Below are 53159 nucleotides of genomic sequence, written 5' to 3'. Positions count from 1 at the left end.
TGTTGCTGATGGATGTCGATCATTTCAAGAGTTTCAATGATCAGTACGGGCATCAGGCGGGCGATGCATGTCTCCGCTCGGTCGCCGGGGTCCTGGCAGAACAGGCCCGGCGGCCAGCAGACTTGGCCGCTCGGTATGGTGGTGAGGAATTCGCCTTGCTGCTACCAAATACGGACACGGGAGGGTGCGAGCAGGTCGGCGAGCGAATCCGGCAAGCGATTCAAGACCTCGGCATCCTGCACGCGCTCAACCCGCCATCCAAGCAGGTCACCCTCAGTATTGGTGGCGCCACACATATGTCGTTCGGCGATAATGCTGATTTCACGTCGTTGATAGCGGCCGCGGATAAGGCGCTCTACGCCGCCAAGGAGAGCGGGCGCAACCGCCTTGTGATGTCAGGGCAAATCATCGCGTGGCCCAGCGCGATACGAGCTTGAAGAGTAGCTCTCGTGCGCCGCGGCGTGCGCCTCACGAATTCACGTGCACGAAATCCCGCAGCAGCGGATAGATCTCGTTGTTCCAGCGCTTGCCGGAGAACACGCCGTAATGGCCGACGCCGGCCTGCATGTGGTGGACGCGGCGATAGGCGCGTACGCCGGTGCAGAGGTCCTGGGCGGCGAGCGTCTGGCCGATCGAGCAGATGTCGTCCTTCTCGCCCTCGACCGTCATCAGCCCCATGCGGCTGACCGCCCTGGTGTTCACCGGACGGCCGCGATGCATCAGCTTGCCTTGCGGCAGGAGATGCTCCTGGAACACGTCGCGCACGGTCTCGATGTAGAATTCGGCCGGCAGATCCATCACGGCGAAATATTCGTCGTAGAAGGTCTTGATGGTCGCGGCCTTCTCCTTCTCGCCCTTGGCAATGTGGTTGGCGAGGTCGAGATGCTGCTTGATGTGGCGCTCGAGATTCATCGAGACGAAGGCGGTGAGCTGCACGAAGCCGGGATAGACCTTGCGCAGAGCGCCGCGGCACTGCACCGGCACGTAGTTGATCAGATTGCGCTCGAACCATTCGATCGGCTTGCTCTTGGCGAATTCGTTGACCCTGGTCGGCTGGATCCGTGTGTCGATCGGGCCGGCCATCAGCGTCAGCGTCGCCGGGCGGGAGGGATGGTTGTCCTCGCACATGATCGCGGCGGCCGCGAGCGCGGAGACGGACGGCTGGCAGATCGCCACCATGTGCGGGCGCGGCCCGAGCTGCCCGAGGAAGTCGATCAGGTGCTCGGTGTAGTCGTCGAGCCCGAAGCGGCCCTCGCTGCGCGGGATGTCGCGCGGATTGTGCCAGTCGGTGATGTAGACGTCGTGGTCCTGCAGCAGCGTCTTCACGGTGCCGCGCAGGAGCGTGGCGAAGTGTCCGGACATCGGCGCAACCAGCAGCATGCGCGGCTGCTCGGCCACGCCGTGTTTCCTGAAGTGCAGCAGCGAGCCGAACGGCGTCGCGTAGGCGATCTCCTCGCTGACCGCGACCTCGCGGTTGCCCACCATGACGCTGTCGATGCCGTAGGCGGGACGGTCATAGGTGAGGGTGGAGCGCGAGATCAGCTCCAGCGCGGCCGAAAGCCGGCCGACCACTTGGTCCGATGAGCCCTGAGGCACCAGATTGAGGAATTTGAGTGCGGACGAAGCCCCCGCGCGCCATGGCGCCGTCAGGTCCATGTGGTTCTGAAAAGCCTGATAATACATCGACATCATACTGAAGCGCCCACTTGCCTCCTGTCGTGATGCAATATCGAAGCCAGACGGGAGCCGGACCGCCCGGAAAATTGGCACGTCGCTTGCTGCGCCCCGGTCGGGTAGGCACAGATCACGGGCACGCACGCGCGGCGGTGCGTTGCCCAGGCGTGAGGGAAGGGCTCTATGGCGAAGGCGACACTGACCATCAGCAGCAAGAACTACTCGTCCTGGTCGCTGCGTGGCTGGCTGCTGACGAAATTCTCCGGGCTCGATTTCGAGGAGATCGTCACCGCGCCGGACGATCCGTCGGCGCGTGCGGAGATCCTGCTGCTGTCGTCCTCGATCCTGGTGCCGTGCCTGCGGCACGAGAGCGCCGTGGTCTGGGACACGCTGGCGATTGCCGAATATCTCAACGAGGTCATGCCGGACGCCGGCCTGTTGCCGGCCGACCGCATCCAGCGCGCCCATTGCCGCTCGATCTCGGGCGAAATCCATTCCGGCTTCACCACGCTGCGCGCCTCGCTGCCGGTCAACCTGAAGGGGCACTTTCCCGGCTTCAAGATCTGGTCGCGGGCGCAGGCCGATATCGACCGGGTCTGGTTCATCTGGCGCGACTGCCTGGAGAAATCGGGCGGTCCCTTCCTGTTTGGCGAGAAGCGCACCATGGCGGATGCGATGTACGCTCCCGTCGTAACGCGCTTCGTGACCTATGACGTCAAGCTCGCACCGCCGCTCAAGGCCTATGCCGACACCATCATGGCCATGCCCGAGATGCAGGAATGGGTCGCGGCGGCGAAGGAGGAGCCGGCCGAGATCGAGGAGCTCGAGGTCGAATATTAGGCAGGCGTTGCACGGCTGTGCCTGTTTCGAGGGCGGCGGCCCTCCGCTGCGGACCGCGGCGCTATGCCCTTGCAACAATTAACCTTTGGACCCGGCGACAGGCGCCTGCGATCCGGCCGGCTGCGCAGATATTGTGCGCGCCTGCCGAACCGCAGCGAGATCTAGCCGTGAACAGGTGCGTACAAGGCGCTTCGGCTGATTCGGACGTGATTCGTTCGGGCCGCGTTCCGAAGGTTAAAGCGCAGCGCGGCCCCGTCGCATTTTGAAACAGACACCGCCTTCAGGCGGCCCCGCGCTGCTTCAGGCGCGGCAGGCGCCAGCCGATCACGGTTGCTTCCACCGCAATCCCGGCCTCGTGGTTTTGCCAGCGTCCTTCGACATAGCGGCAGGCGAACGGCAGTTGATACGTCCCGCTGTGATCCTCGCACAGCACTTCAAGTGGCAGGCCCGGCGGTGGTTCTCCGGCGCCGTCGAATTCCGCCAAACGTCTATCGCGCGTTGCCATTCCAAAAATCTCCCCTAAACAAAGCCGCGGAGAGCGCCCACTTCTCCCGCATGCGGTTCACTGCTCCCCGTCCCAGGGGAACGGGCCCAAGCTCAACGCGAGAATGCGGTGCGAGTGTGGTAGCCTCACGCTGCAGCGCGCAAACAGCGCACATTGATGTGATCGACTGGCCGAGGAACTTTCATGCTGCTTCGAAACGCCGAAGTTTGTTTCGCAATGTTGCTGCTCGCCACGCTGGCGCCTCTGCCGGTGCTCGCGCAGGACGTGCCCGGCATCGAGATCTGCACGGTCGAGAAAACCATGGAGCGCCGCACCAGCTGCCTCCAGAGCAATGTCGACTTCCTGCAGAAGACGATCACCAAGCTCAGCCTCGACCATCAGCAAAAGCTGGATGTTGCCAATCGCCAGATCGATGCGCTGAAGACAGCCATCGCCGGCCTGCAGAAGACGCTTCTCGATCTCCAGGCCGCGCAGGCGAAGACCACTGAGGATCTGAAGAAGAAGCAGGACGCGCCGCCGGCGAAGGATGCTGCGAAATAGGCGCGTCGATCACGCGACGCGATATCGCTCCATCACGCCACGATCGGGCTCGTAGCCGAGCCCGGGACCCGCCGGCACCGCGACATGGCCGCTTTCATCGACATCGGCGCGGCCGCCCCAGAGGCAGGCTTCGCGCTTTAAATAGAACATCTCGACCAGCCCGTCGTCGCGCGTCGCGAGCAGATGCAGCGTCGCCAGCAGGCCCGGGCCAAAGTAAGGCGAGTGCGGCACGATCCTGATGCCGAGCCGATCGGCCAAGCCTGCGACCTTCAGGAATTCCGTGATGCCGCCGACCTTGATGACTGACGGCTGGGCGTGGCTGACCGCGCCCGCTTCCATCATCTGGCGGAATTGATATTCGGTGCAGGCATTCTCGCCGGCGGCAATTCCGAGCCCGCTCTTGCTGCGCACCTCGGCAAGCGTGGCGAAGTCTTCCGGCGGCCAGACCGGCTCTTCCAGGAACATCGGCTGCGCGTCGCGGCATGTCGCCGCGAAAGCGATCGCCTGCTCCCCGGTCAGCGGGCAGTTCATGTCGACCATCAGTGGAATGTTGGGACCGATCGCTTCGCGCGCGGCAAGCACCGCAGGCGTCGTGGTCTCGTGCAGCTTGATCGCGCCATAGCCGAGCGTGAGCGCCTTCCTGCATTCGGCGGCGATGTTGTCGGGCGAGCCGATCCGGAGCAGGCTCGCGTAAGCCGGGATCGCCGGGCGCCTGATCTTGCCCAGCAGGCGGTGCAGCGGCACGCCCTTGATCTTTGCGGCGAGGTCCCACAGCGCGATATCGAGCCCGGAGATCGCGAACATGGTGATGCCGTAGCGGCCGAACAGATGCAAATTGCGCTGGATCTGCTCCATCACGGCGGGGATGCCGGCGGCATCGGGCACCTCCAGCCCGCGGGCCTGCGGTGCGATCATCTCCTCGACCGCGCTGCGCGTCGTGCGCGGGCAGACATAGGCGAAAGCATCGCCCCAGCCGGTCAGCCCGGCATCGGTCGTGACCTCGACGAGGACCATGTCGAGTGCGGTGATGGCGGAAGCGCCCTGGCGGAAGCTCGCGACACCGGCATCATAGGGGATACGGATATGGTGCGCCCGCACATCGGTGATTTCCATGACCCGGTTCCTCTTTCTCGTGAGCGGTTTCGGCGAGTGTAGCCACGAACACCGGGGCGTTGCCAGCTTCCATTGACCGGCTATCCTCATGCAAACGACAGCAATGCCGATCAAGCAAAGTGATGCCGATCGGCGCATCATCACCGCGCTTCGAACGAGAGCCTGAACCGCCATGAATCCAGCCCAGCGCGCGCTCTGGTATATCGAGAGCCATCTGGCCGAGCCGATGACGCTCGACGAGATCGCTGCGATCTCGGGCGTGTCGCGGTTCCACATTGTGCGTGCGTTTGCCGCAGCCGTCGGTCTGCCGGTGATGCGCTACGTGCGCGCGCGGCGGCTGACGGAGGCGGCGCGCAGTCTGGCAAAGGGCGCACCTGACATCCTGTCGCTGGCACTGGAGGCGGATTACGGCTCGCACGAAGCTTTCACCCGCGCGTTCCGCGACCAATTCGGCACCACGCCCGAAGCGGTGAGGGCGGCAGCGTGCGTCAACCAGCTCAGGCTACAGGAGCCGATCCTCATGGATTCCACCATGCTCGATACTCTCGCCCCACCGCGCTTCGAGACGGCAAAGGCCTTCCTCGTCGCCGGCCCCGCCGAGCGCATCTCCTGCGACAACGGTGCCATGATCCCCGGTCTATGGCAGCGCTTCAATCGGGAGGTCGCCGACATTCCCGCGCGCGTCGGCAACATCGCCTACGGCGTCTGCTGCAACGGCGATGATGCCGGCAATTTCGATTACATTGCCGGCGTCGAGGTCGCCGATTTCTCCGACCTGCCGCGCCGCTTCGGTCGCATCCGCATTCCGGAGCAGCGCTATGCGGTGTTCACGCACAAGGATCACGTCGCCTCGATCCGGCGCACCGTCAACACGATCTGGAATCAATGGCTGCCGGCGTCTGGCCTGAAAGCCGCGGACGCGCCCAACTTCGAGCGCTATGACGAGAAATTCGATCCCGCGACCGGCCATGGCGGCTTTGAAATCTGGATACCGGTGCGAGAGTAACACGCAACGCTGGCATACCGTCCCGCTTGCTTGGCAAGCCCCGGCGACTTTGCCATAACCGCAGGCAAATCTTGCCTGCGGGGGCCCGAGCCGGACATCCCGTGCAAGCCATAACAAGCCGCCGGGAGGGTCTCCAATGTCCAGCGTCCGCGTTCTCGCCACCGACCTCGAATTTCCCGAAGGGCCGGTCGTGATGCCGGACGGTTCGGTGGTGCTGGTGGAGATCCGGGGACAGCGCCTGACGCGCGTCTATCCCGACGGCCGCAAGGAGATCGTGGCGAAGATTCCCGGCGGCCCGAATGGCGCCGCGCTCGGACCCGACGGCAAGATCTACGTCTGCAACAATGGCGGCTTCTCCTGGATTCCGGCCGGCAAGATGATCATGCCCGGCCCGCAGCCGGACGATTATCTCGGCGGCGCGATCCAGCGCGTCGACCTGCAGTCCGGCAAGGTCGAGACCGTCGTGACCAAATGTGGCGCGCACGATCTGCGCGGGCCGAACGACCTCGTCTTCGACAAGCACGGCGGACTCTGGTTCTCCGACCTCGGCAAGCGGCGCGCGCGCGAGATGGACGTCGGCGGCATGTATTACCTCAAGCCCGGCATGAGCGAGATCGTCGAAATCGTGCATGGCGTATTGCCGGCGAACGGCATCGGCCTGTCGCCGGACGAGAATACGGTCTACATCGCGGAGACGCCGACCGGGCGGCTTTGGGCCTATGAGCTCTCGGCGCCGGGCACGCTCAAGCCGCGCGATCCGATCTATCGCGGCGAGCGCGGCCAGCCGATCTGCGGCCTTGGCGGCTACCAGATGTTCGACTCGCTCGCGGTGGAAGCGAACGGCAATGTCTGTGTCGCCACGCTCGTCTCCGGCTGCATCTCGGTGATCGCGCCCGACGGCACCCTGGTGGAACAGGTTCCGACCGGCGACCGCGTCACCACCAACATCGCCTTCGGCGGCCCCGAGCTGAAGACCGCCTACATCACGCTGTCGGGCAAGGGCGAGCTGATCGCCATGGACTGGCCGCGCGGCGGATTGCCGCTCAATTTCCTAAACAAGTAAACGGTGCTAGTGACCGTCATTGCGAGCGAAGCGAAGCAATCCAGGAATGCGTCCGCGGTGACAGTCTGGATTGCTTCCTCGCTTCGCTCCTCGCAATGACAACGGAGAGAGACTTCAATGCCCTGGCCCGATCCCGTCACCCTGCGCGGACAGCATGCCCGTCTCGAGCCGCTGTCGCATGACCATCGCGAAGGGCTGGTCGAGGCGGTCAAGGACGGCGAGCTGTCGAAGCTGTGGTACACCGCAATCCCGCTGCCGGAGAACATGGGCAAGGAGATCGACCGCCGCTTAGGCCTGCAGGCCGCGGGCTCGATGCTGCCCTTCACCGTGTTCGATGCCGGCGGCAAGATCGTCGGCATGACCACCTACATGAACATCGATGCCACCAACCGCCGCGTCGAGATCGGCTCGACCTGGTATGGCAAGAGCGCGCAGCGCGGCCCGCTCAACACGCAGTGCAAGCTGCTGCTGCTGCGCCATGCCTTCGAGACTCTGAACTGCATCGCGGTCGAGTTCCGCACGCATTTCTTCAACCACCAGAGCCGCCGCGCCATCGAGCGCCTGGGCGCCAAGCAGGACGGTATCCTGCGCAGCCATCAGATCGCGCCGAACGGCACGCTGCGCGATACTGTCGTCTACAGCATCACCGCCGCCGAATGGCCGACGGTGCAGGCGCATCTCGAATTTCAACTCAACGACAAGCCGCGCTAGGGGCGGCCGAGGGACCATGGATAGATATGATTATGTGATCGTGGGCGCGGGCTCCGCCGGTTGCGTGCTCACCAGCCGGCTCAGCGAGGATCCCAACACCTCCGTTTGCGTGCTCGAGGCGGGCCCGTCCGACTGGCATCCCTACATCCATCTGCCGGCGGGCTTCATCAAGACCTTCCACATGAAGAGCATCAACTGGGCCTACCAGCAGGAGCCCGGTCCGTGGACCGGCGGGCGCAGCATCTACGCGCCGCGCGGCAAGACGCTCGGCGGCTCGTCCTCGATCAACGGCCACATCTACAATCGCGGCCAGCGCATGGATTTCGACACCTGGGCGCAGATGGGCAATCGCGGCTGGGGCTATGCCGACGTGCTGCCCTACTTCCGGCGGCTGGAGAAGCGGATCGGCGAGGGCGAGGACACCTATCGCGGCCGCGACGGCAGCCTCATCGTCACCACCATGAACTGGCGCGATCCGCTCTGCGAGGCCTTCATGGAAGGCGCGGTCTCGCTCGGCATTCCCCGCAACCCCGATTACAACGGCAAGACCCAGGAAGGCGTCTCCTACTGCCAGCGCACCATCAACAACGGCCTGCGCGTCTCCGGCGCGACCGCGTTCCTCAAGCCGGCGATGAAGCGGCCCAACGTGCATGTGCATACGCATGCGCACGCGACCGAGATCATCTTCGAGGGCAAGCGCGCGGTCGGCGTGCGCTACATGAAGGGCGGTCGCGGCGGCCAGCCGGTCGAGGTGCGCGCCAACAAGGAGGTGATCCTGTCCGGCGGCAGCTATAATTCGCCGCAGCTGCTGCAGCTCTCCGGTATCGGTTCGCCGGACCTATTGCAGCAGCACGGCATTGCCGTGCGTCACGCGCTACCGGTCGGCGAAGGCCTGCAGGACCATTACGCCCCGCGCACGGTGGCGCGCGTCAAGGACATCAAGACCATCAACGAGCTCCGCCGCGGCTTCTCGCTGTGGATCGAGGCGTTGAAATGGGCGACCCAGCGCAAGGGCCTGCTGTCGCTGTCGCCGACCATGGTCTATTGCTTCTGGCATTCCGGCGAGAGCGCCGAGAGCTCCGACCTGCAGCTCACCTTCACGCCGGCTTCTTACAAAGAAGGCGTGCAGGGCCAGCTCGAGGACGAGCCCGGCATGACCGTGGCGTCCTGGCAGCAGCGTCCCGAGAGCCGCGGCTATGTCCGGATCCGCTCCAGCGATCCGTTCGCGCCGCCGATCATCCAGACCAATTATCTCGACGCCGAGCTCGACCGCCGCGTCATCGTCGGCGGCATGAAGCTGGCGCGGCGCCTCTTGAAGAGTGCGCCGCTCTCGCCCTATTACGCCTACGAGGATTTCCCCGGCCCCAACGTCAACACCGACGACGAATTCCTAGCCGCCGCCACCCAACGCGGCACCACCACCTTCCACCCCGGCTGCACCTGCCGCATGGGCCCGGCGGATTCCACCTGGGCCGTCGTCGACGACCACCTCCGCGTCCACGGCCTCGAAGGCCTCCGCGTCATCGACGCCTCCGTCATGCCGCGCATGATCTCGGCGAATTTGAATGCGTCGACGATGATGATCGCCGACCGCGCCTCCGACCTCATCCGCGGTAAGCAGCCGCTGGAAGCCGCAAGGATTCCGGACGCAGCGGTGGCGTGATATCTTCGTAGGGTGGGTTAGCCAGCGGCGGCGCGAAGCGCGGCCGTAGGCGTAACCCACCGTTTCTTTCGATGTGAAAACGAGCCGTGGCGGTTACGCCTTCGGCCAATCCGCCCTACGCGCTTCACCGATAGGCAAAACGCCAAATGCCCCAATCCGGCGCTGAGCGGCAATCCGTTGGCCAGATTGCCATCTGCGGCATCGTCTTTCTCTGCACCGCTATTCCGCTCGGTCTGCTGCTCCGCGTGGGCTGGCGCGATTGGACCCTCCTTGCCGGCCTCTGGGCGATAATGTACTTCATGGGCGGAATAGGATGGTTTCCTCGGCCCACACCAGTTCAAAAGGCCTTCTCATATGGTCTGCTCGTAGGCACGGTGCTGCCGGCGCTGGAGTGGGCGGCGACGCTTCACGGCCCGTAGCCCGTCGGGCAAAACACCCCGTCACCCCGTCAACCCCTCTCCATAAAATATTCCGCTTTACCGAAATTCGGAATTGCGGCATAGATCGAACCAGCCCGGCTCACGAAAGAGGGGCGGTTCGCGAGTCGTTCGAAACGCGGGCCGGGTTGCGGTGGACGCGGCAGCGTCGGCACGATGGGTGCGGGCAGGGCGGGTAGTCCCTGTGAGCCCGAGGCCGCGTGCAGACGAACGGCGCTGAAGTCCGGCGAAGCCTCTTGGCGAAGCCGGATGAGCTGCGTACGGCAAAACCGTGTGGTCCTGGCCGTCGTTGCTACGGTCAAGCTGGCTGCGGAGATGCGCGCGAGCCCAACCGGGCGGACGGCATCGTCAATTCGCGGGGCGAGGGAGGCCAGAAGGAATTCGGCTCCCGGGAGAGCACGGCATAAGCCGTCCGACCATCGCGCAGGGAAGGCCGAGTGATCGGCGACACCTGTATGCTGCTGTGCGGTTTCTCTGCGTGTGCTTTTCGCGCAGCGGACCGCGGGTGCCCGTCGGCACCCGGTCTTCCCTGCGCCCTCTTTCTTTTGGGGCGACGGAATGAAGCAAAGCTCGGGCGAGATGAGCCGCGAGGCTGCGAAGGTGTGTCTGCAAATTGAATTGCCAGCGGAGAACGACGCCGTTGCTCCTTGCTCCGTCATTGCGAGCGCCGCGAAGCAATCCAGACTACTGCGGTGGAGGGATACTGGATTGCTTCGCTGCGCTCGCAATGACGGGAGCGGGAGGCTGCTCGCGACACACTCGATATCGTAGGGTGGGCAAAGCGAAGCGTGCCCACGATCTGCATCCATCACGGAGGAATGGTGGGCACGGCGCTATGCGCCTTTGCCCACCCTACGGCACCGTGCGACGCGTTACGGCGCGCCTACACTTCCCTTCGGCTCAAGAACGCCAGCCGCTCGAACAGATGCACGTCCTGCTCGTTCTTGAGCAGCGCGCCGTGCAGCGGTGGAATCAGCTTGCGCGGGTCGCGTTCGCGCAATTGCTCGGCGCTCATGTCTTCGTTGAGCAGCAGCTTGAGCCAGTCGAGCAGCTCCGAGGTCGACGGCTTCTTCTTCAGGCCCGGGACCTCGCGCACCTCAAAGAAGATGCGCAGCGCTTCCTCGACCAGGCGCTTCTTGATGCCGGGGAAGTGCACGTCGATGATGCGGCCCATCGTGTCGGCGTCGGGGAACTTGATGTAGTGGAAGAAGCAGCGGCGCAGGAACGCGTCGGGCAGCTCCTTCTCGTTGTTGGAGGTGATCATCATGATCGGGCGCTGCTTCGCCTTGATCGTCTCGCCGGTCTCGTAGACATGGAATTCCATGCGATCGAGCTCGAGCAGGAGGTCGTTCGGAAATTCGATGTCGGCCTTGTCGATCTCGTCGATCAGGAGCACCGGGCGCTGCTCGCTGGTGAAGGCGTCCCACAGCTTGCCGCGCTTGATGTAGTTCCGGATGTCGGACACGCGCGCATCGCCGAGCTGGCTGTCGCGCAGGCGCGACACCGCGTCATATTCGTAGAGGCCCTGCTGCGCCTTGGTGGTGGACTTGATGTGCCAGGTCAGCAGCGGCGCGTTCAGCGCCTTCGCCACTTCCTCCGCCAGCACCGTCTTGCCGGTGCCGGGCTCGCCCTTCACCAGGAGCGGACGCTCGAGCACGATCGAAGCATTGACGGCGACCTTGAGATCGTCGGTCGCAACATAGTCCTTGGTGCCGGTAAATTTCATCGCGCGTCCTTGTTGGTCGTCGCCGCAACGCATTGCCAGTATCAATGGCCTCGGTCACGACAAGCGAACGGCCGCTCGCGGCGCGTTCCTGGTTCGGTCAGGCTTTCAGACCCGTTTTATCAGCGAAAGGATGACGAGCACAATCACCGCGCCGATCGTGGCATCGACGATGGCGCCGATTGTGCCCGTTGCCAGCTGGATGTGCAGCTGTGGCAGAACCCAGCTCGCCACCAGCGCGCCGATGATGCCGACGACGATGTTGCCGACCAGCCCAAATCCCGCCCCGTGGACAATCTTGCCCGCAAGCCAGCCGGCGATGGCACCGATGATCAGTGCTGCGAGAATTCCCATTGCAAACGTCCCCCAAACAACCCCTTGACGTCGCCAATTCTAGAGCAAAAAGCCTGCCGGTCCAGCGTCCCGCAGCGGCCTCCGCCCCTTGACGTTCGCCACCCGACGGGCAATCTGTCACCCATGTTCCTGCAATTCTTCACCTCTCTGCGCGATGCGCAGGTCCCCGTGACGCTGCGCGAATACCTCACGCTGATGGAGGCGCTCGACGCCGACCTTGCGGACTACACGGTCGAGAACTTCTATTACCTGTCGCGCGCCTCGCTGGTGAAGGACGAGCGCAATCTCGACAAGTTCGACCGCGTCTTCGGCACGGTGTTCAAGGGGCTGGAAAGCCTGCTCGACGCCATGGAGAAGGCGGAGATCCCCGAGGAGTGGCTGAAGAAGCTCGCCGAGAAATACCTGACCGAAGAAGAAAAGAAGCAGATCGAGGCCATGGGCTGGGACAAGCTCATGGAGACGCTGAAGAAGCGCCTCGAGGAGCAGAAGGGTCGCCACCAGGGCGGCTCCAAATGGATTGGCACCGCCGGCACCTCGCCGTTCGGCGCGCACGGCTACAACCCCGAAGGCGTGCGCATCGGCCAGGAGAAGAACCGCAACAACCGCGCCGTGAAGGTGTGGGACAAGCGCGAGTTTCGGGATCTCGACGGCAATGTCGAGCTCGGCATCCGCAACATCAAGGTGGCGCTGCGCCGCCTGCGCAAGTTCGCGCGCACCGGCGCGCCCGATGAGCTCGATCTCGACACCACCATTCGCGAGACCGCCAATCACGGCTACCTCGACGTGCACATGCGCCCCGAGCGGCGCAATGCAGTGAAGCTCTTGGTGTTCTTCGACATTGGCGGCTCGATGGATGCGCATATCGAGCAGGTCGAGGAGCTGTTCTCGGCGGCGAAGAGCGAGTTCAAGCACATGGAGTATTTCTACTTCCACAATTGCCTCTATGAGGGCGTGTGGAAGCAGAACAAGCGCCGCTTCACCGACCGCACGCCGACCTGGGACGTGCTGCACAAATACCCGCACGACTACAAGGTCGTGTTCGTCGGCGATGCCTCGATGTCGCCTTACGAGATCATGGTGCCCGGCGGCTCGGTCGAACACGTCAACGAGGAGCCCGGCTCGGTCTGGCTCGACCGCATCATCCGCACCTATCCGCATACGGTGTGGCTGAACCCGGTGCAGCAGAAGCACTGGGACTATTCGGAATCCACCACCATCATCAAGCGCATCTTCGCCAATCGGATGTATCCGATCACGATCGAGGGGCTGGAAGCTGCGATGAAGGAATTGACGCATTGATGCCTCCCGTCGTCATTCCGGGGCGCCCGAAGGGCGAACCCAGAATCCATCGGGCCGCAGTGCATGTAGAGGAATAGATTCCGGGCTCGCGCTACGCGCGCCCCGGAATGACAACAAGAGGGAGAAGCACGTGCCCCAGACCATCACCCGCGGCATCAAGGCGCTGATCGACGAGGCCAATGCCGAGATCGAGACGCTCACCGCCAAGGACGCGATCGAGATCTCCAAGAACGGCGACGTCGTCATCGTCGACATCCGCGATCCCCGCGAGATCGAGCGCGACGGCCGCATCCCCGGCGCCTTCGCCTGCACCCGCGGCATGCTCGAATTTTGGATCGACCCGCAGAGCCCGTACGCAAAACCGATCTTCCAGGAAGACAAGAAGTTCGTGTTCCACTGCGCGGGGGGCTTACGCTCTGCGCTCGCGGCCAAGACCGCGCAGGACATGGGCCTCAAGCCCGTCGCCCATATCGCCGGCGGCTACGCCGCCTGGCGCGATGCCGGCGGGCCCACGGAGAAGTGGGAGCCGAAGAAGAAGGGGTGAGGGCCTTGCCCTCTCCACCCGTCATTCCGGGGCACGCGAAGCGTGAGCCCGGAATCCATTGATCCACAGAGTCTGAGGCACGATGGATTCCGGGCTCGTGCTTCGCACGCCCCGGAATGACCAACGGAGAATGCTTCAATGACCACCGCCACCGACCCCCTCGTCTCCACCGAATGGCTCGCCGCTCACATCGGCGATGCCAACGTCAAGATCCTCGACGCCAGCTTCAAGCTGCCGGGCGTGCTGCCGCTGCCGAAGGACGACTATCTCGCCGCGCATCTGCCGGGCGCCGTGTTCTTCGACGTCGATGCGGTGTCGGATCATTCCAACCCGCTGCCGCACATGTTTCCGAGCGCGGAGCAGTTCGGCCGCGACGTCGGCAATCTCGGCATCTCCAACGCGGACACCGTCGTGCTCTATGATGCCGGCGGCTGGGTCGCAGCGCCGCGTGCGTGGTGGATGTTCCTGTCCTATGGCCACAGCAACGTACGCATTCTCAATGGCGGCCTGAAGAAGTGGCGCACTGAGGGACGCGCGACCGAGAGCGGCGAGGTCAAGCCGAAGCCGGAGACCTTCACGGCGAGCTATGACGCAAACCGCGTGCGCAGCATGCAGCAACTGATCGCCAATGTCGAAAGCCGCAACGAGCAGGTGATCGACGCGCGCGCCGCCGATCGCTTCGAAGGCCGCGCGCCCGAGCCGCGCCCGGGCATCCGCTCCGGTCACATCCCCGGCGCCCGCAACGTGCCCTACAATCTGCTGTTCGACGCCGCGACCGGCGAGATGAAGCCGCTCGACGAGCTCCGCGCCGCCTTCACCAATGCCGGCGTCAAGCTGGATGCGCCGATCGTGACGAGCTGCGGCTCCGGCGTCTCGGCCGGCGTGCTGACGCTCGCGCTCTACCGCCTCGGCATCACCGACACCGCGCTTTATGACGGCTCGTGGTCGGAATGGGGCCAGGCCGGCGGCCCGGCCATCGCGACCGGCCCGGCTTGAGGTTGCAGCCACGATGACGGTGCGCTCCCTCGCCCCGTTCTTACGGGGAGAGGGTTGGGGTGAGGGGCCTCTCTCCACACGATGAGACTATCGACGGACCTGTACCCCCTCACCCGGAATCCGCGCGACGCGCGATATTCCGACCTCTCCCCGCAAGCGGGGAGAGGTGAAGAAGTAAGATCACCGCGTGCGTGCGGTCGTCGTTGTCGCGAAGGCCGGCTGCTGCTGACCGAACGGATCGTGCTGCTGCTGCAACTGCTGAGGCGGCGGGCGCCGCACCACGCGGGCTCGCTTCTTGGCTTTCGCCTTGCGCTTGGTCGCCTTGCTGTCCGACTTGGTGCTCTCGGCCTTGCTGCTCTCGGCCTTGACCTTCGCCGGCGCGTCCATCGTGGCCGTGGCGGCGTTCAGCGCAGCGAGCCTTGCGGAGGCGACATCGAGCGCCGCGGCGGCGAGGGCCGGGTCAGCTGGTTCCGGCTCGCTGGCGATTGCGGCAGGCTGGGCCTCGGGAATCCCGGCCGTGGTGTCGGCGGGGGTCAGCGTATCGATGGAAGCCGGCGCTGCGGCCGTCACGGTCGGTTCGGGCTTGGCTGCTTCGATGGCCGGCACTTCAGCCAGGGGCGCGGCGGCCTCGGGCCGGACGTCGGTCTCGGTCGTCAGTGCAGCAACCTGTTCGGGCTCGCTCAGGGGCAGAGCGATGGTCGGCACCTGGTCGCGCAGCGATGGCGTGGTCTCGGCAGGTGGCTCCGGCTCGGTCCGCAGCACCGCGAGCACCGGCTGGGCCGGCTCGGGCGCCTGCGCAAACATTTGCTCCTGCGGCCCGTTCCGCCAGCCGGGGTTGTTGACATATTGCTGATGGGTCGCCCGGAGCAGAGCGGCGGCCCCGAGGCCGAACACCAGGATGGAGGTTGACAGCAGGATCGCGGCAAACAGGAAGCGAAAGCCGGGAAGCATTGAGCGATTGCGAATTTCCGCCCCGGCGGCGGAAGTAGCCGGGGCTCAAGAGCCATCTGAACGCGGTGACGGTACTGCTTGCCGCGTTCGCCACGCGGGATCGGAGCTCAAAAAGGTGGCGAATCAGGCTGATTCGACCATATCGCAACGTCTCCGCATCGTTCCGTTAAAATCGCGGCCGACCATCGCGCCAATCGAAGGCGCGATACGATTTCAGCCCCGTGATGCAACGGGGCAACGGTAGTCTTGCGGATCACAAATCGGCAAGTCCGGCGCAAATACGCCTGATATGTCTTGAATGTGCCGCTATCTTCCGTCATCTGGCCGTTAACGGTCCGGTCGGGCTTGGGGACTATACAAGAGCGATGATGATCAAACACTTTCTGACGATATGCGCTGCCGCAACAGTCGCTGCGGCGGGAACCTCGCTCGCTCAGGCTCAGAGCTATCCGATCCAGCAGGTGCCAAGCTATGGCGCGCCTGCCGAATATCGGCCCGGTGACCGCATGCCGAATTTCGACGCGCTGGATGAAGACGACGACGCGATGCCGCATGCCTCGCTGCCCCCGCCCGGTCCGGCCGACGATCCGCGCTACGGTCGTCCGATGGGCGCGCCTCCGGTCTATTCGGCCGCCCCACCCCAAGGTCCGGTGATGTCGCCGGATGATCCGCGCTATGGGCGCCCGGCTGGCGCCCCGCCGGTCTATTCGGCCGCGCCGCAGGGCCCCGTGATGTCGCCCGACGATCCCCGCTACGGCCGCCCCGCCGGTCCGCCGGCGGTGATCTACGCCGACCGTCCGCCTCAGCAATCGCCCGCCAACGATGGCCTGCGTCCGCCCGAGTCTGTGGGCGGTCCCTCCGCGACTGGGACGGTCCAGGCCGGACAGCCGCCCGTGGGCACGGATGGCCGCCCGGTGACCCTGGCCGCGCTGCCGCCCGAGGAGCAGCCCGATGCCGCGCCGGTGCAGCTGCCGCCGAACCTGCGCCGTCAGGAGGTCGCGTTCCAGACCAAGGAGCCGGCCGGCACGCTCGTGGTCGATACGCCCAACACCTACCTCTATTACGTGCTCGGAGGCGGCCGTGCGATCCGCTACGGCGTCCGAGTCGGCCGCGACGGCTTCACCTGGACGGGCGTGCAGAAGATCACCCGCAAGGCCGAGTGGCCGGATTGGCATCCGCCGACCGAGATGATCGAGCGTCAGCCCTATCTGCCGCGCTTCATGGCCGGCGGCCCGGGTAATCCGCTCGGCGCCCGCGCGATGTATCTAGGTTCGACCGTCTACCGCATCCACGGCACCAACCAGCCCTCGACGATCGGCAAGTTCGTCTCCTCCGGCTGCATCGGCATGCTGAACGAGGACGTCTCCGACCTGTTCGAGCGCGTCAAGGTCGGCACCCGCGTTGTCGTGATGCCGGGTGGTCCGCCGCCGGGAACGGCGACGGCCTCCGCTGCGCCGACGCAGAGCGCTGCCGGGCCGGCTCCGATGTCCGCCCAGGCGGGCCCGGTCCCGGGGACGCAGCCCACCGTTGTGCCGCCGCTGCCCGCGCCGGTCACCGTGCGCTGAGGGCCTCAACTCGATGAGATTGCGAAGGGCGTGCCGTCGGCACGCCCTTTTTCGTTTCAGGCCAGCTTCCGCGGCAGCTCGCCGCCTTTGGTGAAGGCGTCGATCGCCTCGACCATCTGGCCGTAATGGATGCGCAGACCATCCGTGGTGGCGTAGCCCAGATGCGGCGTCAGCACGAGATTGTCGAGCTTGCGGAAGGGATGGTCGACCGGCAGCGGCTCGACCGAGAACACGTCCAATCCTGCACCTGCGATCTTGCGCTGCTGCAAGACTTCCAGCAGCGCCTGCTCATCCACGATCGGCCCGCGCGCGGTGTTGACCAGGAAGGCCGTCGGTTTCATCCGCGCAAGATCCGCGCGGCTGACGAGGCCACGCGAGCGCTCGCTCAGCACCACGTGGATGGTGACGATGTCGGCCTTGGCGAACAGCTCCTCCTTGGAGGCGTAGCCGACGCCGGCCGCCGCACATTTCTCCGCGGTGAGGTTCGGGCTCCAGGCGATCACGTTCATGCCGAACGCCTTCGCAATGCCCGCCATCTTGCTGCCGAGCTTGCCGAGCCCGACGACGCCGAGCGTCAGCCCTTCGATCTCGACTCCGGCAAATGTTTGCCAGGACTCGCCCGCATGCATGCGCGCGTTCTCTCGGCCGATGCCGCGGGTCAATTCCAGGATCAGGCCCATCGTGAGCGGCGCCGTCGGATCGCGGGAATATTGCGTGCCGCCGATGGCGATGCCGCGCGCTTTCGCGGCCTCGATGTCGATCGCAGCGTTGCGCATGCCCGAGGTCAGCAGCAGCTTAAGCTTCGGCAGGCGATCGAACAGGCTCTTGGGAAACGCCGTGCGCTCGCGCATCGCGCAAATGATTTCGAAGTCGGTGAGCGCACTGGCTGCGGCCTGCTCGGAGGCGAAGGGATGGCTGAACACGGTGACGTCGACGCGATCCGACAATTTCGGCCAGTCGGCGACGTCGAGGGCGAGATTGAAATAGTCGTCGAGGATTGCGCAGCGCAGCCGGCTCATCAGCGTTCATCCATGGCGAGAGGTGAAGGCGCCAGGCGGGCGCCGTCATCGGAACCTGGCCATGGTTTGCGCGCAATCGCGCCGGCGCGCAAGCAGCCTGCGTCTTCAAAAGTCCGATACGCTCAGACGTCGCGGGGCTTCAGGCGGAACGGTGCATCCATGCCGTGCTTGGCGCGCCAGGCGGGGCCGGGGCCGCGCATGTAATGCAGTTCGGGCCGGTAGGGATTGAAGGCGGTGACGAAGAAGCGCTTCCAGAAGGCCTTGATCTCCGAGGCGAACCCGGAGTCGCGCCCGGCTCCTGCCGGAACAGGAAGAGAATGGGTCTCGATCAGAGCCATGATGCGGCCTCGCTGTGCTCCCCGTTCGTTCTGAGCGGGTGGCGCTGTTTCCGCGCGAAACCGAGCTTTGGCCTGATTTATTAAAAGATGGTTTCAATTGTCCGGATCGGTGGCCGGATGGTTTCCTGACCGTATTCATCCGTGGTGAACGGACGGAAAACGTTGCCCTTTGGGGGCGGGATCGCTACATCGCTGGCGAAGCAAATTTCCTCAAATCGAAGGTTTCACGGGACCGATGGCGCGCCAGTTCATCTATTTCATGCAGGGCCTGACCAAGAGCTACCCGACCCGGAAGGTGCTCGATAACATCCATCTGAGCTTCTACCCGGACGCCAAGATCGGCGTGCTCGGCGTCAACGGCTCGGGTAAGTCGACCCTGCTCAAGATCATGGCCGGTCTCGACAAGGAATACACCGGCGAGGCCTGGGTCGCCGAGGGCGCCCGCGTCGGCTATCTCGAGCAGGAGCCGCAGCTCGATTCCAAGCTGACCGTGCGCGAAAACGTCATGCAGGGCGTCGCCAAGCAGAAGGCGATCCTGGACCGTTACAACGAGCTCGCGGTCAATTATTCCGACGAGACCGCCGACGAGATGACCAAGCTGCAGGACGAGATCGAGGCCCAGGGCCTGTGGGATCTCGACAGCAAGGTCGACCAGGCCATGGACGCGCTGCGCTGTCCGCCCGACGATGCCGACGTGACGAAACTCTCGGGCGGTGAGCGCCGCCGCGTCGCGCTGTGCCGCCTGCTGCTCGACCAGCCCGAACTCTTGCTGCTGGACGAGCCGACCAACCATCTCGACGCGGAATCCGTGTCGTGGCTGGAAGGGCACCTGCGCAACTATCCCGGTGCGATCCTGATCGTCACCCACGACCGCTACTTCCTCGACAACGTCACGGGCTGGATCCTCGAGCTCGATCGCGGCCGCGGCATCCCGTACGAGGGCAATTACTCGTCCTGGCTGGTGCAGAAGCAGAAGCGTCTGGAGCAGGAGGGCCGCGAGGATGCGGCGCACCAGAAGACGCTCGCGCGCGAGCAGGAATGGGTCGCCTCGTCGCCGAAGGCCCGCCAGGCCAAGTCGAAGGCGCGCTACCAGCGCTATGAGGAGCTGCTGAAGAAGGCGAGCGAGAAGCAGACCCAGACCGCGCAAATCATCATTCCAGTGGCCGAGCGGCTCGGCGCCAACGTGGTCGATTTCGAGGGGCTCAGCAAAGGCTTTGGCGATCGTCTCCTGATCGACAACCTCACCTTCAAGCTGCCGCCCGGCGGCATCGTCGGCGTGATCGGTCCCAACGGCGCCGGCAAGACCACGTTGTTCAGGATGATCACCGCTCAGGAGAAGCCGGACTCCGGCACGATCACGGTCGGCGAGACCGTGCATCTCGGCTACGTCGACCAGTCGCGCGACGCGCTCGACGGCAAGAAGACCGTGTGGGAGGAGATCTCTGGCGGCAACGAACTGATCCTGCTCGGCAAGAAGGAAGTCAACTCGCGCGGCTATTGCTCGTCTTTCAACTTCAAGGGCGCGGACCAGCAGAAGAAGGTCGGCGCGCTCTCGGGCGGTGAACGCAACCGCGTCCATCTCGCAAAAATGCTGAAGTCCGGCGCCAACGTCCTGCTGCTCGACGAGCCGACCAACGACCTCGACGTCGACACGCTGCGCGCGCTCGAAGAGGCGCTGGAGGACTTCGCCGGCTGCGCCGTCATCATCAGCCACGATCGCTGGTTCCTCGACCGCATCGCGACGCACATCCTCGCCTTCGAGGGCGAGAGCCACGTCGAATGGTTCGAAGGCAATTTCCAGGATTACGAGAAGGACAAGATGCGCCGGCTCGGCCAGGACAGCATCATCCCGCACCGCGTGAAGTACAAGAAGCTGACGCGGTGATGGCGGCATGATGCGACGGGCGCTCATCGCTGCGGGGATCGTCATCGCCTGCAGCTGGTCGCCCGTCCGTGCTGCCGACGCCGCCTTCACCCAGTTCATCGCCTCGTTGTGGCCGGCGGCCCAACAGGCCGGCGTTTCGCGTGCAACGTTCGATGCGCAAACGCGCGGGCTGGAGCCCGATTACAAGCTGCCCGATCTGCTCTTGCCCGGGCGGCCGGCAACGGGTGCGCCGTCGCAGGCCGAGTTCGTGCAGGTGCCGGCCGACTACGTCAAGGAAGCCTCGATCGCGCGGCTTGCAGGCGAGGGGCAGCGGCTGCTCCAAAAGCATCGTACCTCGCTGAACGAGATCGAGAAGAAGTCCGGGGTGCCGGCGACCGTCATGCTCGCCATCTGGGGCCGCGAGACAGACTATGGCCGGCACACGTTGCCCTACGATCTGGTGCGCGTACTGGCGACGCAGGCCTATGTCGGACGCCGAAAGGATCAGTATCGCAACGAGTTCATTGCCGCGCTCAAGATCCTCGATGAAGGCGTCGTCACGCGCAAGGACATGCGCTCGTCCTGGGCCGGCGCGACCGGCCTCACCCAGTTCCTGCCGTCCGAATATTACAAGCATGGCATCGATTTCGACGGCGATGGCCGCATCGACATCTGGCACTCGGTGCCGGATGCGCTGGCCTCGGCTGCGCAGCAGCTCGTCAACAAGGGCTGGCAGAGCGGCGTGCGCTGGGCTTACGAGGTGCAGGCGCCGGCGAAGGTCGATTGCACGACGGGCGTGCCGGAGGTGACGAAGCCGATCGGCCAATGGCTGCGCGAGGGTTTTGTCCCGGTACGCGGCCAAAAGCTCAGCGCCGCCGAGCAGGCGCAGCCGGCCTCGCTGCTCCAGCCCGAAGGCATCTACGGCCCGTCATTCCTGACCACGAAGAATTACTTCGTCATCAAGGAATACAATTTCTCCGATCTCTACGTGCTGTTCGTCGGCCACCTTGCCGACCGCATGACAAACCCGCTGCCGTTCGCGACGCCATGGGCGGCCTCGAAACAGCTGCGCACCAAGGACGTCGAGACCATGCAGCGCGAGCTGACGCGGATCGGGCTCTACAAGGACAAGATCGACGGCAAGGCCGGCATGCAGACGCGTGCGGCGCTTGGCGCCTATCAGAAGTCGGCGGGCCTCAAGCTCGATTGCTGGCCGAGCGAAGAGGTGCTGCGTTCGATCCAGGCGGCGCGATAGAGCATGATCCGGAAAAGTGTGAAGCGGTTTTCCGAAAAGATCATGCTCAAACAATAACCTAAAGCGCGATGACGCTTCATCCTAACCGCATCGCGCTTTAGCGTGCGCAAACAAAAAGCCCGGCCGATGCTCTCGGCCGGGCTTTCCGATCGCGGCGCGCAGCGCCAGGCAATCAGATCAGTAGCAGACGCGAACCGGGCGGCTGACCCAGCCGTAGCCGTCCCAATAGCGCTCGCGGCGCCAGTAGCAGGGCGCGGGCGGCGGGGGCTCGGCGATGTAAACGGGGCCGCCATAGGCCGGACGGCTGGAGGCGATTGCGCCGCCGACGATGGCGCCGCCGATCAGGCCGGCTGCGATACCGGCGCCGACGCCGTCATGGGCCTTCGCGGACGGAGCGGCGGTCACCAGCGAACCGGCGACCGTCGCGACCGTGAGGGCGGCAACTAAAGTCTTGTTCATGCTCTTGGCTCTCCTGGGAGATGGGTTCCTCCTGCTAGAGGCGCCCGGGTTTCAAAGGTTCACGCACACTCTGATGGAATTGGCCTTGCAGCTAGGAAGCGCGCAAATGGTCAATCCACGGTAAACGCACACGGAGCTGTGACGAGAAAAAGCGGTCTTTTTCAGGCCCTGAGATGAACGGCGCATCCGTAGTGAACCGGCTTGGCGCGCCTCAGCCGCAGACTCGGACGCGACGGACGCGCCAGGCATAGCCATCCCAGAAGCGCTGCTTCTGCCAGACGCAGCCGCCGTAATAGTCGTCGGCAACATAGCCTGGACCCGGGGCGTAGTAGCGCGGCGGGTAGTAGCCCGGCCCATAGTAGCCATAGCTAGGCCCGTAATAATACGGAGAAGCCAGCGCGCCGCCGACAATGGCGCCGCCGATGATCCCGGCGGCCACGCCTGCCGCGACACCGCGCTGGGCATGGGCCGGCGTTCCGGCCGTCAGGGCCAGAATGGCGACGGCAGCGACCGCCAGGAGCGACTTCTTCATTGCTTGACCTTTCAGACGAACACACGGGAACCTTTGGCCCGCAAGGTTCCATATTCCGCTTGAATGATCAATGAACGGCACCTTTGCCGGAGACGACCAATTGGTATGGGTCCCACCGGGTGACGATGATGGGCAACGCGATGGTTAATGCTTTGATTGCGGCCGGGATCGTTTTCGCGGTCGGCTACGGCTGGATCGCACATCTCCAGAACCGCGCACGGCGCTCCCGCGCCACCGCCGGCAGCCACCGAGGGAGTAGCGGGGACAGCACCTATTCCGGGACGAATGACGGCTTCTCGCTGGGAAGCTGGTTTTCCGGTGGCAGTTCGGGGAGCTCTGGCGAGGGCGCAAGCTGTTCCAGCAGCGATAGCAGCAGTAGCGGCGGCGACTGCGGCGGTGGCGACGGCGGAGGAGGAGGCGGCGGTGGCGGCGACTAGTGGGCTACAATCTTGATCCAGCGCAAGAGCTTGATTTAGAGCCGTTCTAGGCTTTGATCAGGCCAGTTTGGAATAGCTTCAAATACCTGTTTTTCCTTTTGCATCCGGCCGGCCTGTTAAATATCGATGATGGCGCATCACCGAAGGGCCTGCCGCTTCCATGATCGTTTGTTCCTGTAACGTGCTGAGCGATGATGATATCCGCGCCGCCGTCGCCGAGTCCGACGACGCCGTGCGGCATGCCAAACAGGTCTATGGCTGTCTCGGCTGCAGCGCCGAATGCGGCCGCTGCGCCCGGACGATCAAGAGTATCATCGACGAAGCGCTCGGGCCCTGTGCGCAGTCCTGCTGCGCCGGCTGCCCGCATAGCCACACCGTGGCCGCCAACGACGAGACCGCCGAACCCGCCGAGTTCGCCCTCGCGGCCTGCTGAAAACTTCCGCAATTCCGGCTGAGCTTTTCCCCGGCTGGGTTCCCGTAGCCGGTTGCTCTCGCTCGCAAAGTGATTTAGAAGCGTTCTAAACTCGGTTTGGGACCGATTTGGACTGCAAGAGCTGGAGTGAACCATGCAGGGCGACGCAAAAGTCATCGACTATCTCAACAAGGCGCTGCGTCACGAGCTGACTGCGATCAATCAGTACTGGCTGCATTACCGCTTCCTCGACAATTGGGGCCTGCTGGACATGGCCAAGGTCTGGCGCAAGGAATCCATCGAGGAGATGGAGCACGCCGACAAGCTCACCGAGCGGATCCTGTTCTTCGACGGCTTTCCGAACATGCAGGTGCTCGATCCCCTGCGCATCGGCCAGAACGTCAAGGAGATCATCGAGTGCGATCTCGCCGCCGAGATGAGCGCGCGGGCGCTCTATCAGGAAGCGGCGACCTACTGTCACAGCGCCAAGGACTATGTCACACGCGACCTGTTCGAGAAGCTGATGAGCGACGAGGAGCACCACATCGACTTCCTCGAGACCCAGCTCGATCTGATCGGCCGCATCGGCCTCGAGCTCTACACCCAGAAGCATGTCGGCGGGCTCGAGGGCGAGGGGCACTAAGCTCGGGCCCGGCTCCCTCCATCGTCATGGCCGGGCTTGACCCCGGCCATCCACGTGTTGCCGCACGTCGTTTCGTTTTGCGGAACCGCTCTCGGCTACAGCTGCGTCTTGTAGAGCTCTTCCACGGCCTCCTGGCTCGCCGGTTCGCCGAGGCCGGTCTGCTCGTGAATGACCGTGACGATGCTCGGCATCACCGAGCGCTGCACCTTCTCCGACCCCCACAGATTCGAGCGCATCAGCGCCTTGCCGCAATGGAAATAGACCTCGCTGACCGCGACGTTCAGCACCGCGCGCGGCGGCTTGCCGAATTCCACCATCGAGGCGAGCAGATCCGGGTCGGCCGACAGCGTGCCGCGGCCGCCGACGCGCAGCGTCTCCTCGATGCCCGGCACGAAGAACAGCAAATGCACGAAGCCTGAGCCTTCGACCACGTTGCGAAAACTGTCGATGCGGTTGTTGCCAGAGCGGTCGGGCATCAGCAGCTGGTTGGGGCCGGCGACGCGGACGAAGCCGATGCCGCCGCCGCGCGGCGAAGCGTCGACGCTGCCGTCCGCTCCCGATGTCGCGAGCACGCAGAATGGCGACATCTCGATGAATTTCTTCGCATGCGCATCGATCGCGGGCCGTGCCTTCGCGATCACGCGCGGGCTCGGCTTGGCATAGATGGTGGCGAGGTCTTCGGCGCTAAGATCGGTCAACGGCGTGCCTCCGCTTCAGCTGGGCTTCAAGCTACCCGATCGGGCCGTCGCCAGCCATGGAAATCACTAAGGCGCGTTACACCGCATCCGCCGGCACGAAGCAGCTGATGATGATGGAGCCGCGGTGGTGGACGTACCACACCACGGCCTGGCCGATCGGATTGCCCTGGTCGCGGATGATGGCGCGTCCGGGCACCTCGATCCATTGTCCCTCGATCGGCACCCAATAAGCGCCATTGCGTACGTCATACTCGGTGCGATGGCCGTCGGAGATGTCGCAGCAGGGAACCCCGTTCGGCGCGATCACGCTCTTGAACCAGGCGCGGATGTCGGGCGGAACGTGGTCGTATTGGCCATTGTCGCGCGCGAACGCAACGTTTGCCAGCGCTGTCGTCGCAACCAACCAAACGCACAGTGCGAGCCTGTGCATGCGATCCTCCTCGTCGCGTATCGTGCCATGGGCGCGCGATTGTCCTGCGCGTCTTTCCCTATCGTTGGCACGGATTAAGCCTGAGCCGTCACTGCAATGCATGCTCAAATAATATGCGATGCCGGCGCCCCCGCTTATGATGCGCTGCGAGATCAGCTTGTGGCGCATCCACCAAGTTGGTCGCAGAAGCGAGAAGGCGGATGTAGGATTTCGGCTCGGACCTTCGTCTTAAGGAAAACGCCGGGAGAAAGTGCATGTGCCGCAACATCAAGACGCTGTTCAACTTCGAGCCGCCGGCGACGGAGGATGAGATCCACGCCAGCGCGCTGCAATTCGTGCGAAAGCTGTCGGGTTTCAACAAGCCGTCGCAGGCCAACGAGGCGGCGTTCGATCGTGCGGTGGCCGAGGTCTCCGAGGCGGCGCGAAAACTCCTGACCTCGCTGCATACGAACGCGCCGGCGCGCGACCGCGAGGTTGAGGCGGAGAAGGCGAAAGAGCGTTCGCGGCTGCGCTTCGGTACGTGAGGTCAGGCAGCGTGCTCCGTGATCTGGCTCACGGTATCTGCTGCCTCGGCTTGCGATGGTGGCGGCCGGGGTTTTGATCGCCCGGAGCACGACATGAGCCACCCCCTTCTTCCTTTGAAAGCAGGTGCCATCGTCTTCACGCTGCTGTGGACCGCGTGGATGATGTGGTGGAGCGGCTCGTTCTCGAGCGCGAACGTGATCATCCTCGCCCTGTGCGGCGCGGCGGTCGGCTATTTCTGGTATCGCGCCATGCGCTGGCAATTCGAGCGCATGGGCATGCTGCCGCGGCGCGAGGATCGGCCCGACTAGACCCGTCGGCTATCCTTGCCCTGCTTCTTCTTTTTCTTTTTCTTCCTGTGATCGTCGACGTCATCGCCCTCGTCATCGACGATTGCCTCGTCGGTCTCCTGGACGGCGGCTTCGAGCGCTTCGCGCTCGGCGGCTTCGCGCTCGCGCTGGCGGCGGCGTTCGTCCCAGGCGTCGAAGAGCTGGTCGAGCCAGGGCAGCACCTGCTCGATCGACGGCAATTGGCCGGGCGGACCCGGCTCGCCGCGCGGGCCTTGCGGCCCCGCCGGTCCCTGCGGCCCGGCAGGTCCCGGTGCGCCGGCTGGCCCACGCGGACCGGCTTCGCCCTGTTTGCCTTGCGGACCGGGCTTGCCGGGCGGCCCGGCCTTTCCGACCGGGCCCGGCTTGCCCTGCGGCCCGGGCTTGCCGCGTGCGCCGTCGGGGCCGCGCCGGCCCGGATGCCCCTGTGGCCCCGGCCGTCCCGGCTCGCCTTGCCGCCCGCGAGGCCCCTGAGGCCCCGGCCGTCGTCCCTGGTCGTCTGCCACGCCACCGCTCCCTTCACCTGGAGCAAGCTACTTAGCGGCGTTTGACGACAGCAGCAATTCCGCCCGCGCTTCGTGCCGGGCTTGATCAACATCAATCGGCGGCGCGAGCGGCCGCCTCATCGATCGCGCGGCTGCGCAGCGCGTCGTCGCTGGGCGCTAATCCTGACAGGCGGGCACGTCGATGCCGGAGGCGGCATAGAGCCTGATCTTGTTGCGCAGCGTGCGCACCGAAAGGCCGAGCACGCGCGAGGCGCGCGTGCGGTTGCCGTCGCAGCGCGCCAGTGTCTGGAGCACGAGCTCACGCTCGACCTCGTCGACGGTGGCACCGATCAGAAGCGGAACGATCTGGTTCGGGGCAAGGAATTGTGCGTCCGGCCCGGACGCGGCGACATGAACAGTGGTCATCAAAACACCTCCCGATCAACGCCCGCTTCCATCGTCGGAAGCGGATCGAGAACCAACGACCCCCAAGCCGTGAATCTACGGTGGTCCGGTTTGGTTAATGAAAGGTTAATTGGAGGGGCTGCACCGAATTGATCTTGAGAATGCCCAGATGCCGCCGCGATTGGTGCGAGCCTCGCATCCCTCACACCGTGCGATAGCCGCCGTCCACCATCACGATGGTTCCGGTGACATAGGCCGACAGGTCGGAGGCGAGGAACACCGCGGGACCGACGATGTCCTCGGGCTTGCCGGTGCGCGCCAGCGGGGTGTGATCGATGAAGGCCTGCACCAGCGCCGGATTGGTCGCGCGCACATTGGCGTTGAGGTTGGTCTCGATGAAGCCGGGGCCGATCGCGTTGACGCGCACGCCTTCCTTGCCGAGCTCGACCGCGAGCGCCTTGGTGAAGCCGAGCACGCCGTGCTTCGAGGTGGTGTAGGCCGCCGAGCTCGGCGTGCGCAGATGCACGAAGGACTGGATCGAGCCGATGTTAACGATGCGGCCCTTGCTCGCGCGCAACGGCGCGAGGAACGCCTGCGTCACGTTGAAGACGCCGGTGAGGTTGAGCGAGATGATGTCGTTCCAGTCCTTCGCCACCGTCTCGGTCTCCGCGGTGAAGGCGTTACGACGGGTGATGCCGGCATTGTTGACGAGGATCGAGACCTGCCCGATTTTGTCCGCGATCTGCCTGGCGAGCGCGAAGCAATCCTCGCGCCTGACGACGTCGAGCGCAAAGCTCTCGGCCTTGCCGCCCGCTGTCCGGATCTCCTGCGCGGCCTCCGCCGCCGTCTCGGCGTTGACGTCGAGCAGCACGACCTGCGCGCCCTCCCGCGCATAGCCGGTGGCGATCGCCCGGCCGATTCCGGAACCGGCGCCGGTGACGACAGCGATGTGGTTTGCGAGCAGCGCCATGGCAGTTTCCTCCCGTTTTCGTTTCGAAGTTTCACGAAACGCTAACGCGAAATTAAGGGGTCGGAAACGGCGGCCTTGGCATACTGATCCTGATTGCTAAACGTTGCGCGCATGATGGAACGGCTCGAAACCTGGAAACTCGCTCTGGAGCGGCTGCGGTCGGCGCAAGCGCCGGATTGGGCCGAGGCCGGCCGGCTGGTGGCCGAGATCGCGCGGATGAGCAGCGACGTCACGCTGCGCCAGGCTGCCGAGCAGGCGCTGCCGGTGCTGCGCCAGGCCGTCGACAATGACGATCACAGCGTGACGCTGGCGGCCCAGCGCCGTATCAGTGTGGTGCTCGAGGTCGTGCACGATCTGACCGCGCCGCGCTTCGGCCGCCGTAACGCCGCGCCGAAGAAGCTCTCCAGCGAGGACCGCGCCCGCAAGATGCTCGGCCTGCCGCTCGCGGTGCAGCTCACTTGCGAGGACATCAACCAGGCCTATCGCCGCGCCGCCAAGGGCCTGCATCCCGACCAGGGCGGCAGCGCCGAAGCCTTCATCGACCTCGCCGCCGCGCGCGACATCCTGATCCATCCCGGCGCGCACAAGGACGCGTGAGCGTCTCGGGCCTTCGAAAAGCAAACCGGGCAAGGACGCCCGCGTCCTTGCCCGGTTCTTCGTCCGCCGATCGATTACCTTACCACTTGCAGCTACCGCTCTTGAGCGCGGCGTCCTTGACCATGAGTGCATCGACGAAGGTCGGCACGCTAGCGCTGGCGCGGTGATAGCCGGCCGGCCACGGCGTGGTCGGGATGCTCTCGTCCCAGATCTGGCAGAAGCCGGTGTCCTGCCAGCGGATCAGATGATAGCTGGCTTCGGCCGGGCTCGCGGCGACGAACGCGGTGACGGCAAGACCGGCGGCAGCGCACAGCATGGAAATACGACGCATGATCAGCTCCTCAAATGAATGATGTGATGCGCCTCCCGACAATGACGGGGAGGGGTGGTGCGGGACGCGCTTGGCATGCGCCCCGGACAAGATGTGAGTAGTTCCACCCGCCGCCGAGGTTCAAAAAATGTGCGCGGGACAGGTCTGATTGCGGCCGGGAAACGCTTCAGGCCACGCAAAGCAAAAGGGCGGATCGCCCGCGCGACCCGCCCTCAAACGCTACTCTCGCGTCCGGCTCAGAGCGTGCACTTCCGCTCGGTGCGCATCTTGATCTGCAGGTCCGAGGCCTGCTGGAAGGTCGGGAACGGCTTGCTGACGACCTTGTAGGTCGAGACACCGAACTGGAACGGCTTGTACTGCAGGTCCTCGTTCCAGACCTGGCAGATGCCGGTGTTGTCCCAGCGGATCACGTAATAGCCGACCTTCGCGGAGGCGGGCACGGCGAACACGGAACTAGCGATGCCGGCAACGGCACTGAGCGCGAGAAGGCGACGCATGAAGTATCTCCTGGTGGGACATGGGCGGTGGGACATGGGACCGAAAAATTCGTGCGGTAAAAGCAGGTCCTTTGCAAGCCGGGGAGCCGCCATTCACGGACATGTCAGCCGTGCCATGAGCATTTGGTTTGGACGCGTGCCCGATAGGTCACACGCAGCTGACCAGGCTCCTACTTGGCGAGCGAAGCGACCGCCTCGATCTCGATCAGCATCTTCGGATCGGGCAGCGCCTGCACCACGCATGTGGTGCGCGCCGGGTAGGGCGGCGGGCCGAAGGCGCCGGCATAGAGCGCGTTCATCGCGGCGACGTCCGAGGCGCGGGTCAGGAGCACGTTGACCTTGACGAGATCATGCATCCCGGCGCCGGCCTCGCCCAGCACGCGCTTGATGTTGATGACGACATTGGCGAACTGCGCCTCGAAGCCGTCGGGCAGCGCGCCTGATACATCGAAGCCGGGAATGCCGGAGACGAACAGGAGGTCGCCAACCCGCGTCGCAAAGGACAGCGGCGGCGCCTTGACGTGCGGCGGGGGCGCGAAATGCTGGATCGGCATGGGATCACCTCAGGACGGGGGCGGACGCAGGAGCGTAGCGGCTGGCGCGGGGATGCTCAAAACAAAAGTGCGAAAACAACCCCATGCACAGTAGGCGCCGCACGGAAATCATTGATGTTTTCCAGAATTCGCCAAACGCGAAGCATTCGGTTGCTCCGTCGGGCAAAACAGGGGCATTATGGCATGCTGGCGGTTGGTGGTCTTCGCCTCTCCCCGCGTGCGGCCTGCGCGTGGCGAGAGAGCAGGCCATTCACCCGTCATTGCGAGGAGCCCTTGCGACGAAGCAATCCAGACTGCCGCCGCGGAGCGATTCTGGATTGCTTCGCGGAGCCTGTCATCGGGCCGCGCTTCGCGCGGACCCGTTGGCTCGCAATGACGGAGCATGAGGACCTTCCGCGAGTCTCGCCGCCGCCTTGCTTGCGGAAACGCCCGCCGATCATGTTGCCGCCCCGATCGATCAGGTACATTCGCTCCGTCTGATTCGAACCCTCCTTTAAAAAACAGCCCCCGGAGACCCCCATGAAGCTCGCATCCACCCTCCGCGCCGCGTGCGTCGCCATCGTCGCCCTGGCTGGCCTCTCGACGACCGCGCAGGCCGACAGCGGCTTCGTGACGCTGACGATCTACAAGGCGGGCTGGATCATCGGCGGCTCGGGCGGCTCGGGCGTGCTCAACTTCCGCGGCCGCTCGTATGGGCTCTCCACCGGCGGCCTCGACTACGGCCTCGTGTTCGGGGGATCCAAGACCGTGCTGCGCGGCCGCGTCTCCAACATCAACCGTCCCTCCGACGTTGCCGGCGTCTACGGCGCCGCCGGTGCCGGCATCGCCGTCGGCTCCGGCGCCCGCGCCATCGTGCTGACCAACCAGAAGGGCGCAGTGCTGGAGCTGTCGGGCACGCAGGTGGGGTTGATGGCGAATGCGGATCTCAGCGGGCTTGCGATCACGATGCGGTAGAAGGGTGGAGTAGGGTGGGTTAGCCCTGCGGATGCGCGAAGCGAATCCGCAGGGCGTAACCCACCTCTTTGGCGTCTCCGGAGACGAACAGTGTGGGTTACGCTTCGGACAGCGCTTCGCGCCGCCCGAGGCTAACCCACCCTACGATTTCCCGACCATCGCATGCACCCGCTCGCAATGTGCGACGAGGTTAGCGTGCGCATCGACGAAGGCCTTCAGCGGCGTCGGGATCGGAAAGTAATAGATGTTGGCGATGAAGCCGTAGATGCCGGCATCAACGCTCGTCGGCGCCGCGCCGTGTACGAAGCCTTGCGCCGGCGCGATGTCCGCCAGCACCTGCAAGTCAGCGAGCCCCCGCGCGTAGGCATGCTCGGGCGTGTAGCGACCGATGCCCTGGAAGTGATAGCGCTGCGCGTTGTAGGCCTTGGCCTTCTCGAAGCCGGTAGGGTCGATCTGCGGATGCTGCGCGATGAAGGCGTCGCGGAACGCCGGATAGAAGCGCTCGTCCTTCCAGCGCGAATAGGACATCACCCAGTAGAGATCGTCCAGCATGCGCGTGACGAGATGGTCGGTGCGGCGCTGTTCCGATGACAAGCCGGCGTGGATCGTGAGGCGGTATTTCTTAGTCGCGTGCGCGATGATGGTCTCGCTGTCGCCGATGATCTCGCTGTCGTCGACGATGTAAGGCAGCTGCCCGCGCGGCGCGGCCGAGGCATCGAAGACGTGCTCATGCACGAACGGCACGCCCGCGAGCTTGAGAAACGCATAGACCTTGAGGCCGTAGCCGTTGTTGTCGGCGACGCCGAAGAGTTCTGGGTAGGAGTAGAGGGTCAGCATGGGCGGGCGCCTCCGGGGTGGCGGAGGCCAGCATGCTAGGGAGTAGAAACGGATGCAATCCTCGTAGCCCGCATGAGCGCAGCGACATGCGGGAATGGGCTCCCCGGATATCGCTTGCGCTCATCCGGGCTACGTCAGAGCGCCATTTGCGAATTGCCTTTTGCGCAATAGGATGACCGCAATCCTCTGGTCCGGGAGATCACGATGGCCATCAACAAGGACAAGATCGACGATGTGAGACTTCGCCCATGACCCGCGACGAATTGGTCGCTGCCTATGCGGCGCCCGGCCGCCACTATCACAATCTCGCGCATATCGAGGATTGCCTGGCGGCGCTCGCGCGCGCCGAGGGTCTTTCGGCCGCCGAGCGCGAGACGCTGTCGGAAGCGATCTGGTGGCACGACGCCGTCTACGATCCGACGCGGACGGACAACGAGGAGCGCAGCGCGGAGCTTGCCGAGCAGCACGTTCGCGCCGAGCTTCGCCAGGAGGTCGGCCGCCTGATCCGCCTGACTAGAACGCACGACGTTCTCCCCGGCGATCGTCTTGGGGCGATCCTGATCTCGATCGACCTCAGCATTCTCGGCGCCGATCCCGCCCGCTACGACGCCTACGCCGCCGCGATCCGCCGGGAGTTCAGCCATGTCGCCGAGGAGGACTATCGGGCCGGCCGTGCCCGCGTGCTGCGCCGTTTCGCGGCACGCGAGGTCATCTTTCCCGATCCGGTCTTCGCCGCGAGCTTTGACCGCCAGGCCCGTGCCAACCTCGCGCGCGAGCTGGCCCAGCTGAGCTGAAGTGGGCTGACCCGCCTACGAACGCGACGCCGCCTGAAACACCGCCAGCTGCGCCTCGAACGCCCGCCTGAACGCCGGCCGCGCCTCGGCGCGGGCGACATAGGCGGCGATGTCGCGAAATTCGTCGAGCAGTCCTGACGTATTCAATCGCCGCAACACCGTCACCATCATGAGGTCGCCGGCGCTGAATGCGCCGTCGAGCCAGTCGGCTTCACTGATGTGGCGGGACAATTCGCCGAGCCTGATGCGCACGCGCTCCTGCAAGCCGGGCAGGCGCTCGGCGTACCAGCTCCTGTCGCGCTCGAACAGCATCGCCATGCCGAGCTCGACGATCGGCGGCTCGACCGTGCTGAGCGCGGCGAACATCCATGCGATGGCGCGGGCGCGCGCGTTGGCATCCTTCGGCAGCAAGCCATCATGGCGCTCGGCAATGTGGAGCACGATCGCGCCGGATTCGAACAGCGTGAGATCGCCGTCCTCATAGGTCGGGATCTGCCCGAACGGATGCAGCGCGCGATGCGCGGGCTGCTTCATTGTCGCGAACGAGAGGAGGCGGACGTCGTAGGGCTGCCCGACCTCTTCCAGCGCCCAACGTACCCGCATGTCGCGCGCCTGTCCTCGGCCACGATCGGGAGAGCTTTCGAAGGCGGTAATGGTGGGCATCGGAGGCTCCTAGGCAATCACGCCATGTGTTCACAGGACGATCGGCCAGTGGAGGATCCGACAAGCGGTCCCATCTTTCCGACGCGTGACGAAGCCAGACCCTCATGGTGAGGAGGCGCGAAGCGCCGTCTCGAACCATGAAAGGCCCCACCTCGTCCGCGGCCATCCTTCGAGACGACCGCTTCGCGGTCTCCTCAGGATGAGGTCTGTGGGCCTGGAGCATCGAGTGCAGCGATCCACGCCGCAAGTTCGCGCCACGGCTCCAGCGTCCAACTCCCCGACGCAGCACCCGAGGGCGAGGGCAGCACGAATGTCTCGGGCCAGCTTGCATCGCGCGTTTGGCGTCCCAGCGCAATCGCATCTGACGGCCTGCCGTAAAACAAGCTTGCCGCCTTCTTGCTTGTGAACGCGATCGTCCGCGGCCGGTACGTGTTCATCTTCGTCCGAAAGCCCGGCACGTCGATCGTCTCCGCCGCGATCTGGTGATCCATCCCAGCGCCCGTCTTGCAGAGATCGGTGAAGCCGATCCCGAGCTCGATCAGCGATGCGAAGTCGCTTGGCTGATAGCGCCGCGGCGTGATCCCGGCCTCATGGAGCGCGCGCCAGAACCGGTTGCCGGGATGGGCGTAGTAGTGCCCGAGCTCGGCCGAGCGCGTCGAGGCGGCGGTGCCGACGAAGACGAGGCGGAGGTTGGGGCGGAGCTGGTCGGGGAGGCGGTGGGAAGCAGGCAAGGCAATCGTCCGTGGCACCACTCACTCGTCCGTCTTGCGGGCTTCGCGGCCGTGCCAGATTCGCGTGATCAGGATGTCTCGCGCTTCTGCCAAGACGGCATACCGGACGATGTAGCCCGACGCGCCAAAGCGAACCACGATCTGGCGAAGCTCGGCATCTTCGGTCTGCATGCCCAAATTGGGAAACTCCTCCAGCCGCTCGATGGCGCGCCAAATCGACGCGAGAGCGCGTTGCGCGGCGGCCGGGCTGTGTTGATCGAGAAAAAGGCGCAATCGCTCGACGTCCTCGACAGCGTCGGGCGAAAGCAGGATCATCCGATCCTGCGCGGCACCGGTCGCGGCAGCTCTTTTGCCGATCCCCAGCTCGCGACCCAGTCCTTCACCTCGTTGAGCGACACGGCGGCGCCGCTCTTTCGGAAATCATCCAGTCGCCGGCGATCCTCGGCGATGTCGGGACCGGCAATATCGACCACGGAATCGAGCAGCGCCACGGCCTCCGCGAGCACGGCGGCGACATCCTGCCCGCGCTCGTCGGCCATCTCGCGCAAACGAGCGTCGGTCTCGGCGTCGATGTCCAGCGTGCGACGAATGATGTTCATGCTATCAGGATAGGCGTGGAGGAGGTTTTTGTCGAGGCGCCTGTCTTGGAGAGATCAGTGAAGCCGATCCCGAGCTCGATCAACTCAGCAAACTCACGCGGCTGATAGCGGCGCGTGATGCCGGCCTTATGGATCACGCGCCAGAAGCGGTTGCCTGGATAGGCGTAATAGTGCCCGAGCTCCGCCGAGCGCGTCGAGGCGGCGGTGCCGACGAGACGAGGCGGAGGTTGGGGGGAGCTGGTCGGGGAGGCAGTGGATGTCGTCCTCAGTATGCACCTGCACGCTCTATCAGACCAGCGCGCCTGCACGAGATGTGCTAACAGAAGCTTTTAGCAATCTGAGCGCAAGATGCCTAGCGTTACTTGCTAACTTGGCGCGTTGCGTCGTAGGGTTGCGAGAAGGGTATTGCTCTGAATACGCCACGAAGGTCGGAAGAAGATTATGCAAAGGAAAGCGACGTTTCAATCGTTGTCGTGGCTATGGGATCTGTACAAGCGAAAGCTTCTGGATATGGACCCTCCTTATCAGCGGAGGAGTATCTGGAATCAGCCGTACAAAGAGTTTTTTATCGATACGGTTCTCAACGACTACCCATGTCCAGCGATCTTTCTGTACGAAAACATCACTCCGGACGGGATAGCAAAATACAGTGTCGTGGACGGCAAGCAACGCCTGTTGACCCTTTGCCATGAGCCTGCTGTGAACATTCCGCAACAACTCATATCGATTTATGCAAGTCTGAGACCGCGTCTCGAAGTAGTCGAGCAGCGAGTAACCGCTGCGTTGTTGACATATTCGCGTCAAAACATGCTGCCGTTCATTGCGCGAATTAAGACGATCGAATCAGCTGCCGAGAAGATTGAAACTGGGCGTTATCGCTCATTTTCCGAGATCGATGATCTCGTCGCAGTCACGTTGGTGGTGCCTACCCTTCGGCATGAAGCAGAAGCGATCGAATATTGTGAGGGGGTATTTCGGATACAGGACGTTAAACTTAGGACATCGGCGAGGAAGCCGCCCGATCTATTTCGATTCGATTCGACCCGGCTGTATGGGGTGTTGGTGAGACCGGGAGGAATCGACGCGGATGTCGAAAGCATCTACGACATAAAGTTCGAAATCCAGATTCGAACCGCATTTGAGCATGCCTGGATAGTTGCGACCCATCCGCTCACTTACAAGAGCGACACAGTCGATTGGAGGAGGCTGAGACTTGCGGCGCAATTGAAGGCTGCGGCAGAGCAATTGGACTTGTCTATTCTTCAATTTGAAGAGCTGGCTGGTGGTATAGTTGAGGCACCTTGGCCGGAGATCGAGACAAAACGTCAGGTAGTAAGTTTGATCGAGCGGCTCGTAAGGGACGAAATTATACCGTCTGAGGCAAATCCAAAAGATATGTCCCGATTTGCGGACAATCTACTGAGCTTGGTGCGGGCTTCTCACAAGAGGATTGATTTTGGGATAGCTATGGCAGAAATGGAGAGAAGGCTGCGTCTTTTTTCTGCTGACACATTTCCGAGAAGCGCGTCGCTTTTGCAAGTGTGTATGGGTCTTCTGCAGGAAGGTGGGCTACTGTCTGGGCCTCTTCAAAGGTATTCGTGTCACGTTACGGATCATTTGTTGGAGATTTTTCCCGGTGTGAGCGGGCTCACACCGGTTTTTAGGTACAGTCGGGCGGATGCAGGAGTCGAAGATTAGCTGCCGGCTCACAACACCCGATTGCTCTCCTTCACCTTCTCCGCATCCAAATACAAGCTCTCGCCCATCTCCTTGAACTTCGCGCTCATCTTGGCCATGCCGTCCTCGGCGGTGCCGGCCATCGACATCCCCACGCTGTTCGGATCATTCAGCGTCGCCGCGTAATCCCGCACGTCCTGCGTGATCTTCATCGAGCAGAATTTTGGGCCGCACATCGAGCAGAAATGCGCGACCTTGTGGGCTTCCTTCGGCAGCGTTTCGTCGTGGAAGTTCTTTGCCGTGTCAGGGTCGAGGCCGAGGTTGAACTGGTCGGTCCAGCGGAATTCGAACCGGGCGCGCGAGAGGGCGTCGTCGCGCAGTTGCGCGGCGGGGTGGCCCTTGGCGAGGTCGGCGGCGTGGGCGGCGATCTTGTAGGTGATCACGCCGGTCTTGACGTCGTTGCGGTCGGGCAGGCCGAGATGCTCCTTCGGCGTGACGTAGCAGAGCATGGCACAGCCGAACCAGCCGATCATGGCGGCGCCAATGCCCGAGGTGATGTGGTCGTAGCCCGGCGCGATGTCGGTGGTCAGCGGTCCCAACGTGTAGAACGGCGCCTCGCCACATTCCTTGAGCTGCTTGTCCATGTTGATCTTGATCTTGTGCATCGGCACGTGGCCGGGGCCTTCGATCATGACCTGGCAGCCCTTGTCCCATGCGATCTTCGTCAGTTCGCCGAGCGTCTCCAGCTCCGCGAACTGCGCGCGATCGTTGGCATCCGCGATCGAGCCTGGACGCAGGCCGTCGCCGAGCGAGAACGAGACGTCATACTTGCGCATGAGGTCGCAGATCTCGTCGAAATGGGTGTAGAGGAAGCTTTCCTTGTGATGCGCCAGGCACCACTTCGCCATGATGGAGCCGCCGCGGCTGACGATGCCGGTGACGCGGCTGGCGGTGAGGTGGATGTATTGCAGGCGCACGCCGGCGTGGATGGTGAAATAGTCGACGCCCTGCTCGCACTGCTCGATCAAGGTGTCCTTGTAGAGCTCCCAGGTCAGCTTGACCGGATCGCCGTTGCACTTCTCCAGCGCCTGGTAGATCGGCACGGTGCCGATCGGCACCGGCGAGTTGCGCAGGATCCACTCACGCGTGGTGTGGATGTTGCGGCCCGTGGAGAGGTCCATCACGGTGTCGGCGCCCCAGCGGATCGCCCACACCATCTTCTCGACTTCTTCCTCGACCGACGAGGTCACCGCCGAGTTGCCGATATTGGCGTTGATCTTGGTCAGGAAGTTGCGGCCGATGATCATCGGCTCAAGCTCTGAGTGATTGATGTTGGAGGGGATGATGGCGCGGCCGCGCGCGATCTCCGAGCGCACGAACTCCGGGGTGATGAAGGCGGGCACCGAGGCGCCAAAACTTTCGCCGTCGGCGAGCGCGGCTTCGGCGCGCTCGAGTTGCTGCTTGCGCCCGAGGTTTTCGCGCTCCGCGACGTAGATCATCTCCTTGGTGATGATGCCGGCGCGGGCGAATTCGAGCTGAGTCACCTTGTGGCCGTCGAGGCCGCGCAGCGGCTTGTGATAGGCCGAGAAGGCGCGCGCGGCCTTGTCGGTGGAGACGCTACCATTGTCCTCCGGCTTGATCTGCCGGCCCTCATATTCCTCGACGCCGCCGCGCTCCAGCACCCATTGCTTGCGGTTGCGCGCCAAGCCGGCGTTGACGTCGATCGTGACGGAGGGATCGGTGTAAGGGCCCGAGGTATCATAGACCGGCAGGTTCGGCTCGCCCGCGCCTTCGGACAGGATGATCTCGCGCAAGGGCACGCGGATATCAGGCGCGGCGTCGGGGGTCGCGAAGATTTTTCGCGAGGAGGGCAGGGGGCCGGTGGTGACGGCGGGGACGGTTTTATCGGGGTTGGAGCGGATGTTCATGGGATCCTCCGGTTAATTCGTATGCTTGGGCGCCGGGACGACGCTGGTGAATTCTTGCTCCGTCATTGCGAGCGCAGCGAAGCAATCCAGAAATGCATCCGCGGAAGCAGTCTGGATTGCTTCGTCGCAAGGGCTCCTCGCAATGACGAGTGGAGGGAGCGGGGCGATCATCACGCCGCCTCCTTCGAACCGTCGAGCCATTGCCGCACGCGGGCATCGGGGTCGGGGTTTTGGGTGACGTCGGAGACAACAGCAATGGAATCCGCGCCCGCGGCAAAGATCTCGGCGGCGTGCTCGAACTTGATGCCGCCGATGGCAACCAGCGGGATGGTGCCGATGCGCTGCTTCCATTCGGTGATCTTGGGAATGCCCTGCGGCTCGAAGCGCATCGATTTCAGGGTCGTGAAGAAGATCGGGCCGAGCGCGACGTAGTCGGGCTTCGCCGCCAGCGCGGTCTCAAGCTCGGCGTCGTCATGGGTGGAGATGCCGAGCTTGAGGCCGGCCTCGCGGATAGCGCCGAGATCTGCGTCTGCAAGATCCTCCTGGCCGAGATGCAGGTATTGTGCACCCGCAACGATCGCTGCGCGCCAATAATCGTTCACCACCAGCTTGGCCTGCGTGTCCTTGGTGATGGCCAGCGCGTCGGTGACGATCTGCAGCGCGTCGGCGTCGTTCAGCTCTTTGGCGCGCAGCTGGATGGTGCCGACGCCGAGCTTGGTCAGGCGTTCGACCCAGGCCAGGCTATCAACCACGGGATAGAAGCGATCAGGATACGGCATGCCAGAACGGGGTCCCAACGACAGGGGTGGAGGGCGAGGCGAAGTCGCGGGCGTTCATCAGCCCGGCCTCGTAAGCGGTGCGGCCGGCCTCACAGCCGAGGCGGAAGGCGTTCGCCATTGCGACGGGATCGGCGGCTTTGGCGATGGCGGTGTTGAGCAGCACGGCATCATAGCCGAGCTCGAACGCCTGCGCGGCGTGAGAAGGCGCGCCGAGGCCAGCGTCGACCACCAGCGTGATGTCGGGCAGCCGCTCGCGCAACAGTTTTAGCGCATCGCGGTTGGTGATGCCCTTGGCGCTGCCAATCGGCGCGGCCCACGGCATCACCACCTTGCACCCCGTTTCGACCAGGCGGCTCGCGACCGAGAGGTCCTCGGTGCAATAGGGGAAGACTTCAAAACCGTCCTTGATCAGGATGCCGGCGGCTTCGACCAGGCCGACGACGTCGGGCTGCAGCGTGTCGTTGTCGGCGATGACCTCGAGCTTGATCCAGCTCGTGCCGAACAATTCGCGGGCGAGCTTGGCCGTCGTCACCGCCTCGCGCACGGTGCGGCAGCCGGCGGTGTTCGGCAGCACGGTGACGTCGAGCTCGCGGATCAGCTTCCAGAACGCATCGCCGGTCTTGCCGCCGGCAGATTCGCGCCGCAGCGAGACCGTGACGATGTTGGCGCCGGAGGCGCGGATCGCGCCTTGCATGATCGCAGGCGAGGGATAGAGCGCGCTGCCGATCAGCAGGCGGGAGGCGAAGGTTTTGCGGTAGAAGGTCACCATGTCGGTGTTTCCGGGAGTATCTTTGATATTGCGGGCGGGGGTGTCAGCTTCGTCGTCATTGCGAGCGAAGCGAAGCAATCCAGTCCGTCACCGCGGCGGCAGACTGGATTGCTTCGTCGCTTCGCTCCTCGCAATGACGAGGATGAGATATTCGGCATTCCGCTCACCCTCCCTGCCGCGGCGTGATGATCTCGATCTCGTCGCCGGCGTTCAGTCGCGTCTCGGCCCAGCGGCTTTTCGGCACGACGTCGTAATTCAGCGCGATGGCGAAATGGCTGCCTTCGTAGTCGAGCTCGGCGAGCAGCGCATCGACGCTGGCCGCGTTCACCTCGCGCGGCTCGCCGTTGACGATCAGGAGCATTGCATTACCTCGTTGTCGATCTGGCCGCGCTCGACATAGGCGAGCGTCAGCTCGGCGAGCGCAGGCGCGATCAGGAAGCCGTGGCGGTAGAGGCCGTTGACGCTGATCTTGCGATCGCGAATGCCGATGCGCGGCAAATTGTCGGGAAAGGCGGGACGAAGCCCCGAACCGACCTCGACGATGCGGGCTTCGCCGAACGCGGGGTGCACGGTGTAGGCCGCGCCCAAAAGCTCCAGCGCGGAGCGGACGCTGACGCCGGTGTCTTCGGCCTCGATCGAGGTCGCGCCCAGCATGAACAGGCCGTTCTCGCGCGGGATCACGTAGAGCGGCCAACGCGGATGGATCAGCCGCACCGGGCGCGCCAGCTGCACCTCGTCCGTCTCGATCAGGATCATCTCGCCCTTGACGCCGCGAAGCTCGCTCTGCTCGTCGCGGGCACCAAGGCCGCGGCAGTCGATGACGATGCTTTTAGGATTCAGGTTTGCAAGCTCGTTCGCGGTGACGTCGCTGCAGAACTTGATGGTGCCGCCGGCAGCCTTGATGCGCTCGTGCAGCTGCGGCAGCACGCGGCGCGGCTCGACATGGCCCTCGGCGGGGAAGAACAGCGCGTCGCGGAAGCGGCCCTCCAGCGACGGCTCGAGCGCGGCAAGGCCGGCGGCATCGAGCCGGCGGTGATCCGCGGTCATGCGCGCAAACCGCTCGAAATCGTTGCGCTCGCGCGGGTGGGCGACGACCAGAGAGCCGTTGAACGGCGTGTCCGGCAGCTCGCGCCGCCAGAGATCGAGCGAGCGCAGCCCCAGACGGCTGATGATGGGCTCGGCGACTTCGGCCTCGCAATAGGGCGCGAGCATGCCGCCGGCCCAATGGCTGGTGGCATCCGTCATCGCCTCGTCACCGCGCTCGTGCAAGGTGACGGCGTGACCGGCCTGCGCGAACAGCAGCGCCTGCCAGGCGCCCGCGATGCCTGCGCCGATGATGGATACCGGTGAATCCGGTCGCTTGATGGTCTGCAACATCCCTGTCCCTTCGCCGGCATGACCCGGATCAGGTTCAAAGGGTCACCGCGGTCCTGGGCGGTATTGCCCATTTAGCGGTATCTCAGCTCCTCCTCGGAGCACCCCTCGGAACGGTGGTAATGTATGCCAGCAGGATGGGGTGGTCAACGCGGTAACAGTCGTCATGCCCGGGCTTGTCCCGCCTGCGCGGCCAAAGCCGCTTCGGCGAGGCGAAGGCCCGGGCATCCACGTTCTTGGCGCAGATGCAAGACGTGGATGGCCGGGACAAGCCCGGCCATAACGGAGATCAATGAGCGGGAACCTGCGCCCGCGCGTTACGGACGCGCTGGGCGAGCTTCCCGTGGGTCGGAGCGGCGAACATCGGCTGCGGATTGCCGTTCGGCTCGAGCCAGGGCTGGCCCATAGTGCCTTGGCCCATGGTCTCGCCCGCATGGGCGACCTGGACCGCCTCCTGCCGCTGGCGCTTTGCAGCATAGTAATAGCCGCCCGCGAAATAACGCACGGCTCGCGCGTGATCGCCATTGGCGGCGCGGTAGGCACCGGCGAGGTACTTCACGGCGTAGGTGAGGTTGGTGTTGGGATCGCGCAGGCCGGCGGCATCACCGGTGTAGCCGACCCCGCGGGCGGTCGCGAGCTTGATCTGCATCAGCCCGATGGTACCGCCGCGGCCGACCACATGCGGCTGATAGCGGCTCTCACGCATGATGACACGATGCACCAGTGCTTCCGGCACGCCGTTGGCGCGGGCATGGGCGGCCACCATCTCGGCATATTCGGCTTGCCCGGCAAAAGCTGCCTGCGGCAACGTCAATCCGGCCGCGAGCAGCGCGACAATTCGTAAGATTTTCATCGAAATATTCCTCGGCAGAACGGACCCGCGCCCCAGCGCGTTAGGCCGTGGGAACACGGCGATGATGTGGCGAAATGTCACCAACGGCGATTTTCGCCGGCTCGTCGCTTTTGCGACTTAAACCTGGGTTAAGCTCGGAGTTGGTGGAGCGCCTTACGCGACAGCGGGTCTGTCCATTTCGCGCATTCGCCCAACAATCGCTAGTCAAAGCCAGCACTCGGGAGACGTCCATGACCCCTGCAGACATCGACGACATTCCCAAGCAGAACCCTTGTGCACAATGTGGCACACCGATCCCGTTCCCTGACTGGATCGAGCCGGGCGAAGGCCGCGTCTCCTATCTCTGGACCTGCCACGCCTGCAATTACCGCTTCGAGGCGGTGGCGATCTTCCCGCACGAGGCGATCGAGCACCCGCCGCTCGCGGCTTGATCAGGCGGCAAGGCGCGGTGCCTGCGAGACCGGCAATCGCATCCGCACGATCAGGCCGCGCGGGGCGCGGTCATGCAGCGACAGCTCGCCGCCGTGGCCGAGCGCGATTGCGCGCGCGATCGACAGGCCGAGCCCGAAGCCGGTGGAGTAGTCCATGGTGCGCGCGTCGTCGCCGCGCACGAACGGCTCCAGCATCTCCTGCTTGCGCGCATCCGAAATGCCGGGGCCGTCGTCCTCGACGTCGATGACGAGCATGGTGTCCGAGACGTCGAGGCGGATCGTCACCTCGGCGCCGAAGCGCACCGCGTTCTCGACCAGGTTGGTGACGCCGCGATGCAGATCGTCGGGCCGCGCGGCGGCGGTCGCGGACGCCGGCCCGACATAGTGCACGACATGGCCCATGTCGCCGAACTGATCGGCGACGAGCTGGAGCGTGCTGGCGATGTCGACCAGCGTCACCGCCTCGACCTTGCGGTCGTCGCGCAAGAGCGACAGCACCGATTCCAGCATCGCGCGCATCTGGTCGAGATCCATCAGCATGCGCTTGCGGTTGCTCTCGTCCTCGATGAACTCGGCGCGCAGGCGCAGCCGCGTGATCGGCGTGCGCAAATCGTGGCTGATCGCGGCCAGCATCCGCGTGCGGTCCGACATCAGCCGCACGATCCGCTCGTGCATGCGGTTGAGCGCGCGCGCCACCGCGCGGATCTCCTGCGGGCCGCGCTCGGGCAGCGGCTCGGCGGCGCCGTCGAGGCTGAAATTCTCCGCCGCCGCGGCGAAGGACGACAGCGGTCTCGTCAGCGCGCGCGCCGCCCACAGGCCGAGCACGGTGACGCAGATGAAGGCGCTCATCAGTGCCATCAGCCAGGGCGCGCCAGAGAACAACGGCCGCGGGGCGCCATCGACATGGCCCGCGATCACGGTGCCGTCGGGCAATTGCACGCCGATACGGGGCTCGATGCTGCCTGAAGCCAGCCGTCCGGTCTTGGAGGCGCGGCCGAGATGGCGGCGCATCCAGCGCAGATGCAGGCTGTCGCTCTCCGCGAGATTGGCCGTGCCGGGCGCCAGCATCTCGATGCCGAGCCCGGGGAAGGCGCGCGCGAGATCGGTGACGAGGCGCGGACGCTCGCTCGCCTCCGCCGCCTCGAGCAGCAGCGCGGCATCGGCCAGTTGATGCGCCCGGTCCGGCGGGGCATCAGGGCGGTCCTGCCGGATAATCAGGAAGGCGGTGGTGATGACGAGATGGAGCGCCACTGTCGAGGCCAGCACCAGCGCGGCGATCTGCCCGCCGATACCCTTGAGGTGGAAGAACGAGAACGGCTTCATCGTCGTCCCCCTCAGCTGCTCACGGGCACTGCGGTCGCTTCGGCGCTTGCTGCCTCGGTTTTCGCGACCTCGGTTCGTGGCGTGAACAGATAGCCGCCGGAGCGCACCGTCTTGATCAGGGTGGGATCGGCCGGATTGGGCTCGATCTTGCGGCGGATGCGGCTGACCAGCACGTCGATGGAGCGCTCGAACGAGCCGGTGCTGCGCCCCTGCGTGAGGTCGAGCAGGCTGTCGCGCGACAGCACGCGGCCGGGCCGCTCGCAGAACGTGCGCAGCAGGTCGAACTCGGCGCTGGTCACCGCGACGCGCGCGCCTGCGGGATTGCGGAGCTCGCGCAAGCGCAGATCGATGCGCCAGCCTTCGAAGGTGAGCGCGGAGGCACCGTCGACCGAGCTCGCCGCTTGCGCGACCGCCTGGCGACGCAGCACCGCGTTGATGCGGGCGAGCAGCTCGCGCGGATTGAACGGCTTCGGCAGATAATCGTCCGCGCCCATCTCGAGCCCGACGATGCGGTCGACGTCCTCGCCGCGCGCGGTCAGCATGATGATCGGCGTCTGGTTTTCGGCGCGCACCTTGCGGCACAGGCTGAGGCCGTCGTCGCCAGGCAGCATGACGTCGAGGATGATGAGATCGACGCGGTGGTCGGCCATAGCGCGCGACATCTCGCGGCCGTCGGCGACGGCGGTGACGTTGCAGGCGTTGTTGCGCAGATATTTCGCAATCAGCGTCCGGGTTTCGCGGTCGTCCTCGACGACCAGGATGTTGGGATTGGGAATGGCCATGGACCTTGTTTGTCCAAAATTCCGGCCAAAAGGCGAAGATTTTTGTTTCGAATTGTTTCTACCTGGCGGTCAGCAACGGACGGCAATCGCCCCACCGCCGAGCGGCAAGCTCTCGTTAAGGCCGTTAACCATACCGTGGCGTGGTCCGCGGCGAAACCCGCAAAACCAAGGGAGCCATCATGACCTCGATCTCGGCGGCCTCCGCCGGCAGCTATCAATCGCCACTGCAACGGCTTCAGCAGGAATTGCAGTCGCAAGTCTCCGCCGGCACGATCTCGTCGTCGGACCAGTCCGCGCTCTCGACGGCGCTGACGGATATCGACACGGCGCTCCAGCAGAGCCGATCGAGCGGCCGGTCGAGCGGCGCGCCTCCCTCCAAGGACGAGATGCAGTCGAAGATCGAGGACCTCATCTCGAGCGAAGTGTCGAACGGGACGCTGACCTCCGAACAGGCCGAGGAGCTGAAAAGCGTGTTTCAGTCCGCCTTCGCGGGTGGACCAGGCGGTCCGCCGCCGGACGACGGCTCTTCGGATTCGACGACGACGGATTCGACGAGCAGTAGCTCGACGGACCAGACCACCGCCGAGATCCTCCAGCAATTCCTCCAGGCGCTGCAGCAATCGCAATCGTCAGCATCCTCCTACGGTGCCAATGGCAGCTCAACCGGCAATTCGAGCTTCGCCGCGCTCCTGATCGACTACAAGAGCTGACTTCGGCGACGCCGGGTCGGCGCGGTCTTCGCCGCGGTCCTGCCTTGCCCTAATGCGCATGATCCTCGGCGGGGAACCGTGCACCGCAAAATGTTCCTGAGTGACGCAGGAACAGTTCGCGCATGGCGCGACGAAATTGCGGCGCGCACGGAACTGCGCCCGATCAGAGCGGTTTTCTCCGCACGAGTTTTCTGTGAAGGAGAGGACAACAATGTTGATGAAATCGATCGTCACCGGCCTCGCCGGTACCGCGCTACTTGCGACCGTCGCAATCGCGCAAACGCCGCCCGCCGCCACCACCGACAAGGCGGCCCCTGCGGCCACCGCAACGACCACGACGGCTTCCGGCCAGTGGCGTACCTCGAAGATGGATGGCCTGAAGGTCTACAACGAGGCCAACGAGAACATCGGCACGATCAACGACCTGCTGATGGACAAGAACGGTGACATCAAGATCGCCGTGATCGGAGTCGGCGGCTTCCTCGGCATGGGCGAGCATCTGGTCGCCGTGCCCTACGAGAAGCTGAAGTTCGTCAACGAGCCCGTCGCCTATACCGGCACCGGCGCGAACACCGGCGCCCGGCCCGCAGGCACGACGACCGGCGCTGCGACCGGTACCGACAGGCCCGCAGCGACCGCATCGACGTCGTCCGCGTCAAAATGGTACCCGGACCACGCCGTGTTCAATGCCAGCAAGGACGAGCTGAAGAACATGCCGCAGTTCAAGTACGCGGAGTAATGCGGCTCGCGTAACTGCCTGAACGAAGCGCGCCTGGTTTTCACCGGGCGCGCTGTCGTGTCTTTAACTTCCTGCGTCCTCAACCCCCGCTGCCCTTGAGCCGTTCATTGCGTCGGCGCAGGGCTTCCAGGGTGGCGAGCAAGATGACCGAGACGGTCGTCAAGATCACCGCCGCTGCCGTGATGGTCGGGCTGATGTTCTCGCGGATGCCGCTGAACATCTCGCGCGGCAGGGTGCGCTGCTCGGGACCCGCCATGAACAGCACGATCACCACCTCGTCGAAGCTGGTTGCGAACGCGAACAGCGCGCCTGATGCCAGACCCGGCAGGATCAGCGGCAGGATCACGCGACGGAACGCGTAGATTGGCGAGGCGCCGAGCGAGGCGGCGGCGCGTGCCAGGTTGGTGTCAAAGCTCTGCAGCGTCGCCCCGACCGTGATCACCACGAAGGGCGTCGCCAGCGCGGTGTGGGCCAGGATCAGGCCGAGATAGCTGCCGGTCAGCCCGATCGGCGCGAAGAAGAAGTACAGGCCGACCGCGGTGATGACCCCGGGCACCACCACCGGCGACAGCACGAAGGCCAGCACGAGCGGCTTGAACCGGCTCTTCCACTGCGCCAGCCCCAGCGCGGCCAGCGTGCCGAGGACCATGGACAACAGCGTCGAGGCGACGCCGATGATCACGCTGTTCTTGAGCGAGTTCATCCAGCGCGGCGAATTGACGAAGTCGTCGTACCAGCGCAAGGAAAGGCCCGGCAGCGGATAGGTGAGGTACGAGCTGGAACTGAACGACAGCGGCATGATCGCAAGGATCGGCGCGATCAGGAAGATGAACACCAGCGTGGAGACAACGATAGTCGCGGTCCACGCGATGCGCTGGCTGGGGGTGCGCAAGGAGGAATTGTCGCTCAATTCTTCATCCCTCCCGTGACCTGCTGGCCCTGCACCAGCTTGCCGTAGACGAGAGCGAGCAGAACGGTGGCGAGCAGCAGCACCGCGCCCAGCGCCGAAGCAAGGCCCCAATTGGCCGTCTCGGTCGTGTAGAGGGCGATGAAGTAGCTGATCATCTGGTCGGCGGCGCCGCCGACGAGGGCCGGCGTGATGTAGTAGCCGAGCGCCAGGATGAAGACGAGCAGGCTTCCCGCGCCGATGCCAGGCAGGGTCTGCGGCAGGTAGATCCGTAGGAAGGCGGTGAGGGGCGGTGCTCCGAGCGAAGCGGCGGCACGCATGTAGGCGGGCGAGATCGCCTTCATGCTGCTGTACAGCGGCAGGATCATGAACGGCAGCAGAACGTGGGTCATGGCAACGCAGACGCCGAAGCGGTTGTAGATCAGGCGCAAGGGTGCGTCGATGATGCCGAGCCAGAGCAGACTATCGTTCACGACGCCCTTGCTCTGCAACAGGACGATCCAGGCGCAGGTGCGAACCAGGAGCGACGTCCAGAACGGCAGCAGCACGAAGATCATCAAGAGGTTCGACCGGCCGGGCGGCAGCGTCGCCAGGAGGTAGGCGACCGGAAAGCCGAGAATCAGGCAGAGGGCCGTGACAGCGAGGCTGATGAAAAAGGTGCGGAGGAAAATGTCGCGGTAGATGGCCTGATCCGGTGGTGCGGCGACGATCGCGCCGTCGGCGTTTCGCGTCAGGTCGAGCGCGGCGAGCAGGTAGAAGCCGGTGATCGGGCCGCCGGCGTCCTTGATCGTGGTCCAGGTGGCGCGTTCGCGCCAGGCGGGGTTGATCCTGCCCAGCGTCTCCCTGGCCGTACCGGGCTCAGGCACCGCCTTCAGATTGCGTCCTGTGCTGGTCAGGATCGTGCGGAAGCCGTTCAGCGCGTAGTTGAGCCGTTTGGCCGCAATCGCAAGGGTGCCGGCGGCGCGCGCCGCCAGGATGTCGCTTGCAAGCGCCGCATAGGCGTTTTCATCCGGCAAGTCCTTGCCGTCCCAACTGGCAAGAGCAGCGACCGTTTGCGGCAGGACCTGACGCACCTCCCAGTCCTCGACCGAGCGCCACAGCATGCCGGCGATGGGACCTGCGAAGGTGAAGAGCAGAAACAGCAGAAGCGGCAGGACCAGCGCCAATGCCTTGACCTGGCGTGTCCGCTCCGCACGCCTCAATCGGCGTTTGAGCGGCACCTCAGTCTTGTTATCGGCGCCGAGCGCGGGCGCTGCTGTCATGGAGAAAGCCTCTTGGAGCAGCCTGAGCAAGCGCCTCGTCCTTCGAGACGACCGCTTCGCGGTCTCCTCAGGATGAGGCTCATTGACATTGGTGCCAGTAACGTCGCTGCCACAGACTCAGACCTTCATCCTGAGGGCCCGCCGTAGGCGGGCGTCTCGAAGGATGCGCCACGGGCGAGTTGTTCGCGTGCTATTTCGCGGCCCATTTGTTGAAGCGTTCGGTCAGGCGATCGATGTTCTCGAGCCAGAAGGCCACGTTGATCTCGACCGCGTTCTTGATGTTGTCAGGCGCCGTCGGCAGGTCCTTCAGGACGGCGGGTGCGAGCCGGCCGGCGGCGTCCTTGTTCGACGTCCCGTAAGCAATGTTCTCCGACAGCTTGGACTGGTTCTCCGCCTTGCCTACGAAATCCAGGAACTTGTAGGCCGCATCCTTGTTCGGGCTCCCCTTCAGGATGACCCAGCTGTCGAGGGTGAACAGCGCGCCGTCCCACACCATGCCGAAGTTCTTCTTCTCGTTCTTGTTGGCGGTGTCGATGCGGCCATTGTAGACCGAGGTCATCGCCACCTCGCCGGAGGCGAGCAATTGCGGCGGCTGCGCGCCGGCCTTCCACCAGACGAGGTCGCCCTTGATGGTGTCGAGCTTCTTGAAGGCGCGCTCGATGCCTTCGTCGGTCGCCAGCACCTTGTAGACGTCCTTCGGTGCGACGCCGTCGGCCATGAGGGCGATCTCCAGCGTGGTCTTCGGGCCCTGACGCAGGGCGCGCTTGCCCGGAATCTTCTTGGTGTCGAAGAAGTCGGCCCAGCCTTTCGGGGCCTCCTTCAGCTTGTCCTTGTCGTAGCCGAGCACGAAATCGTAGAGGATGGCGCCGACGCCGCAAGGATTGACCGAAGGCGGGATATAGGCGGCCTCGCCGCCGATCTTGGAATAGTCCAGCTTCTCGAACAGGCCTTCCTCGCAGCCGACCGCGAGCTCATCGCTCTCGACCTGGACGACGTCCCAAGTGGCGGCGCCTCCCTGCACCTTGGCGCGCAGCACGCCGACGCCGCCGTCCCAGGATTCGTCGTTCATCGCGATGCCGGATGCTTTCTTGAACGGCTCGAAATAGACCTTCTTCTGGGCCTCCTGATACGCACCGCCCCACGAGACGACGGTGAGGTCACGCGCCTCCGCGAGATTGGCCAACGCAGCACTGGCGCCCAGTGCCGCGGCGAAACCCAGAGCAATCTTGCGCTTCAGCATGGTCTTCGTTCCTTCTTCATGTGAGTTGCGTTGACATCGAGTGTTCAGCTTTGCCGCCGACGGATCAGACAGGATCGAGGGCGAGGCAGTCCTCCGGGCGGAAAGTGATGAACACGCTTTCGCCGTGTATTAGGCCGTGATGCGCTCCCGACTGAAGCTTGACCATGAACTCGGCGTTGCCGGCCACATCCAGCACGGCCAGCGCGTGGTCGCCGAGATAGATGGTGTTCTGCACTTTTGCCGGCAGCCGGTTCGGTCCCTCACTGGAATTGCCATTGGGAATTATTGCGACACGCTCCGGCCGCACCGACAGGGAGGTCGATGCGCCCGCGCCTGACACGTTGACCGCCCGTGCGGCGACTGTGCCGCCACCGGCCAGCGCGACGCGGCAATAATCCCTTTCGACGGTTTCTACGGTGCCGGCGAGCACATTGTTCTCGCCGATGAAATGGGCGACGAAGCTGTTCACGGGATGCTCATACAGCGCGTGGGGGCGGTCGATCTGTTGCACGATGCCGTCGTTGAATACGGCGATGCGGTCCGACATCGTGAGCGCCTCGCTCTGGTCGTGGGTGACATAGACGACCGTGATGCCCATCGTCTCGTGCAGCTGCTTGATCTCCAGCTGCATCTGCTCCCGCAGCCGCTTGTCCAGTGCGCCCAGGGGCTCGTCCATCAGCACGAGCTGCGGATTGAACACCAGCGCGCGGGCCAGCGCCACGCGTTGCTGCTGACCGCCGGACAATTGCCCGGGCCGCCGGTGCGCAAAAGTTTCCATCTTGATCATGCGCAGCGCCGCGCTGACGCGCTCTTGCGTCTCCGCCTTGCTCGACTTGCGAACCGAGAGCGGGAAGGCGATGTTTTCCGCGATCGTCAGGTGCGGAAACAGCGCGTAGTTCTGGAACACCATGCCGATGTCGCGCCTGTGCGGCGGCACGTTCTTGATCGGCCGCTCGCTGAGGTAGATCTCGCCATGGGTCGGCACCTCGAAGCCGGCCAGCATCATCAGCGTGGTCGTCTTGCCCGATCCCGACGGGCCGAGCAGGGTGATGAATTCGCCCTTCCTGATGTCGAGGTCGAGGTTCTTCACCACGAGATGCTCGCCATCATAGGTCTTCTGAATGCCGGAAAAACGCACCAGCGCCGGCGCAGGCGTGACCATGCCGGCTTCCATGTTGTCCTCGCGGTGTCCCCTACAATGCGCGTGCGAGATTAGCATCCTGCAGCGAGAATGCCAGCGGCGCAAGCGACGAGGAATTGTGCGGGTCCGGCGAGTGGCGGGACAACCGCCTCTGACGGGTGGCGGCGCCTGCACGCACGCCTCGTCCTTCGAGACGGCGCTTGCGCGCCTCCTCAGGATGAGGCTCATCGGCGTCCGTGCTCGTTGCAACAGCTGCCGCGCACTCCGCCCTCATCCTGAGGAGCCCGCCCAAGCGGGCGTCTCGAAGGATGGCCGCAGGGAAGAGCTCTCACATGCGACGGCCCTGCGATGCGCAGGGACGCGCTACATCCCCGACAGCTTCGTCACGAATACGTTCAGCGAGCCGCCGGCTTCCGCGACCACGCGCAGGGTCTTGGAATCGAAGGCGATGTCGGCGAGAGTGAGGCTGTCGATCCTGGCCTCGACCTTGAGGCCGTCCTCGCTCTTCTGGTAGTCGGCGATCGCGGCGGCGATCTTCTCGCGGGCGTTGGCGGCGATCGGCTTCAGATCCAGGGTTGCCTTCTGCAGCAGCGCCTGCTGCATCTGCGGGACGACTGCGCGTGCAGCGGCGCCCAACAGGCCGAACGCGGCCTCGGATTCCACCGCGAGCTGGATGTCGGTGAGCCGCAGCGTCTGTTGCGCCTGGTCGAGCACCGGCCGGCCCCAGATGTGCACATTTGCCTCGGCGCCGAGGCCGAACCAGCTCTTCTTCTCCTTGGCGCGCACCAGAAGTGAGATCAGCAGCTGGTCACCCGACGGGATGACGTTGGCGCTCTTGACGGTGACGTCGACCGGGCCGGAGCCGTCCTCCGGATAGGTGCGGCCGACCATCTGCGCTGCGATCAGCTTGTTGATCTCGGTGAAAGGCACGTCGATCGGCACGCCGATATTCACGCCTGTGCCGGTCGGCGGCACGATCGAGATCTTGTCGGGGAACGGACAGTCCGGCTTGGTCGGCGTCGAGGTCACGCGCGTCTCGGCTTCGAGGCCGAGCAGCAAGGTCACGGCCTGCGCATCGACGCGCGGCTGCGCCGCGATCGCGCGCACCGGCTTCATCTCGAGCCAGAGCGGCGGCAGCGCCGCCGAGGCGCTGGATCCTTGCAGCGGGATCGAGCGGCAGGCCTTGATCCATTGCGCCTTGGCATTCTCGCGCAGGCTGGGATCGTTGCGGATGCGCTCGGAGACGGCGTTGATCTGCTCGCCGACGGTCTTGTCGATCAGCGGCTTGACCTGCGCGGGCACGTTGACCTTGGCGCCGGCGACGTTGAGGTTGGTGTCACCGAGATTGACTTGGGCGCCGAGATTGGGCTCCAGATACCAGGCGGCGGCGAGCTTCGGGCGCGAGGTGACGACGACGTTGCCCTTGATCTCCGCGCTCGCGTTCAGGTTCTTGATGTTGACCGCGCCGATCCGCTTCGCGGCGTCGCCGCCGAGCACGCTGCCGAGCGCATCGCCAAGCGCGCCCGTGGCTTTCGACGACAGCGAGCCGGTCACGTTGAGCTTGCCGGTGAGCGGGGTCGAGATCGTCAGCACGTCCTTGTCGCCGGCTGCCGCCATCGGGCCCCGGACGGCGGACCAGCCGATATCGGCATTCTCCAGGATCTGCGAGATCGGGTTGTCGGCCTTGCCGGCGAAATTGCGCGGCGCGGCCTTCTCGGCCTGCTCGCGGATCGCCGACAGCGCGATGGCGACCGGCGCGATCACGATGGAGCTCTTCGAGGCCGGCGGCAGCGGCGGCAGCTGAGCGACCGGCGGCGCCGAATCCGTCGCGCGTGGCGCCAGCAAGTCCATCGCCTTGAGGCTGATGAAGAACGACGCCGCGAGCACTGCGACGCCGATCAGAATAGTCTTCAGATTCCACGTCAGACGCATCAATCCCCCAAGTCGCCCGGACGGGGATTCTACAGGGCGGGCGAGGAGGGCGCTAGAGCGCACCCGTTGGGTGGAATTGGGGCGAACAGGTTACGGATTGTGACGCGCCGTCGGCGTGCCGTCACGCCAGACGCATGATTAGCTTTGCCGCGGGCGCCGGACCGCTCTCACCTTGCCGCGATTGCCTCCGCCGCAGAAGAAACGGTCACCGCCGTCCGATTCCAGGCCTGACACGATCGTGCCGGCGGGCATGTCGATCTGCTCGATCACTTGTCCCGTTTCCGGGTCGATCCGACGCAAATCGCTCTGTTCGTTCTCCCAGGTGCCGTGCCAGAGCTCGCCGTCCACCCAGGTCACCCCAGTCACGAAGCGCTTGCTCTCGATGGTGCGGAGGATCTTCCCCGTTTCGGGGTCAATTTGATGGATCTTGCGCTCGCGATATTGCCCGACCCAGAGCGAGCCCTCGGCCCAGGCGAGGCCGGAATCGCCGCCGCCGCCGGGCGCCGGAATGGTGCCGAGCACCTTGCCCGAGGCCGCATCGATCTTCTGGATGCGGTCCTCGGCGATCTGGAACAGGTGCCGTCCGTCGAACGCCGTTCCCGCATGCGCGGCGACGTCGATGGAGCGCGCGATCCTGCCGTCGGCCGGATCGAGCGCGTTCAACTTGTCGCCGGAAGCGAACCAGACGCGCGTGCCGTCATAGGTGACGCCATGCACGGCCTCGACGCCTGGAAAGGGTCCATACTCCGTGACGATCTCGGCGGCTGAACGTTTCATGTGCTTGCTCCCTGTGCTTAACGCGCATCCTACGTCTTCAGGAGCGGCGTGGGGAGTAACAAGCCTGTCGGGAAACCCGGAACGGGCGGCGTCATCCAGCGGCGCGCCCGTCCGTGTCCGAACGACTGCACCTTGCCCGACCGCGCCAGCTCCTCGAGCGCGCGCTGCACGGTGCGCGGACTGATGCGAAGCGCAAGCG

At 64.7% G+C, this 53159-nt stretch carries 62 protein-coding genes, 1 pseudogene and 1 riboswitch (2 of these 64 cut by a window edge); of the genes and pseudogenes, 24 read left to right on the top strand and 39 right to left on the bottom strand.

Annotation, left to right across the window (positions count from 1 at the left end; genetic code table 11):
• On the top strand, positions 1–437 hold the 3' portion of the coding sequence (locus I6F21_RS01575) for a diguanylate cyclase (protein WP_225182708.1). 1468 nt of this gene lie to the left of the window's left edge; the window shows 437 of its 1905 coding nt (coding positions 1469–1905); the start codon falls outside the window, past its left edge; the stop codon is at positions 435–437.
• Between the two features lie 31 nt (positions 438–468).
• On the opposite strand, the gene phaZ is transcribed toward I6F21_RS01575, so the two are convergent.
• Entirely contained in the window at positions 469–1692 is a 1224-nt protein-coding gene (gene phaZ, locus I6F21_RS01570; RefSeq protein ID WP_085969180.1) for a polyhydroxyalkanoate depolymerase, read from the bottom strand.
• 165 nt (positions 1693–1857) lie between these two features.
• Between phaZ and I6F21_RS01565 the strand changes: the two genes are divergently transcribed.
• Complete coding sequence (locus tag I6F21_RS01565; RefSeq protein WP_036013147.1) at positions 1858–2514, top strand: glutathione S-transferase family protein; 657 nt, start codon at positions 1858–1860, stop codon at positions 2512–2514.
• A 280-nt stretch (positions 2515–2794) separates the two neighbouring features.
• Here I6F21_RS01565 and I6F21_RS01560 read toward each other — a convergent pair whose 3' ends face one another.
• The gene (locus I6F21_RS01560; RefSeq protein WP_036028537.1) at positions 2795–3019 is read right to left on the bottom strand and encodes a hypothetical protein; all 225 of its coding nucleotides are present in this window, start codon (positions 3017–3019) and stop codon (positions 2795–2797) included.
• Between the two features lie 183 nt (positions 3020–3202).
• Here I6F21_RS01560 and I6F21_RS01555 point away from each other — a divergent pair, with 183 nt between their 5' ends.
• A complete protein-coding gene (locus I6F21_RS01555) occupies positions 3203–3559 on the top strand; it encodes a hypothetical protein (protein ID WP_225182707.1) in 357 nt (118 codons plus the stop codon).
• A gap of 9 nt (positions 3560–3568) precedes the next feature.
• Here I6F21_RS01555 and I6F21_RS01550 read toward each other — a convergent pair whose 3' ends face one another.
• Positions 3569–4672: a mandelate racemase/muconate lactonizing enzyme family protein gene (locus I6F21_RS01550; protein ID WP_225182706.1), complete on the bottom strand. Its 1104-nt coding sequence runs from the start codon at positions 4670–4672 to the stop codon at positions 3569–3571.
• Between the two features lie 172 nt (positions 4673–4844).
• Here I6F21_RS01550 and I6F21_RS01545 point away from each other — a divergent pair, with 172 nt between their 5' ends.
• From I6F21_RS01545 to I6F21_RS01530, 4 genes are all read left to right on the top strand, one after another.
• The gene (locus I6F21_RS01545; protein ID WP_225182705.1) at positions 4845–5678 is read left to right on the top strand and encodes an AraC family transcriptional regulator; all 834 of its coding nucleotides are present in this window, start codon (positions 4845–4847) and stop codon (positions 5676–5678) included.
• A gap of 136 nt (positions 5679–5814) precedes the next feature.
• Positions 5815–6741 (top strand): SMP-30/gluconolactonase/LRE family protein, encoded by a 927-nt coding sequence (locus I6F21_RS01540; protein WP_036013170.1) that lies wholly within the window; start codon positions 5815–5817, stop codon positions 6739–6741.
• A 117-nt stretch (positions 6742–6858) separates the two neighbouring features.
• The gene (locus tag I6F21_RS01535; RefSeq protein ID WP_109144724.1) at positions 6859–7452 is read left to right on the top strand and encodes a GNAT family protein; all 594 of its coding nucleotides are present in this window, start codon (positions 6859–6861) and stop codon (positions 7450–7452) included.
• A gap of 16 nt (positions 7453–7468) precedes the next feature.
• Positions 7469–9115, top strand: coding sequence for a GMC family oxidoreductase N-terminal domain-containing protein (locus tag I6F21_RS01530; RefSeq protein WP_225182704.1), 1647 nt, complete (start codon positions 7469–7471; stop codon positions 9113–9115).
• Between the two features lie 1320 nt (positions 9116–10435).
• Here I6F21_RS01530 and I6F21_RS01525 read toward each other — a convergent pair.
• Together I6F21_RS01525 and I6F21_RS01520 are read right to left on the bottom strand one after the other, a co-directional pair.
• Positions 10436–11278, bottom strand: a complete 843-nt coding sequence (locus I6F21_RS01525; protein WP_036013181.1) for a MoxR family ATPase — start codon at positions 11276–11278, stop codon at positions 10436–10438.
• Positions 11279–11383: 105 nt separating this feature from the next.
• Entirely contained in the window at positions 11384–11629 is a 246-nt protein-coding gene (locus I6F21_RS01520; RefSeq protein ID WP_008559660.1) for a GlsB/YeaQ/YmgE family stress response membrane protein, read from the bottom strand.
• Positions 11630–11752: 123 nt separating this feature from the next.
• Here I6F21_RS01520 and I6F21_RS01515 point away from each other — a divergent pair, with 123 nt between their 5' ends.
• The 3 genes from I6F21_RS01515 to sseA all read left to right on the top strand — a co-directional run bounded on the left by I6F21_RS01515 (position 11753) and on the right by sseA (position 14468).
• Entirely contained in the window at positions 11753–12928 is a 1176-nt protein-coding gene (locus I6F21_RS01515) for a VWA domain-containing protein (RefSeq protein WP_036028524.1), read from the top strand.
• A gap of 130 nt (positions 12929–13058) precedes the next feature.
• A complete protein-coding gene (locus I6F21_RS01510) occupies positions 13059–13472 on the top strand; it encodes a rhodanese-like domain-containing protein (protein WP_028179894.1) in 414 nt (137 codons plus the stop codon).
• Positions 13473–13610: 138 nt separating this feature from the next.
• Positions 13611–14468 carry a 3-mercaptopyruvate sulfurtransferase gene (gene sseA / locus I6F21_RS01505; RefSeq protein WP_225173632.1) on the top strand — a complete coding sequence of 286 codons (858 nt, stop codon included), beginning with the start codon at positions 13611–13613 and terminating at the stop codon, positions 14466–14468.
• A gap of 180 nt (positions 14469–14648) precedes the next feature.
• Here the strand turns inward: sseA and I6F21_RS01500 are convergent, their stop codons facing one another.
• Positions 14649–15419 carry a hypothetical protein gene (locus I6F21_RS01500; protein WP_225182703.1) on the bottom strand — a complete coding sequence of 257 codons (771 nt, stop codon included), beginning with the start codon at positions 15417–15419 and terminating at the stop codon, positions 14649–14651.
• Positions 15420–15787: 368 nt separating this feature from the next.
• Here I6F21_RS01500 and I6F21_RS01495 point away from each other — a divergent pair, with 368 nt between their 5' ends.
• The gene (locus I6F21_RS01495) at positions 15788–16984 is read left to right on the top strand and encodes a L,D-transpeptidase (RefSeq protein WP_225126648.1); all 1197 of its coding nucleotides are present in this window, start codon (positions 15788–15790) and stop codon (positions 16982–16984) included.
• Positions 16985–17040: 56 nt separating this feature from the next.
• Here the strand turns inward: I6F21_RS01495 and I6F21_RS01490 are convergent, their stop codons facing one another.
• Together I6F21_RS01490 and I6F21_RS01485 are read right to left on the bottom strand one after the other, a co-directional pair.
• Positions 17041–18003 (bottom strand): D-2-hydroxyacid dehydrogenase family protein, encoded by a 963-nt coding sequence (locus tag I6F21_RS01490; protein ID WP_225134538.1) that lies wholly within the window; start codon positions 18001–18003, stop codon positions 17041–17043.
• 122 nt (positions 18004–18125) lie between these two features.
• Positions 18126–18341, bottom strand: coding sequence for a hypothetical protein (locus I6F21_RS01485; RefSeq protein WP_036013194.1), 216 nt, complete (start codon positions 18339–18341; stop codon positions 18126–18128).
• Positions 18342–18576: 235 nt separating this feature from the next.
• Between I6F21_RS01485 and ettA the strand changes: the two genes are divergently transcribed.
• Complete coding sequence (gene ettA, locus I6F21_RS01480) at positions 18577–20226, top strand: energy-dependent translational throttle protein EttA (protein WP_036028509.1); 1650 nt, start codon at positions 18577–18579, stop codon at positions 20224–20226.
• A gap of 7 nt (positions 20227–20233) precedes the next feature.
• Positions 20234–21460 carry a lytic murein transglycosylase gene (locus I6F21_RS01475; RefSeq protein ID WP_225182702.1) on the top strand — a complete coding sequence of 409 codons (1227 nt, stop codon included), beginning with the start codon at positions 20234–20236 and terminating at the stop codon, positions 21458–21460.
• A gap of 177 nt (positions 21461–21637) precedes the next feature.
• On the opposite strand, the gene I6F21_RS01470 is transcribed toward I6F21_RS01475, so the two are convergent.
• On the bottom strand, positions 21638–21919 hold the full coding sequence (locus I6F21_RS01470; protein ID WP_036013199.1) for a hypothetical protein: 282 nt from the start codon (positions 21917–21919) through the stop codon (positions 21638–21640).
• Between the two features lie 211 nt (positions 21920–22130).
• Positions 22131–22451, bottom strand: coding sequence for a hypothetical protein (locus I6F21_RS01465; RefSeq protein WP_057026972.1), 321 nt, complete (start codon positions 22449–22451; stop codon positions 22131–22133).
• Positions 22452–23048: 597 nt separating this feature from the next.
• Between I6F21_RS01465 and I6F21_RS01455 the strand changes: the two genes are divergently transcribed.
• Complete coding sequence (locus tag I6F21_RS01455) at positions 23049–23321, top strand: (2Fe-2S)-binding protein (RefSeq protein ID WP_036013202.1); 273 nt, start codon at positions 23049–23051, stop codon at positions 23319–23321.
• A gap of 133 nt (positions 23322–23454) precedes the next feature.
• Positions 23455–23943 (top strand): bacterioferritin, encoded by a 489-nt coding sequence (gene bfr, locus I6F21_RS01450; protein ID WP_036013205.1) that lies wholly within the window; start codon positions 23455–23457, stop codon positions 23941–23943.
• Between the two features lie 95 nt (positions 23944–24038).
• On the opposite strand, the gene I6F21_RS01445 is transcribed toward bfr, so the two are convergent.
• On the bottom strand, positions 24039–24641 hold the full coding sequence (locus I6F21_RS01445; RefSeq protein WP_036028502.1) for an MSMEG_1061 family FMN-dependent PPOX-type flavoprotein: 603 nt from the start codon (positions 24639–24641) through the stop codon (positions 24039–24041).
• A gap of 76 nt (positions 24642–24717) precedes the next feature.
• A complete protein-coding gene (locus I6F21_RS01440) occupies positions 24718–25071 on the bottom strand; it encodes a hypothetical protein (protein WP_036013289.1) in 354 nt (117 codons plus the stop codon).
• Positions 25072–25325: 254 nt separating this feature from the next.
• Between I6F21_RS01440 and I6F21_RS01435 the strand changes: the two genes are divergently transcribed.
• Positions 25326–25595: a DUF2277 domain-containing protein gene (locus I6F21_RS01435; protein WP_036013210.1), complete on the top strand. Its 270-nt coding sequence runs from the start codon at positions 25326–25328 to the stop codon at positions 25593–25595.
• Positions 25596–25688: 93 nt separating this feature from the next.
• A complete protein-coding gene (locus tag I6F21_RS01430) occupies positions 25689–25904 on the top strand; it encodes a hypothetical protein (RefSeq protein ID WP_036013212.1) in 216 nt (71 codons plus the stop codon).
• Here I6F21_RS01430 and I6F21_RS01425 read toward each other — a convergent pair.
• The 3 genes from I6F21_RS01425 to fabG all read right to left on the bottom strand — a co-directional run bounded on the left by I6F21_RS01425 (position 25901) and on the right by fabG (position 27779).
• Entirely contained in the window at positions 25901–26425 is a 525-nt protein-coding gene (locus I6F21_RS01425; protein ID WP_036013214.1) for a collagen-like protein, read from the bottom strand. The two genes, I6F21_RS01430 and I6F21_RS01425, sit on opposite strands and share 4 nt — an antisense overlap.
• 156 nt (positions 26426–26581) lie before the next feature.
• Complete coding sequence (locus I6F21_RS01420) at positions 26582–26830, bottom strand: helix-turn-helix domain-containing protein (RefSeq protein ID WP_157281651.1); 249 nt, start codon at positions 26828–26830, stop codon at positions 26582–26584.
• 181 nt (positions 26831–27011) lie between these two features.
• Positions 27012–27779, bottom strand: coding sequence for a 3-oxoacyl-ACP reductase FabG (fabG, locus tag I6F21_RS01415; RefSeq protein ID WP_225182701.1), 768 nt, complete (start codon positions 27777–27779; stop codon positions 27012–27014).
• Between the two features lie 111 nt (positions 27780–27890).
• On the opposite strand from fabG, the gene I6F21_RS01410 reads away from it, so the two are divergent.
• The gene (locus I6F21_RS01410; RefSeq protein ID WP_225182700.1) at positions 27891–28376 is read left to right on the top strand and encodes a J domain-containing protein; all 486 of its coding nucleotides are present in this window, start codon (positions 27891–27893) and stop codon (positions 28374–28376) included.
• A 79-nt stretch (positions 28377–28455) separates the two neighbouring features.
• Here the strand turns inward: I6F21_RS01410 and I6F21_RS01405 are convergent, their stop codons facing one another.
• From I6F21_RS01405 to I6F21_RS01395, 3 genes are all read right to left on the bottom strand, one after another.
• A complete protein-coding gene (locus tag I6F21_RS01405; protein ID WP_036013225.1) occupies positions 28456–28707 on the bottom strand; it encodes a hypothetical protein in 252 nt (83 codons plus the stop codon).
• Between the two features lie 236 nt (positions 28708–28943).
• On the bottom strand, positions 28944–29204 hold the full coding sequence (locus tag I6F21_RS01400; protein ID WP_036013227.1) for a hypothetical protein: 261 nt from the start codon (positions 29202–29204) through the stop codon (positions 28944–28946).
• A gap of 170 nt (positions 29205–29374) precedes the next feature.
• Positions 29375–29758 (bottom strand): RidA family protein, encoded by a 384-nt coding sequence (locus I6F21_RS01395; protein ID WP_225182699.1) that lies wholly within the window; start codon positions 29756–29758, stop codon positions 29375–29377.
• A 519-nt stretch (positions 29759–30277) separates the two neighbouring features.
• On the opposite strand from I6F21_RS01395, the gene I6F21_RS01390 reads away from it, so the two are divergent.
• Positions 30278–30712, top strand: a complete 435-nt coding sequence (locus I6F21_RS01390) for a hypothetical protein (protein ID WP_036013234.1) — start codon at positions 30278–30280, stop codon at positions 30710–30712.
• Positions 30713–30853: 141 nt separating this feature from the next.
• On the opposite strand, the gene I6F21_RS01385 is transcribed toward I6F21_RS01390, so the two are convergent.
• Positions 30854–31549, bottom strand: coding sequence for a glutathione S-transferase family protein (locus I6F21_RS01385; protein ID WP_225182698.1), 696 nt, complete (start codon positions 31547–31549; stop codon positions 30854–30856).
• 248 nt (positions 31550–31797) lie between these two features.
• Between I6F21_RS01385 and I6F21_RS01380 the strand changes: the two genes are divergently transcribed.
• Positions 31798–32343: a phosphohydrolase gene (locus I6F21_RS01380; protein WP_225182697.1), complete on the top strand. Its 546-nt coding sequence runs from the start codon at positions 31798–31800 to the stop codon at positions 32341–32343.
• A 15-nt stretch (positions 32344–32358) separates the two neighbouring features.
• On the opposite strand, the gene I6F21_RS01375 is transcribed toward I6F21_RS01380, so the two are convergent.
• The 5 genes and pseudogenes from I6F21_RS01375 to I6F21_RS01355 form a co-directional block, all read right to left on the bottom strand.
• A complete protein-coding gene (locus tag I6F21_RS01375) occupies positions 32359–33006 on the bottom strand; it encodes a glutathione S-transferase family protein (protein ID WP_225182696.1) in 648 nt (215 codons plus the stop codon).
• 194 nt (positions 33007–33200) lie between these two features.
• Entirely contained in the window at positions 33201–33737 is a 537-nt protein-coding gene (locus tag I6F21_RS01370; protein ID WP_225182695.1) for a mismatch-specific DNA-glycosylase, read from the bottom strand.
• A 21-nt stretch (positions 33738–33758) separates the two neighbouring features.
• Positions 33759–34052: a type II toxin-antitoxin system RelE/ParE family toxin gene (locus tag I6F21_RS01365; RefSeq protein ID WP_225182694.1), complete on the bottom strand. Its 294-nt coding sequence runs from the start codon at positions 34050–34052 to the stop codon at positions 33759–33761.
• The gene (locus I6F21_RS01360; protein ID WP_225182693.1) at positions 34049–34336 is read right to left on the bottom strand and encodes a hypothetical protein; all 288 of its coding nucleotides are present in this window, start codon (positions 34334–34336) and stop codon (positions 34049–34051) included. The genes I6F21_RS01365 and I6F21_RS01360 overlap by 4 nt, the downstream gene beginning before the upstream one ends.
• 35 nt (positions 34337–34371) lie before the next feature.
• Positions 34372–34589 (bottom strand): annotated as a pseudogene (locus I6F21_RS01355) (uracil-DNA glycosylase family protein); the annotation flags it as partial.
• 188 nt (positions 34590–34777) lie between these two features.
• Between I6F21_RS01355 and I6F21_RS01350 the strand changes: the two are divergent.
• Positions 34778–36034: a DUF262 domain-containing protein gene (locus I6F21_RS01350; RefSeq protein WP_225182692.1), complete on the top strand. Its 1257-nt coding sequence runs from the start codon at positions 34778–34780 to the stop codon at positions 36032–36034.
• Between the two features lie 8 nt (positions 36035–36042).
• Here I6F21_RS01350 and thiC read toward each other — a convergent pair whose 3' ends face one another.
• The 6 genes from thiC to I6F21_RS01320 form a co-directional block, all read right to left on the bottom strand.
• On the bottom strand, positions 36043–37941 hold the full coding sequence (gene thiC, locus I6F21_RS01345) for a phosphomethylpyrimidine synthase ThiC (protein WP_225182691.1): 1899 nt from the start codon (positions 37939–37941) through the stop codon (positions 36043–36045).
• Positions 37942–38111: 170 nt separating this feature from the next.
• Positions 38112–38720 carry a thiamine phosphate synthase gene (locus tag I6F21_RS01340; RefSeq protein ID WP_036013245.1) on the bottom strand — a complete coding sequence of 203 codons (609 nt, stop codon included), beginning with the start codon at positions 38718–38720 and terminating at the stop codon, positions 38112–38114.
• Positions 38707–39489 carry a thiazole synthase gene (locus I6F21_RS01335; protein ID WP_225182690.1) on the bottom strand — a complete coding sequence of 261 codons (783 nt, stop codon included), beginning with the start codon at positions 39487–39489 and terminating at the stop codon, positions 38707–38709. The genes I6F21_RS01340 and I6F21_RS01335 overlap by 14 nt, the downstream gene beginning before the upstream one ends.
• A 163-nt stretch (positions 39490–39652) precedes the next feature.
• On the bottom strand, positions 39653–39850 hold the full coding sequence (thiS, locus tag I6F21_RS01330) for a sulfur carrier protein ThiS (protein WP_225182689.1): 198 nt from the start codon (positions 39848–39850) through the stop codon (positions 39653–39655).
• A complete protein-coding gene (locus I6F21_RS01325; protein WP_225182688.1) occupies positions 39841–40866 on the bottom strand; it encodes an FAD-dependent oxidoreductase in 1026 nt (341 codons plus the stop codon). The genes thiS and I6F21_RS01325 overlap by 10 nt, the downstream gene beginning before the upstream one ends.
• Positions 40854–40982: riboswitch (TPP riboswitch) on the bottom strand. Its footprint overlaps the gene before it by 13 nt.
• A 170-nt stretch (positions 40983–41152) precedes the next feature.
• Entirely contained in the window at positions 41153–41716 is a 564-nt protein-coding gene (locus tag I6F21_RS01320; RefSeq protein ID WP_225182687.1) for a lytic transglycosylase domain-containing protein, read from the bottom strand.
• 230 nt (positions 41717–41946) lie between these two features.
• On the opposite strand from I6F21_RS01320, the gene I6F21_RS01315 reads away from it, so the two are divergent.
• Positions 41947–42147, top strand: a complete 201-nt coding sequence (locus I6F21_RS01315) for a hypothetical protein (protein ID WP_036013259.1) — start codon at positions 41947–41949, stop codon at positions 42145–42147.
• Here the strand turns inward: I6F21_RS01315 and I6F21_RS01310 are convergent, their stop codons facing one another.
• Both I6F21_RS01310 and I6F21_RS01305 read right to left on the bottom strand, forming a co-directional pair.
• Positions 42148–43470, bottom strand: coding sequence for an ATP-binding protein (locus I6F21_RS01310; RefSeq protein ID WP_225182686.1), 1323 nt, complete (start codon positions 43468–43470; stop codon positions 42148–42150).
• 11 nt (positions 43471–43481) lie between these two features.
• A complete protein-coding gene (locus I6F21_RS01305) occupies positions 43482–44252 on the bottom strand; it encodes a response regulator (protein ID WP_225182685.1) in 771 nt (256 codons plus the stop codon).
• Positions 44253–44431: 179 nt separating this feature from the next.
• Here I6F21_RS01305 and I6F21_RS01300 point away from each other — a divergent pair, with 179 nt between their 5' ends.
• Entirely contained in the window at positions 44432–44962 is a 531-nt protein-coding gene (locus I6F21_RS01300) for a hypothetical protein (RefSeq protein ID WP_225182684.1), read from the top strand.
• Between the two features lie 211 nt (positions 44963–45173).
• Positions 45174–45701, top strand: coding sequence for a PRC-barrel domain-containing protein (locus I6F21_RS01295; protein ID WP_036013268.1), 528 nt, complete (start codon positions 45174–45176; stop codon positions 45699–45701).
• A gap of 79 nt (positions 45702–45780) precedes the next feature.
• Here I6F21_RS01295 and I6F21_RS01290 read toward each other — a convergent pair whose 3' ends face one another.
• From I6F21_RS01290 to I6F21_RS01260, 7 genes are all read right to left on the bottom strand, one after another.
• Positions 45781–46611 (bottom strand): ABC transporter permease, encoded by an 831-nt coding sequence (locus I6F21_RS01290; protein ID WP_036013270.1) that lies wholly within the window; start codon positions 46609–46611, stop codon positions 45781–45783.
• Complete coding sequence (locus I6F21_RS01285) at positions 46608–47870, bottom strand: ABC transporter permease (RefSeq protein WP_225182683.1); 1263 nt, start codon at positions 47868–47870, stop codon at positions 46608–46610. The genes I6F21_RS01290 and I6F21_RS01285 overlap by 4 nt, the downstream gene beginning before the upstream one ends.
• A 190-nt stretch (positions 47871–48060) precedes the next feature.
• On the bottom strand, positions 48061–49110 hold the full coding sequence (locus I6F21_RS01280) for an ABC transporter substrate-binding protein (protein WP_225182682.1): 1050 nt from the start codon (positions 49108–49110) through the stop codon (positions 48061–48063).
• 64 nt (positions 49111–49174) lie between these two features.
• Complete coding sequence (locus I6F21_RS01275; RefSeq protein WP_225182681.1) at positions 49175–50284, bottom strand: ABC transporter ATP-binding protein; 1110 nt, start codon at positions 50282–50284, stop codon at positions 49175–49177.
• Positions 50285–50614: 330 nt separating this feature from the next.
• Positions 50615–52183 (bottom strand): DUF4403 family protein, encoded by a 1569-nt coding sequence (locus I6F21_RS01270; protein ID WP_225182680.1) that lies wholly within the window; start codon positions 52181–52183, stop codon positions 50615–50617.
• 138 nt (positions 52184–52321) lie between these two features.
• Positions 52322–52960: a glutaminyl-peptide cyclotransferase gene (locus tag I6F21_RS01265; RefSeq protein WP_057026952.1), complete on the bottom strand. Its 639-nt coding sequence runs from the start codon at positions 52958–52960 to the stop codon at positions 52322–52324.
• Between the two features lie 29 nt (positions 52961–52989).
• On the bottom strand, positions 52990–53159 hold the end of the coding sequence (locus I6F21_RS01260; RefSeq protein WP_225182679.1) for a helix-turn-helix domain-containing protein. The gene runs 1051 nt beyond the window's last position; the window shows 170 of its 1221 coding nt (coding positions 1052–1221); the start codon falls outside the window, past its right edge — the gene reads right to left on this strand; it ends in the stop codon at positions 52990–52992.

Source organism: Bradyrhizobium sp. NBAIM03, assembly GCF_020194055.1.
Taxonomy (GTDB): domain Bacteria; phylum Pseudomonadota; class Alphaproteobacteria; order Rhizobiales; family Xanthobacteraceae; genus Bradyrhizobium; species Bradyrhizobium yuanmingense.
Note: the sequence above shows the minus strand (reverse complement) of the source record. Positions and strands in the feature narration are given on the sequence as shown.

Excerpts from the sequence above, each read along its gene's own strand:
- phaZ (WP_085969180.1), bottom strand. The coding sequence starts at position 1,692 with ATGATGTCGATGTATTATCAGGCTTTTCAGAACCACATGGACCTGACG.
- I6F21_RS01565 (WP_036013147.1), top strand. The coding sequence starts at position 1,858 with ATGGCGAAGGCGACACTGACCATCAGCAGCAAGAACTACTCGTCCTGG.
- I6F21_RS01560 (WP_036028537.1), bottom strand. The coding sequence starts at position 3,019 with ATGGCAACGCGCGATAGACGTTTGGCGGAATTCGACGGCGCCGGAGAA.
- I6F21_RS01555 (WP_225182707.1), top strand. The coding sequence starts at position 3,203 with ATGCTGCTTCGAAACGCCGAAGTTTGTTTCGCAATGTTGCTGCTCGCC.
- I6F21_RS01550 (WP_225182706.1), bottom strand. The coding sequence starts at position 4,672 with ATGGAAATCACCGATGTGCGGGCGCACCATATCCGTATCCCCTATGAT.
- I6F21_RS01545 (WP_225182705.1), top strand. The coding sequence starts at position 4,845 with ATGAATCCAGCCCAGCGCGCGCTCTGGTATATCGAGAGCCATCTGGCC.
- I6F21_RS01540 (WP_036013170.1), top strand. The coding sequence starts at position 5,815 with ATGTCCAGCGTCCGCGTTCTCGCCACCGACCTCGAATTTCCCGAAGGG.
- I6F21_RS01535 (WP_109144724.1), top strand. The coding sequence starts at position 6,859 with ATGCCCTGGCCCGATCCCGTCACCCTGCGCGGACAGCATGCCCGTCTC.
- I6F21_RS01530 (WP_225182704.1), top strand. The coding sequence starts at position 7,469 with ATGGATAGATATGATTATGTGATCGTGGGCGCGGGCTCCGCCGGTTGC.
- I6F21_RS01525 (WP_036013181.1), bottom strand. The coding sequence starts at position 11,278 with ATGAAATTTACCGGCACCAAGGACTATGTTGCGACCGACGATCTCAAG.
- I6F21_RS01520 (WP_008559660.1), bottom strand. The coding sequence starts at position 11,629 with ATGGGAATTCTCGCAGCACTGATCATCGGTGCCATCGCCGGCTGGCTT.
- I6F21_RS01515 (WP_036028524.1), top strand. The coding sequence starts at position 11,753 with ATGTTCCTGCAATTCTTCACCTCTCTGCGCGATGCGCAGGTCCCCGTG.
- sseA (WP_225173632.1), top strand. The coding sequence starts at position 13,611 with ATGACCACCGCCACCGACCCCCTCGTCTCCACCGAATGGCTCGCCGCT.
- I6F21_RS01500 (WP_225182703.1), bottom strand. The coding sequence starts at position 15,419 with ATGCTTCCCGGCTTTCGCTTCCTGTTTGCCGCGATCCTGCTGTCAACC.
- I6F21_RS01495 (WP_225126648.1), top strand. The coding sequence starts at position 15,788 with ATGATCAAACACTTTCTGACGATATGCGCTGCCGCAACAGTCGCTGCG.
- I6F21_RS01490 (WP_225134538.1), bottom strand. The coding sequence starts at position 18,003 with ATGAGCCGGCTGCGCTGCGCAATCCTCGACGACTATTTCAATCTCGCC.
- I6F21_RS01485 (WP_036013194.1), bottom strand. The coding sequence starts at position 18,341 with ATGGCTCTGATCGAGACCCATTCTCTTCCTGTTCCGGCAGGAGCCGGG.
- ettA (WP_036028509.1), top strand. The coding sequence starts at position 18,577 with ATGGCGCGCCAGTTCATCTATTTCATGCAGGGCCTGACCAAGAGCTAC.
- I6F21_RS01475 (WP_225182702.1), top strand. The coding sequence starts at position 20,234 with ATGATGCGACGGGCGCTCATCGCTGCGGGGATCGTCATCGCCTGCAGC.
- I6F21_RS01470 (WP_036013199.1), bottom strand. The coding sequence starts at position 21,919 with ATGAACAAGACTTTAGTTGCCGCCCTCACGGTCGCGACGGTCGCCGGT.
- I6F21_RS01465 (WP_057026972.1), bottom strand. The coding sequence starts at position 22,451 with ATGAAGAAGTCGCTCCTGGCGGTCGCTGCCGTCGCCATTCTGGCCCTG.
- I6F21_RS01455 (WP_036013202.1), top strand. The coding sequence starts at position 23,049 with ATGATCGTTTGTTCCTGTAACGTGCTGAGCGATGATGATATCCGCGCC.
- bfr (WP_036013205.1), top strand. The coding sequence starts at position 23,455 with ATGCAGGGCGACGCAAAAGTCATCGACTATCTCAACAAGGCGCTGCGT.
- I6F21_RS01440 (WP_036013289.1), bottom strand. The coding sequence starts at position 25,071 with ATGCACAGGCTCGCACTGTGCGTTTGGTTGGTTGCGACGACAGCGCTG.
- I6F21_RS01435 (WP_036013210.1), top strand. The coding sequence starts at position 25,326 with ATGTGCCGCAACATCAAGACGCTGTTCAACTTCGAGCCGCCGGCGACG.
- I6F21_RS01430 (WP_036013212.1), top strand. The coding sequence starts at position 25,689 with ATGAGCCACCCCCTTCTTCCTTTGAAAGCAGGTGCCATCGTCTTCACG.
- I6F21_RS01420 (WP_157281651.1), bottom strand. The coding sequence starts at position 26,830 with ATGACCACTGTTCATGTCGCCGCGTCCGGGCCGGACGCACAATTCCTT.
- fabG (WP_225182701.1), bottom strand. The coding sequence starts at position 27,779 with ATGGCGCTGCTCGCAAACCACATCGCTGTCGTCACCGGCGCCGGTTCC.
- I6F21_RS01410 (WP_225182700.1), top strand. The coding sequence starts at position 27,891 with ATGATGGAACGGCTCGAAACCTGGAAACTCGCTCTGGAGCGGCTGCGG.
- I6F21_RS01405 (WP_036013225.1), bottom strand. The coding sequence starts at position 28,707 with ATGCGTCGTATTTCCATGCTGTGCGCTGCCGCCGGTCTTGCCGTCACC.
- I6F21_RS01400 (WP_036013227.1), bottom strand. The coding sequence starts at position 29,204 with ATGCGTCGCCTTCTCGCGCTCAGTGCCGTTGCCGGCATCGCTAGTTCC.
- I6F21_RS01395 (WP_225182699.1), bottom strand. The coding sequence starts at position 29,758 with ATGCCGATCCAGCATTTCGCGCCCCCGCCGCACGTCAAGGCGCCGCCG.
- I6F21_RS01390 (WP_036013234.1), top strand. The coding sequence starts at position 30,278 with ATGAAGCTCGCATCCACCCTCCGCGCCGCGTGCGTCGCCATCGTCGCC.
- I6F21_RS01385 (WP_225182698.1), bottom strand. The coding sequence starts at position 31,549 with ATGCTGACCCTCTACTCCTACCCAGAACTCTTCGGCGTCGCCGACAAC.
- I6F21_RS01380 (WP_225182697.1), top strand. The coding sequence starts at position 31,798 with ATGACCCGCGACGAATTGGTCGCTGCCTATGCGGCGCCCGGCCGCCAC.
- I6F21_RS01375 (WP_225182696.1), bottom strand. The coding sequence starts at position 33,006 with ATGCCCACCATTACCGCCTTCGAAAGCTCTCCCGATCGTGGCCGAGGA.
- I6F21_RS01365 (WP_225182694.1), bottom strand. The coding sequence starts at position 34,052 with ATGATCCTGCTTTCGCCCGACGCTGTCGAGGACGTCGAGCGATTGCGC.
- I6F21_RS01360 (WP_225182693.1), bottom strand. The coding sequence starts at position 34,336 with ATGAACATCATTCGTCGCACGCTGGACATCGACGCCGAGACCGACGCT.
- I6F21_RS01350 (WP_225182692.1), top strand. The coding sequence starts at position 34,778 with ATGCAAAGGAAAGCGACGTTTCAATCGTTGTCGTGGCTATGGGATCTG.
- thiC (WP_225182691.1), bottom strand. The coding sequence starts at position 37,941 with ATGAACATCCGCTCCAACCCCGATAAAACCGTCCCCGCCGTCACCACC.
- I6F21_RS01340 (WP_036013245.1), bottom strand. The coding sequence starts at position 38,720 with ATGCCGTATCCTGATCGCTTCTATCCCGTGGTTGATAGCCTGGCCTGG.
- I6F21_RS01335 (WP_225182690.1), bottom strand. The coding sequence starts at position 39,489 with ATGGTGACCTTCTACCGCAAAACCTTCGCCTCCCGCCTGCTGATCGGC.
- thiS (WP_225182689.1), bottom strand. The coding sequence starts at position 39,850 with ATGCTCCTGATCGTCAACGGCGAGCCGCGCGAGGTGAACGCGGCCAGC.
- I6F21_RS01325 (WP_225182688.1), bottom strand. The coding sequence starts at position 40,866 with ATGTTGCAGACCATCAAGCGACCGGATTCACCGGTATCCATCATCGGC.
- I6F21_RS01320 (WP_225182687.1), bottom strand. The coding sequence starts at position 41,716 with ATGAAAATCTTACGAATTGTCGCGCTGCTCGCGGCCGGATTGACGTTG.
- I6F21_RS01315 (WP_036013259.1), top strand. The coding sequence starts at position 41,947 with ATGACCCCTGCAGACATCGACGACATTCCCAAGCAGAACCCTTGTGCA.
- I6F21_RS01310 (WP_225182686.1), bottom strand. The coding sequence starts at position 43,470 with ATGAAGCCGTTCTCGTTCTTCCACCTCAAGGGTATCGGCGGGCAGATC.
- I6F21_RS01305 (WP_225182685.1), bottom strand. The coding sequence starts at position 44,252 with ATGGCCATTCCCAATCCCAACATCCTGGTCGTCGAGGACGACCGCGAA.
- I6F21_RS01300 (WP_225182684.1), top strand. The coding sequence starts at position 44,432 with ATGACCTCGATCTCGGCGGCCTCCGCCGGCAGCTATCAATCGCCACTG.
- I6F21_RS01295 (WP_036013268.1), top strand. The coding sequence starts at position 45,174 with ATGTTGATGAAATCGATCGTCACCGGCCTCGCCGGTACCGCGCTACTT.
- I6F21_RS01285 (WP_225182683.1), bottom strand. The coding sequence starts at position 47,870 with ATGACAGCAGCGCCCGCGCTCGGCGCCGATAACAAGACTGAGGTGCCG.
- I6F21_RS01280 (WP_225182682.1), bottom strand. The coding sequence starts at position 49,110 with ATGCTGAAGCGCAAGATTGCTCTGGGTTTCGCCGCGGCACTGGGCGCC.
- I6F21_RS01275 (WP_225182681.1), bottom strand. The coding sequence starts at position 50,284 with ATGGAAGCCGGCATGGTCACGCCTGCGCCGGCGCTGGTGCGTTTTTCC.
- I6F21_RS01270 (WP_225182680.1), bottom strand. The coding sequence starts at position 52,183 with ATGCGTCTGACGTGGAATCTGAAGACTATTCTGATCGGCGTCGCAGTG.
- I6F21_RS01265 (WP_057026952.1), bottom strand. The coding sequence starts at position 52,960 with ATGAAACGTTCAGCCGCCGAGATCGTCACGGAGTATGGACCCTTTCCA.